Consider the following 57,671-nt stretch of genomic DNA (forward strand, 5'->3'; position numbering starts at 1 on the left):
AAAATTCTAATTCCCGGCGGTCCAATCTTGGGGCTCAGTGCACCAAACCACGTCGAAGAAGTTATGCCCGGAGTCAAATGGGGCGCACCTGATGAGTTTTTCACGCCATCGTTCTGGAAATATCAATCAGAAGCCCAAGTGCGTAGACAGCGATATGGAAAACACCGACTTGGTAATACGCTACTGGAAGAAATAGCTGTTTGTCTGCTTGGTGGCTATGGTATCCCAGCGGAGATGGGAATGGCCGCGTTCCAACGCCTCAGATCCAATGGAACTCTTACTGGCCATGCTGCAGAGCAAGAGCTGCTGTTCTTGCTTTCACAGCCATTTGAGATCGGCGGCAAATCACGCCGTTATCGCTTTGCGGCGCAGAAGGCTTCTTATCTCGCCCGCTCTCTTGATCTGGCCAGGGACCTGGACCTTGCACTTAGTCACCGTCAATTGCGCAATCGGCTCCTAGAGCTACCCGGGATCGGTCCAAAGACCGCTTCTTGGATTGTTAGAAATTATCTCGACGCCGATGATGTCGCTATAATCGATGTGCACCTTCACCGGGCTTGCGTCATGATGAATGTTTTCGAGACCAAGTCTGATCCCGCGAAGGAATACTTCAAACTTGAGGACCTTTTCCTTAAGTTTGCGGAGGCGATCAAGGTCAGAGCGAGCATTCTGGACGCCATCATATGGGACTTCATGCGGCGCATGGGCCCAACCGCGCGTACATCAGCAGTTACAAAGCCAGCGCAATTGCTGTTAGGCTTCTGAAGGAAAGCCAAGCGCCACCACCCCTACTGCTACCAGATCATTTGCGTCCTCTCGTATTGCTTGGACTATCTCGTGGCCTAGTATGCCGAGTGGGCAGAACGCTAGATCGAAGGCCTCCGCAATCATGGCCATCGTTTGAATGGCGGCGCCCGCATCACGCCAGAGCAGCGCTTCATAACTTGAATACATTCTCGCGAGATCTTTACAGTCTGCAATCAATGCCACCCAATGCCCCTTGGCATTTGGAAGGACTTCGCTGCAGCGAGAATGAAAAGACTGAAAACAGTCTTGGTCGAGCACGGATAGCGCCAAAAATCGATCCAATCCGTCATCGTAGTATAGCGGCGGCTCATCCGGCGAGATGATAACGGCTTTAACGGGATGGAGGGCGCCGGCCGAGACGACAGCTTTGCGCCGCTGTCCCACCCTTTCTCCAGCACCGATGAAGTCAGCTTTCAGAGTTTCGCGCACGACCGCTGCGACAACCTTCGTACTGGCGGGTAGTATCATCCTGACTGATCGTCTTGATCGCAGAACACTGTCGAATGTTCTGTCAGCTATTGGCATCGGCATCAGGTCGAATATGACTTCACGAGAGTCCGACCATTTGACGCGCTCCCCAAGCGTTCGGGCCCCTACGCGAGGGTACGGATCAATAGGGGCCAACGCCAATCGCCTCCATCGTCACATAATGCTTCTGGCAACCGCGGCAGTATCCACAGGAATACTCATTCGTATGGCATGAGTGCGACCAGGCTAATATCTCTATCGGAGTACCGGAAGCCTTTACTAGTTCCTCGGCACTGTAGGCTGCAGCAGGGGCTTCTAGCCTTAGACCACCTTCCTGCATAGACAATAGGGCGCTCAGAGCCTCAACGAATTCCCGGCGTCCGTCAACATGAAATCCGTCAGTCCGAAGCGCGCCGAGTTCCAACACGTTGATTCCATGCTTGATACATTCCATCGCGGCTAAGGTGGCGAGCATCTGGTTTCGATAAGGCCACCATTCACTCGCGGGCGCATTGGGATCTGCCGGTTTGCCCGCCATATCACCACTTCCGAGAGCCGACAGGTCGCAACGAATTATCAGATGCTCGATGCCCAAATGTCGGCAGATTGCCGTTGCCGCCCGGATTTCGCCTTTGGCGGCTTTGTGGCCGTAGTCAATTGTTATAGCGAGATCAGGCCGCCTCCAATAAGCAAGACAAGTTGAATCCATGCCTCCGGAAAGCAACAATGCTTTTCTCATGATCGCCACGCGATCTGGTGCAATGCGCTAACGTAGTCGTCATGGATAAACGCGCCTGACCCTCTCGGAAGCTTAATATCAACATCTCTCATATTCTGGGCGACGCAAAACACTGGCTTGTTCAGAGCAGTGGCGAAGCCAACTTCAAAGACCGTTCCCGGACTACTACCGTTTAGGATTGCAAAAACAGCGTCGCATTCTCGAACCGCAGCTAGATCACGATGAACCACAAGGCTGGCCGAGCCTGGGCCGATGTCATGGATTGGACTGAACACGCTCATTCCGAGTGATCGGAGGTGCGAGCGCGCATCATTGATCAACATGCGTTGCCCGGTCTCCCGAAATGGCCCCGCGAGATATATCATCCCACCGGCCTTCCTCACGGCCTCTCGCGTCTTGATGTTCGTTGATCCCGGCGGTTCAATCTTCGTAGATCGCGTTTCTATGTACTCCGCAACAGACTGACTGGCAAATTCAGCTGTTTCGAATGGACTCATGCCAGCGATGGCCCAACCGTAAGCGAATGCAGAGACAAACATGTCTCCAGATCCGAGCGAGAACACATTTCGAGTTTTGTAGGCGGGAACGTGGTGACAGCTTCCGTTAGCGTATACGTGGGCACCCTCAATGCCATCCTTCACAACGATGACTTTGACGTTTTGTGTCGATTGTAATGTTCGAACGGCGTCGTCAACAGTTTTCGCGCCGCTCATGCTCAATATCTCGCCTTTGTTGGCAACAATTGCTAGATGCTCGGCAGTCGAGCCGTTTCTCGCAAACGAGACAGGCTTAAAGGCTGATTGGGGATCATAAATGGCGAATGTTGCGTGGACGATCGGATCAGCTTCCATCATCCCGAACTTGACTACTACATAGCCTTGCACGTCCGGCATCGACACGGGCACCGCATTCCAATCCAGATATATCTTCGGAACTGCCAGTGTATGAACGTAATCGAACTCGACTGGCTCGGATCTCCGCGTGACCCGCAAGTCAATTCCGACACCTCGAAACTGGGCGTCGCCTACAATTTCTTCAGGTTCTGAAAGGCAAGTGTGTAGGCGCACCGTATCGACCAGCCCGTTTAGTGCCAGCGCACTTCTTCCGGCCGAACCTATGAGTTCGTCCCAGTAAGGGAACGCTACACGTTCGCGGTATACGCCACCAACGATATCGATTTCTGTCATACCGGATAGATTTCCACCGTGATTGCGCCGCCATTTATCGCGACGACACGAGCGTCATAGCGCTGTCCCGCGCTCATGCATTGAACGAAGTCTGCTAGCCGTGCGGATGTAATCGATCCAGCTGGATTCGATCCACGCATTACCAACACTCGGTTTTGTTGAAGTGAGAGAGATAGTATAGACCCAACCGCGAGCGTTCCTGCCACAGCCGCATTCGGCGACGAGATATTTGTCACTTCCGTAAAGTGACACGGATTTATTCCGCCGCCATCTTCGCCACCCGAACCAGCTCCTGGCTTAGTTGTTGGCACGATCGTTGAAGTCGGCCGCCAGTCACTATCGTTTCCCCCACCACCTGACATGATTCCCTCCTAGTTGAATTTCCGATGTTATTTCGCCCTACATCCAAGTCAATTGATCCGTATCGGATAATAGCCCATCAACTCTGATAAAGTTGGGGACGGCAACGACCACAAGGTTATCCTCCGCTTTTGCAAATTGCTTTTCGGTTGCCTATCATGGGATCGGTAGCGGGTTGAGACTTGTTGTATGAGCGTGAGAGAAGGACCGTAGCTTGACCAATAACCGAGGCGACACACCAGAAGCCCACATGGTCCCCGATTTTCGCAAGGACTATAAGCTCGACCGGCTTGCTGAGCGCTTTAACGTGGCGCAATTTGTAAGCTTCGCCCCTGCGTTCGGCGAGCCACTGCTTCAATATTCTAGGCTTGTGCATTTTCCTCCTAATTCTTCTTTCGACTCGTTAGAGGATGCTCTTCGGGCGTTGTTCGAACGAAGTGCTCAAGGCACTGTGAACATCCGCAGTTTCAGTGAGGAGCAATCGCAAAGTCGTGAGTTTATCTACGCTCTGCGTACGGTCGACGATGCGGCTCAAGCTATCCGACGGCTCTCTTCAGAGGGGGCATTCACTATTGCCAATGAAACAGTCGACGTGTCGGATGGAGGTGTATCCGGCGTGGCCATGGGCGGACTCGTTGAATTTCGCCCAGATTCCACGCCGCGGGGCGTAGAGCGTCCGGGTTTTGCTAGCTTACCTACGGAGTGGGCGACCAAGCTCTTCGAGACGGTCTATGGCTTCGATCCAGGCCTGGAAGAAAGTGAGAAAGCTCGCATAGAGTTTAGCTTGCACCCTGAACCACGCGGCTGGCGGCAGACCAACGTCATCTTTTGGGAATGCGGCAAAATCGATCACTTCGATCGAACCGCTTGCGTAAGCTGGCCGAACGACTTCAGCCGATTGATTGGAGATAAGGTGTTCGGCCTTCTCATTGCTGAGCTCGCCGGCCTACCGGTTCCTCGCACCACTGTTATAGCTAGGCGTGTAGCTCCTTTCTGCTTCGGCGCTGAAACTGGGGTTTCACAGCAGTGGATTCGCACCAGTCCCACTGTCCAAGTGCCTGGCCGGTATACCACTGCGAAAAGATGGCAAGATCCATTCAGGCTCGTTCAAGTCGAAGACCCCGAGGGTACAGTGCTAGCTTCCATAGTTGCTCAACAGTCGGTCCGAGCTGCATTCTCCGGTGCTGCCATCGAGTCCTCCGACGGAGAACTCATAATCGAGGGAGCGAAAGGAACCGGTGAGGGCTTCATGCTCGGCACTGTGCAACCACAATCTCTCCCACTCAGCGTGGTTGAGGCCGTTACGGCTGCCCATTCGTTGCTTAAGCAAAAGCTCGGCAGCGTTCGTTTCGAATGGGTCTTCGACGGCGTTAGGGCTTGGATCGTTCAGTTGCATGTCGGGGCAAGCCAAACATCAGGACTTGTGCTTGTGCCGGGCGACCGAGAAGAATGGGTCGTTTTCAATGTCGCCAATGGTCTAGAAGACCTTCGACAGCTTGTGGCAAGCTTGCCGATGAATAAGGGTATCCAGCTTAATGGGCATGTCGGTCGAACAAGCCATATCGCCGACGTGGTACGGAAGGCAAACGTACCAACACGTCTGATGGACGATGTGGAGCGTAAAGAAACATAAAGGCTTTGCGGCGCCGTTCGGCTTTGCGCTACAGCCTCGTTCCGGAGCTTCTATTTTGAAGAACCGAAATTGAATGTGAACGAAACGGAAACGAATTTCGTTTATAGTAGTTGTTAGAGACTCATGTTGAGTTCTCGCGGCTCTTACTCAGGAGGGTTATTATGGCATATGCAGCAGTTCTTCACGCAAGAGAAATGGCTTCGAAGGAAATGGATACGTTCCGCGCCGCCATAAAGCTGAGCGATGACCAAAAAAAGGCTAAGGCGGCTGCGGACGCCGAGCGCGTCGCAAATAGCACGTCCCACAAACCTAAGTGATGACCGCATAATGTATGATGAAAGTGATTTTGAACGTCCAGCAGCAGTCGAAGACACTCATGACAAAGACTGGCGATCACCAATCTCTCGCGATTATGGTCGCATCATTCACAGTGCGAGCTTTAGGCGTCAGCAGGGCAAGACACAGGTATTTCCGGGGCACGAGTCAGACTTTTTCCGGAACCGCCTGACTCATTCGCTGGAAGTTGCTCAGATTGCCGAGGGAATCGCGGACAGACTGAATTCGGTCTTCAAGGACAAGATGCCTGATGGCCCTATAAACGGTCGTCTGTGCGCAACCGCAGGGCTTGTTCACGATATCGGCCACCCGCCGTTTGGCCACAACGGCGAGAGGGCTTTGGATGATCGAATGAAAGAGTTTGGCGGTTTCGAAGGTAACGCTCAAACACTCCGCATCCTCTGCCGACTGGATAAAAAGGCCAAGTACCCTGAGCCGCACGATGGAGATGAGCGTGCTGGTATGAACCTTTGCTATCGAACGCTCGCGGCCATTCTCAAATATGATAAGGCAATCCCAGCCGAGCGGAAGCCGGAGGACAAGTTATCGAAGGGCTACTATCTTTCTGAGGAAGCGCTTGTCGATAAGATAAAAGAGAAGGTGCTGCGCGGCAAGAAGCTGCCAGATGGTATCGAATTCAAGACCATCGAGTGCCAAATCATGGATGTCGCTGACGACATCGCCTATTCGGTCTATGACCTTGAAGATAGCCTCAAGGCAGGATTTCTAACTCCAGCAGCGATCCTGTCGTCGAAGGATGACCTGTTGCAGGCCGTAGCAAAGGAAGTCGCTAAGCAAATCAACGGAGAGTTTACTGCCACAGAGGTAAGCAAGGTTTTCGTTGATCTCTTTGCAGAAATGTTCCCTGAGGGAGAGAGCGACCCTCGGATGATTTTCAGGTTGGCAACCCGGTCTTCCAACAACCTGAGCAACGACGGTTATCTACGAACTGAGTTTTCGTCAGAGCTGGTGCACGAGTTTATCAACGGCGTAGAATTCGAATACAACCCGGAATATCCGGCTTTGTCAAAGGCCTACCTCAATACGGACACCCGCAAGAAGGTAGAAGTACTGAAACAGTATACGTTCACATCCATTATTTATTCTTCCAGGGTAAAGCTCGGCGAATATCGAGGAACTGAACTTGTTACAGATCTTTTTGATGCATTAAATAAGGACAAAGGGGATCTGCTGATGCCCGATGATGTGCGGTCGCAGTACCGCTCTGCGACAGATCCAGCAATAAAGGCTCGTACCATCTGCGATTTCGTAGCAGGTATGACTGATCGGTATGCAGTAGAGTTTTGGGCAAGGCTTAGATCGGACAGCGCCGAAAGTATGTTCAAGTCTATTTGAACGGAAGTGGAAGGCGAGATGAAATCGCCTTCCACTACGCGTGGTTTTTTCGGTGCCGAAGCTTCTAGCTTCAGCCCTACTCTTTGGACAGTTGTCCGCCAAATCTTCTTATTGGAACAAACCCAACTGAAAATCCAAATAATCGGCCTATTTTTTCCAATGTTTCGAGCGTTGGGTTTGCGGTGCCTGCTTCGATCTCTGCAACTTGGCGTCTGGATAGCCCAAGCGTTTTGGCGAACTCCGCTTGCGTCATGCCAAACCCTCTGCGGATGTCTGCAACGGCGCTAGGCAACCGTAAATCACCGTTTCTAGCACGCTCCGCCAGCGTTCTGCGGTTTTCAAGGATTTCCTCTTTCGTCGGCTTCTTCCATCGAGCCATCTAGCGGTCCTTAACCATCATTGACACGCCCCCAAAACGCTATCTGCGATTTCGATACAGCGTCCCATCGCACGGTCCAGAATGTCCAAAGACGCTCCCATATCCTTCGCCATGGCCGGAGCCTGGCGCAGGTGTTCGGCAAACTCGGTAAGCGTAGCTGCAAGCGTTCTCTGCTCAGCAGGATCAGACATCAGTTCGCCGCAAATCTGCTTCCAATCGGGAAGATGATCGCGTCCGCCGTCACGCATCATCGCCCACCGGGTGGAGCGAACGATCCCCTCCTTGGCAAGCCGCATGGGCGCGAAATCAAAAAGCGGAGAAAGGCGGATCGTACCGTCCTGGTGCTTGCTGAGTGCGGAATTCCGGCCGTGATTGTCGGGATTGCCGAGCGCTAAGTTGGCTATGTCGCGCTTCAGGTATTCAACAATATCCGCGAAGGGATCGGCCGAAAATTGGCGTAGAAGGTCGATATAGGCCTCGTGTGTGCCTACATGGCCGAAATCGGCAACACCGATCGCGGATACCAGGCTTTCTTGGCCCAGCCGGACTGTTCCGCCACCTTCTTTTTTCTTCCGGTCGAAACGGGGAATGATCAGGACGCCTTCGGCATAGGTCGAAGGTTCGCTGACATTCAGACCTATTTCTTGAGCGATCCACGAATAGAGGGCTTCGCCTTCGAGGATCAGGCGGTCCACAGGCTCGTTACTGCGTACCAGCTTGACGATGACGTGGCGCACGGCCTCATCATCGGTCACGAAGCTGTCGGGATAATAAAACCCGTCATTCGCCTGCGTCATCGAGACCTTCGGCCATTCGCCTTGCAGGCCACTGGAGCCGGAGGCGAGCATTCCAAAGCGGTCGGCGACTTCCATAAAGCGATCCGACCGCTCAAGGATCTCTGCCTCTGTCACCCCTTGGCGCTCGACACCGTGCAGTCGCTCCATTTCGGCGTCTGCCGCTTCTTTGATCCGAATATTGCCTATGCCGCCCGTTGCCGATCGCAAAAGCAGCGGCAGATCGGAAGCGCGTGAGCTTTCAGCAAGGCCGAGATGCTCGGCAAGCTTTCGCCTCGCATGCCCCTGAGGCATTAGATCCAACAGGAAGGGTGGCCAGCTGCGGCTATATCGATTTTCGAGATCAACAGGATAACGAACGGACAAGGCGCGATGGTCGCGGACTGCTTTTCCAACCGCAAACTCCGCCGATGCCACAGTGATGAAATAGTCGAGGTCATAATCGACGATGGACGCGCCGTTAAAGCCGGTCGCGTCGTCATTGAGCTCTAGCGTCGCGGCGTCATGCCACTCCCCATTAAAATGAACTTGGAGCGTTAAGCGCATTAATTGACCCTTTCAATGGATCAAATAATGCATTATCGCAAATTATTCAACCCCTTATAGTGGGTTTAATAACTACTATTGGAATTATCAACGACCAAAGCGGTCATGGAAGCTTCTGATCCGGCTGATCATCTTCCGGCCACGTAACGCGCTGCCGCAAGCAAACAATATGAGGGATAAGCCCAGTACAGGTGTCAACCAAGCACCAGAGCCACTTCTTCCATCGAACACAATGAGCAAGACAGCCCCCATCGCGGCGAAAAAGAACATCCCGAAATCATACTGCTTTGAAAGACTTGTGAGCCGGGCAGAATGTTGGGCATAGCGCAACTGTCTTGCCAATTTTTGCTTCTCGGATGCCAGCTGATCACGTTGACGCCCCAGAACGTACACGCCCTGCATTACTTGCTCTTCGAAGCTGGAATTACTCATATCGCTGACCTCAGATATTTTTCTGCAATTTCCTCAGTAAATTCACCATGTTGTTCGGCGTAATCGATTAGGAAGCGGATTAGCTTCAGCCGCTTTTCCGGTTCGACCTGGCAGTATTCCCTTGCAATAAAAGCGTCCACCGCCCCGGTCACCTGATGATATAAATCCACGTTGTCCCGATTATATGGACTTCCATCGCCCGTTAGCATCCACGCGGGATTTACGTTAAATTTGACATGCAGAAGCCGGAGAAGCTTCGCAGGCATTTCGCGACTTCCGCGTTCGTAAGTATTGTAAGCGCTTTGCGACACCTCGAGCGCTTCAGCAAAGGGCACTTGCTTGAGCCCGGAATCTTTCCGAATTTTCCCGAGCCTTTGTCCCATAGCCTCCAAAAATCCGTCTTGCATGTAAATATCTCGAATGCGATAAAAATGTTACAGATAACGCGAATATATGATTCTTTTTGTTTCGTGTCGAATTATCTTTAGGGAGTTGCACAGTTATGCAATGTCAGCTTTTATCACCGAAGCAATTGGCAGATCGTTCCGGATGGCCGGTCGCGCGCATTCGCAACCTGATCGCCAAGCAAGAAATCCGACATGTCCGGATCGGCGGGAGCCTATTCCTGCCGGAAGATGCTGTTGACGAATACCTTGCCGAAAATATGGTCGAGCCCAAACAGAATGCTTTGGTGCTTGCTGATAACGCCTCCAGAACATGAGGAGGAGCAGCAATTGAAGCAACAAGCTGAAGCGTTAGCTCCACGACCGCTCTACAAATTCGCGGTCAGCCGCGTCCGTGCGGCGGAACTTCTGGATGTCTCGACGGGTACCTTTGACGACTGGGTCCGTCGTGGGCTGATGCCGAAAGGCGTGAAGATTGGCGCGTTGCGTCGCTGGGATGCCGAAGAGATACGCGCCTCCTGGTTCGACATGAAGGAACAGGGCTTGAGCGGAGACGAAGACGATGGCGAAAACCCGTTTGATTACGCGATCGGGTAATGAGCGCGTTCCCTTCAAATATTGCTCGCGGGATATCGATCGGCACGGCAACGAGCGTTTTTATCTCCGCCTACCAGGTATGCCGAAGTACCGGATGACGTCCGCCTATCTGGACGAGGCCGGCAGCATCACCCAGGCGTTTACCGAGGAATATCACCGCGTGCTGTCTGGCGATCGTGGTGAAAAAACGGTCCCGATTTCAAGGCTGGAGCCCGGCTCGGTTAGCTGGCTTGTCGAGACCTATTACCGGTCCAAGGCGTTTCAAAGCCAGTCTCCGGCCACGCAGAAAGACAAGAAGAGTGTTCTCAATCGCTATTGCAGCAATGTGGGCGAACTGCCGTTCAAGAAGATTCGCAAGTCCGACATCGAAGCCAGCCAGATGAAGCGCAGCGGCACGCCCGGAGCGGCTGACAAGTTGGTGAAATATCTGAAGGCGCTGTTCAATTGGGCTATCAGCGCCGAGCTGGCGACGTTCAATCCCGCGAACGGCGTCACCAAAATCCATAAATCCCCCGGTTTCCATACCTGGAGCGAAGCGGAAGTGGCGCGCTATCGCGCAGCCTACCCGCTCGGCTCCACAGCTCGGCTTGCAATGGAACTGATGCTGAATTTGGGCGTCAGACGCTCAGACCTCGTCAAGCTCGGCTGGCGTAACCTGGTCGGCGAGCGTATCGAATTCATGCCGGAGAAGGGTTCCGGCAAATACACACAGTCCCTCAGCCTGCCTGTCACGGACGAGCTTCGCGAGGCGCTGGACGCGATCACCCATGATCAGCCGACTTTCCTTATCACCGAATACGGGAAGGCGTTCACCGGCAATGGCTTCGGCAACAAGATGCGCCAATGGTGCAATGATGCCGATTTGCCGGAATGCTCGTCGCACGGCCTCAGAAAGGCGTCCGCGACCATCCTCGCCGAGGCAGGTGCTACCGAACATCAGTTGATGGCGATCTTCGGCTGGTCTGATTCCAAGATGGCGCAGCACTACACCAAAGCCGCCCAATCCAAGCGCATCATCGATGCCGGTTTCGAGCGGCGCAAAACCTACGTGGCCCGCAATAATGCCCCACTTTCATCGAGCCGGAATTCCGGTGAGACAAATCAAGGAAAAAATGATGGAAAAACAACGTCCGAAGACGGAAATGGTGGGCCCGGAGGGACTCGAACCCCCAACCAAGCGGTTATGAGCCGCCGGCTCTAACCAATTGAGCTACAGGCCCCACGCAACGTTGACCTACCCTAAAGAAAGCCGGGATACAAGCTGTCAAATGCATCAGTTGCCCTAATGCGCACATATTCAGTTGCGATGCATACAACCTAGAGCATTTCCTGCAAAAGTGCGAAGCGGTTTTGCCTAGGATAATGCGACGAAACAGATAGTTAGAGCGGTTCCAGCGACTCCGCTTTAACTGGAACCGCTCTAAAATCACGGTATTTCTGATTTGAACCAGCAGTTGTAATTGGCACGCAATTCGAATCTGATATCGTCGGCTTCATACATAAGAGGGAACTTAAGAAATAAGCGATTTCAAAGGCAAAGTGGCCAGCCGCTCCGGTGCAACCAGCTTTGCCAGAGCTGCCTCAACTTTCTCTACAGGAGATTTTATGAACAACCGCGCTACCACTCTTCTTGCAACCTCCTTTTCTGCAATCATGCTCGCAGGCGCGCTGACGCTGCCAGCTCTGGCACAGGAGAATCAGATGACGAAGCAGCCTGCGCGTATCGCCGTCACTGGCGAAGGCACCATGACCGCCTCGCCCGATATGGCCATCCTCAATCTCTCCGTATTGCGCGAGGCGAAGACCGCTCGCGAAGCTATGACCGCCAACAACGAAGCCATGGCGAAAGTACTCGAAGCCATGAAGAAAGCCGGTATCGAAGATCGCGATCTTCAGACCGGCGGCATCAACATCCAGCCACGCTACGTCTATCCGGACGACAAGAATGGTCTGAAAGAACCAAGCATTACCGGCTATACGGTTTCGAACAGCCTGACTGTACGCGTGCGCGATCTGGCCAAGGTCGGCAATGTGCTTGATGAATCCGTCACGCTCGGCGTCAATCAGGGTGGCGATCTGAGTTTCGTCAACGACAATCCGGCAGCCACGATCAATGAAGCGCGCAAGCGTGCCGTTGCCGACGCCATCGCCAAGGCAAAGACCCTTGCCGATGCTGCCGGTGTAGGCATTGGCCGCGTTGTCGAAATCAACGAGCAGAGCCGCCCACCCATGCCGATGCCAATCGCTCGTGCTCAGTATAAGACCATGGCCGCAGCAGCGCCGGAAGATGCCGTGCCCGTTGCAGCTGGCGAGAACAGCTATAACGTTTCGGTCAATGTCGTTTTCGAAATCAAGGAATAACGGCAATCCAATTGGCAATTGCGAAGGGGCGCTCCAGCGCCCCTTTTCTTTTACCCGCCACGAAGAAAAGCTCCGGCCTGATTTACTCAGGCCGGAGCTTTTGAAACTTAAGCCGTGCGCCTTAGCGAATGATCGGGCAACCACGAACATTTGCGAACACGACACCGGCAGGGCGACCATGACGGAAGCCACGAACTTGAACCGACTTGCCGCGATAGACGACACGCGCATTGCGGATGCCCATGCGATTAGCCTTCATCTTGGCGCCTTCGATGGAGCAGGCACGACCACGATAAGCTGGACGGCCATGGTGGTAGCCTCGGTAATCGATATTCACGATGGCAGAGCTTGCCGACGTGCTGATGGCTGGAGCGACAACCGGCGAGGCGGCGCTGGCGGAAGCTGCCGTCGTGAAGATGGCGGCAACACCAAGAGCAGCGGTTACGACGAACGACTTGAGCGAAATAGCAGACATCTTTGAACCTCTTCGATTTGTTTTCAGGTCTTGCCTGAGGCATCCGAGAAGTAGCGCCCTATAGATGAACAGAATGAAAAACCAACGTTCATGTGCCGTTCAGCTTCATATGAAGTAGAAGGAATGCCTGCGCACTGCTCTTATAAACTAAATAAATTCAATGCGTTATAAGGGAACAAAATCCGCGCTGCGATATTTGAAGCATAGATTAAATTTACGCAATGTTTGAAAAACGCAAACGAGCCATCAGCGGTGGCTCGGCATCACCATATGGTCGAGATAATCGTCGTCATCTTCCAGATCGTGATCGAAAGCCGTCACCTTGCCGCGAACGGAAATACCTGCCTCATGCACCGTTTCGGGTGAACCCGAAACCAGCGGATGCCACCAATAGAGATCCGAACCTTCTGCAACCAGACGGTAGGCGCACGTCACAGGCAGCCAGTCCACCTCGTCAACGATCTCCGGCGTCAGAAAAACGCAGTCCGGCACCGTCTTCTTGCGGTTCGGATAATCACGGCACTGGCAGCTGTCCGGGTTGAGCAGCGTGCAGGCAACGCTGGTCCAGTAAATCTCGTTTGTGTCGTCATCCTGCAATTTATGCAGGCAACATTGGCCGCAACCGTCACACAGACTCTCCCACTCGCTGCGGGTGAGCTGGTTCAAGGTCTTGGTGCGCCAGAATGGTTTGTCGTTCATAACGCAGCGTATAATGGAATTATGTCGGGAATGGCGTGGACAAATCGCCGCCATTTCAGAACACTTGATATTCGATCCGGATCGGGCTATTAGACCCGCGTCATCATCATGACCGTAAGCGTCTTACGTTAGGCAACGCATCAATCTCGCCGGGAACGGCAATTCGCATTGATGTTTCGTTGCGCCTTCCCCGCAGAATATTCAGGAATATACATGTCTCAGTTTGAATGCGCACGCCGCAGGAAGCTGCCTGCACGCTATGCATCTATTGTGATGCCGTTCATCCTATCGATCATGATGACATTCATCGTGTCGTTGATTGCAACCGCCAAGAGCCTTGGCATTGCCCATCCCAATCTCGCATCCAGCTGGATGACGGCATGGGCCCTTTCGTGGGTGGTCGCCTTTCCGGTTCTCCTCGGCATTCTGCCCATCGTGCGCAGAATGGTCGCCATGGTGTGCGACCCGCATTAACAGTTAGAGCGCGTTTCGATCTGATAAGATCAGATCGGCACTCTAACGTCTTCTATTTCAAGCATAATCTTATCGATCCTCGTTTCACTCCGGTCGGATTATGCTCTAAAAAAGCAAAAGCCGCGCATCTTGATGCGCGGCTTTTTCAATTCTCTTGCAGGCGGCTCAGCGGAAAATAGCTTCGCCTTGTTCATCCACGATCTGCCGTCCCTTATTCAGCGAAATGCTGGCGGCATCTTCGATGCCGGGGCAACGGTCGGCACGAACGAAGCGATATTCCTTCACTTCGCCATCGATCGTCTTGGAAATGACGCCGCAGACCTGATACTGCCCGCCCTCGCTATAGGGCGTGGCAATGATCAGAAAGTCCTTGTGTTCAAGGCGACCCGCCTCTTTCGGCTCTGCCGGTGTCTCGGAGGCAGAGCCTCCACCGAAAAGACGCTTCAAAAAAGACATATCGCCTCCCCTTCCCGTATGTTTTTGTTCAGTTCAGCTATCCAGGCCCTAGCTATCGAGGAACGAACGCAGCTTGCGCGAACGGCTCGGATGCTTCAGCTTGCGCAGCGCCTTGGCTTCGATCTGACGGATACGTTCGCGGGTAACCGAGAACTGCTGGCCGACTTCTTCCAGCGTGTGGTCGGTGTTCATACCGATGCCGAAACGCATACGCAGAACACGTTCTTCACGCGGCGTCAGCGAAGCCAGAACACGGGTCGTCGTATCGCGCAGATTGGCCTGAATCGCTGCATCGATTGGCAGAAGCGCGTTCTTGTCCTCGATGAAATCGCCCAGATGTGAATCTTCCTCGTCGCCAACCGGCGTCTCGAGCGAGATCGGCTCCTTGGCGATCTTCAGCACCTTGCGCACTTTTTCGAGCGGCATGGCGAGCTTTTCAGCCAGTTCTTCCGGCGTCGGCTCACGACCGATTTCATGCAGCATCTGGCGCGACGTGCGGACGATCTTGTTGATCGTTTCGATCATGTGCACCGGAATACGGATGGTGCGCGCCTGATCGGCAATCGAACGGGTGATTGCCTGACGAATCCACCAAGTCGCATAGGTCGAGAACTTGTAACCACGACGATATTCGAACTTGTCGACCGCCTTCATCAGACCGATATTGCCTTCTTGAATGAGATCAAGGAACTGCAAGCCACGGTTCGTGTACTTCTTGGCAATCGAGATGACGAGACGAAGGTTGGCTTCCACCATTTCCTTCTTGGCGATAGTTGCTTCGCGTTCGCCCTTCTGCACCTGATTGACGATGCGGCGGAATTCACCGATGGAAATCGCGGTTTCGGTCGCCAGCATCTGGATTTCAGAACGCAGACGGTCGATGGCACGCTCTTCCTTGGCTGCAAATTCCTTCCAGCCACGGGCTGAAAGCGTGCTCACGCGCTCTACCCATTTCGGGTCCAGCTCGTGGCCCTGATACTCCTTCAGGAATTCCTCACGACGCACACCGAAGGATTCGGCCAGACGCAGCAGCTTACCTTCGTTCTGAACCAGACGCTTGTTGATGTCGTAAAGCTGTTCGACGAGCTGTTCGATACGGTTCTGGTTCAGCGACAGCGACTTCACTGCCTTGATGAGCTGATCCTTCAGTTCCTTGTAGCGACGTTCCTGGCTCGACGACAGTTCGCCCGTCGCGGCCAGACGGCCCTCGACCTGCTGATCCTGCAGCTTGCGCAGCTTCTTGTAGGTATCGGCGATGAGGTCGAGCGTTTCCATGACCTGCGGACGCAGTTCGGCTTCCATGGCCGCCAGCGACAGGTTGGCTTCGTCTTCGTCCTCTTCCTCTTCTTCCGTGGGCATGTCGCCGCCGACATTGGTAATGTCGTCGTCGTCACGGCGGCGCTGAGGCTTGTCGTCACGCGGCTTTTCCTCTTCCACGCGCTCGATCACCGGAGCCTGCTTGGCTTCCGGACCGGCATAGGTGGTTTCGAGGTCGATAATTTCGCGCAGCAGAATGTTGGAATCGTTCAGCTGGTCACGCCAGATGATGATCGCCTGGAAGGTCAGCGGGCTTTCGCAAAGCCCGGCGATCATGGTCTCGCGACCAGCCTCGATGCGCTTTGCAATCGCGATTTCGCCTTCGCGCGACAGAAGCTCGACGGACCCCATTTCGCGCAGATACATGCGCACCGGATCGTCGGTACGGTCGGTCGGCTCTTTCTTGGTCGTGGTGGTGGCAACAGCCGTACCGCCGGATTCGACCAGATCGCCGCCCTCTTCCGAGTCGTCGTCGTTGTTTTCTTCGCGGTCGTTGTCCTGCTCGTCATCTTCAACGACGTTGATGCCCATATCGGAAAGCATCGACATCGTGTCTTCGATCTGCTCGGATGTCACTTCCTCGGAAGGCAGCACGGCGTTCAGCTCGTCCATGGTGACGTAGCCGCGCTTCTTCGCGAGTTTGATCATCTTCTTGACAGCATCGTCAGAAAGGTCGAGAAGCGGACCGTCGGCAGCACCTTCGCGCTCGACTTCGGCTTCTTCGTTTTCCTTAACCTTCGTTGCCATATGTTCTTCTCCAGGCGACCCCGGTCGCTTCTAAGATATATAGAGTTCTCGGACAGTTTTGCGAGGTCGCAATCCGTCAGTTGATTCTGCGAGTAGCCGATTTCCTGTTAATGGCGGATTAACCTTGCCATCGGTATCGGGCTTCTTCATCTCCGATTTCTTGTGGGCAGATCAGGCGGTCAACCAGACAACGCCACTTTCCGGGCCACTTTTCCGGCCCAAATCCGGCTTGCTGCCTTGCAGCATCGGATATCACCGGTTTCTGTTCTTTTCCTTATTCGAACTGTCGTGATTCCGTCATTTACGCCACACGTCAAGAGCGACTCACATGATTCGGGCTTAAAAAGCGAATCATTTGTTGTCGCGACCTCTTCGTTGGCCAGATAGAGCACGTTTTCCGGATCGCAACCCCGCATTTCCGGCTGTTCTCGCAGAACTGATTCGGAAATCCGAATCAGAAACCGCCGGGTGGGCGCCCCGAAGACAGTCCAAAACCGTCGATCAGAGCTTCAGTCGCATCAGCTTTCAAAATCTGATTTTGTATATCTCTGAGACGTGCAAACAATTCGCCCGTCTCGTCTGTTTCAAGTGCGGCCTCAACGGCCCGCAGCTCCTTATGTAGTGTGCGCGCACGCTGATGCAAGTGAAGCGCCTGACGAAGGGCTTCGCGCGCGTCGTCTTCTGCGGCCAGAGCCGTCGCAGTCCAGAGTTTCGCACCCTTCACCACGAGTTCGAGCATTTCAATCTGCTCGCCATGACCGGCATTGACCAGTGCGTGCCGCATGGCGTGACCATCTTCCATATGGCCGGCAGCCAGCACATCCAGCATGGCCAGATGCAGCGACTTGAGTGCCTCATGTCCCAGATCGAGTGCCGCCAGCGTCTCGAAATCCTCTTCAATCAGCCGTGGGTGATTGAGAAGCGTCAGCACGATGGCAGTTTCGCGCAAGGGGGCATGTGATCCAGCGCCCGGCCTGCCGCCCTTTACCAGCGTGGAGCGCACCAGACTGTCGGAAATCGCAAGGCGGCCATTGCCGCCCGCCGGTCCGCCGCGTCCCCGTCCGCCATCATTCCTGCGGTTGAAAGACGAATTGCGCTGTCCGCCGACTTGATACCCCTGACGCCCCTGGCCAAAAAAGGCTTGTGCCCGGTCGCGCATATCCTGACTGTAGTGGCGCCGGATATCCTCATTCGCGATGCGGCTGGTAATTTCACGCAGCCGCGCCTCCAGTTCGGCGCGGCGTTCCGGCGTATCGAACACACCGCCCGTCGTTTCCCGCGTCCACACCATATCGACCAGCGGTCTGGCGTCACGCAGGACCACATGAAATGCGGCTGGGCCTTCCGCCTTGACCAGATCGTCCGGGTCCTGCCCTTCCGGCAATAGTGCAAAGCGCAGCGATTTGCCGGGCTGCAAGGCAGGCAATCCAAGATCGACGGCGCGATAGGCAGCGCGAAGCCCCGCACCATCGCCATCGAAGCACAGAACGGGTTCAGGGCTGATGCGCCAGAGAAGTTCGAGCTGTTCTTCCGTCAGCGCCGTACCGAGCGGAGCCACCACCTGATGGATACCCGCCTGCGCAAGCGCGATCACATCCATATAACCTTCAACAGCGATGATGGATTTGGCCGGTTCTCCAGCTTGCGGCTGGCAGGCCTTGCGCGCCCGCAATCCGTTATAGAGAACCCGCCCCTTGTGAAAGAGTTCGGTTTCCGGCGAGTTCAGATATTTGGCCGGAGCGTCCGCAGAAAGCGCACGCCCGCCGAAAGCAATGATCCGCCCGCGCAAATCCTCGATCGGGAACATGACGCGATCACGAAAACGGTCGTAGGAAACGGCAATCCCCTCGCCGTGCACGACGAGACCGCACGCTTCGATCTGCTCGCGCGACACGCCTTTGCCAGCCAGAAACTCCTTCAAGGCATTGCGCGACTCTGGCGCATAGCCAATGCGGAACGACTGCTGCGTTGCGGTCGAAAGTCCGCGATCCCGCAGATAGGCGCGTGCCTTGGCTCCAACGGCGCTTTGCAGCTGGTTTTCGAAGAACTGCGCAGCCAGCTCCATGACATCATAAAGCGTCGCGCGCTGTGCCTCACGCTTTTCCATTTCCGGATCGCGCGCAGGCATCGGAACGCCTGCCATATCGGCCACACGCTCCACTGCTTCCGGGAAACTCAGGCCTTCAAGATCGGTTAGAAACTTGAAGTGATCACCGGTCACACCGCAACCGAAACAATGATAGCGACCCTTGCGATCTTCGCAGTGAAAGCTTGGTGTCTTCTCGCCATGAAACGGACAACAGGCCCAGAAATCACCCTTCGGAGGATTGCTCTTCTTGCGGTCGAACGAAGCGCGCGTTCCTATCAGCGTCGAGATCGGGACGCGGTCTCTGATCTCATCGAGAAAGGAGGGCGGAAAACGCATTACAGATTTCACTTTCAGTTCGTTCAGACAGCGGGAGTGTATTCCTTAGAGTATATAGGCGCGCCCGTTCTGACAGTCCATCGTGCAGGCATGTCCCTCCCCGCTAATCACATGTCGCTGCCAAACAAGCCCGCTGTCACAAAACTGTCATATATCCGTCATGACGCTGCGGGAATGGATTGCTTTTAATTGCGAACAAGCCCATATCTCTTGAAGAATTGATTAGCCGGAACATATTTTTTCTTCATTTGTTGCGTTAGCTCAATCACAGATGTCAACCTCCAACCCGAAGGGATTTTGCCGTGAATGGTTCTTTGGTCCTTTTGCATCTGGCCGGTGCAGTTGCGCTCCTGCTTTGGGCGACACGCATGGTCCGGACCGGGGTGGAGCGTGCCTATGGCGACCGGCTGCGCAGACGCTTGCGCAACCAGATGCAGAACCCGCTGCTTTCCGTCGCCTTCGGCCTTGCCCTTGCTGTCGCCCTGCAAAGCTCGACAGCGGTTACGCTTCTCGTCGGTTCATTTGTCGGTTCAGGTTTCGTAAGCGGCGTTGCAGGCCTCATGGCCGTGCGCGGCGGCGAGCTTGGCTCCGCCCTCGTCGTCAAGATCCTGAGCTACGACCTCACGCTTCTGGTACCGCTCTGCCTTGTCATCGGCACAGGCATCTTCATGACCACCGAACGCCGCGACTGGCGGCAGATCGGACGCATTCTGGTCGGTATCGGCCTGCTCATCATGTCACTGGAAATGACCGGACAGGCCACCGAGCCGCTGCGGCAAAGCGAATTGCTGCCGGTCATCGTCGACTATCTGTCAAGCGACCCGATCACTGCCTATCTGCTCGCAGCACTCATGACATGGCTGTTTCATTCCAGCGTTGCCGCCGTCATCCTGCTGACCACCTTTGCCTCGCGCGGGCTGATCCATCCAGAGCTCGCCGTGGTGATGGTTCTCGGCGTCAATCTGGGGTCTTCGATCATCGCCCCGATCCTGACCCGGCATGCGCCACCTGAAACCCGCGTCGTGCCACTCGGCAACCTTTTGATGCGCGGCGCCGGGTCACTCATCATGCTCGTGCTTTACCAGACCTTCAAACCATCGGTCGCCTTTCTCGGCACCGATCCGGTTTCGCAGGTGGTCAATGCGCATATCCTGTTCAATGTCATCGTGATGATTGCCGGTATTCCGCTTTCTGGCCTCGTGCTGCGCGCAACCGAGGCTCTGGTCAATCTCAATGCGGACAAGGGCAGCCCCGCCTCGCAGCAGCCCATCGAGATCGAGCAATATAGCGCGCTCGACACTGCCGTGCTCGACCGGCCCTCGCAGGCGCTTGCCAATGCAACCCGCGAAGTGGTCGGCGTCTGCGACACGATCGAAGTCATGCTGCGGCGGATCATCGAGCTTTATGAGAAGCCCGATCAGGTGCGGATCGATGAACTTGAAGCTCTCGATGACCGCGTGGACAAGCGCCATGCTGCCATCAAGCTCTATCTGACCAAGCTTGCAACCCATGAGCTGAGCGATTTCGAGTCGCTGCGCATGCAGGAATTGCTGGGCGCATGTGTGAAGCTTGAGCAGGTCGGCGACATCATCGTGCGCAACATGCTGGCGCATGTTCAAAAGAAGATGGATCACAAGCTGGAATTCACCGAAGAAGGCTGGAAGGAACTCAGCCATTTCCACGCCATGGTTCTGGCCAATGCGCACATGGCATTCAATGTGATTGTCTCACGCGATGGCCGTACGGCCCGTCAGCTCGTGCAGGAAAAGGACCAGCTGCGTGAACTGGAAAAGCAGACCAGCATGCGCCATTTCAGCCGACTACGCGAAGGCGCCACCCGCAGCATCGAGACCAGCAGCATCCATCTCGACACGATCCGCGACCTCAAGCAGATCAACTCGCTTCTCGCTTCAATGGCCTATCCGGTCCTCGAAGAACAGGGCCTTCTCAGCGATACGCGACTGAAAGCCGTCAAGCAGGGCTGAGTATAGCGCCAAACAATAGAAAGCCCCCGTCAGAGCGGGGGCTGAAACAAAAGCGAAAGGCACTTATGCCTCACGCTTTCACTGCAGAAGCGATTTCACGATGGCGCTGGCCTTGGTGAAATCCATCTTGCCTGCATAGCGCTCTTTAAGAACGGCCATGCACTTGCCCATGTCGCGCAGACCTTGAGCACCGATTTCGGCAATCACATCCGCACAGGCCTGTTTGACCTCATCCTCGCTCATCTGCTGCGGCAGAAATTCGGAAATGATCGTGATTTCCTCCCGCTCCGCTTCAGCGAGCTCAAGACGGCTGCCTTCTTCATAGATGCGGGCGGATTCTTCGCGCTGCTTGACCATCTTGCCGAGAATACCCAGCAATTCTTCATCCCCGACCGGGTCCTTGCCAGCAGTACGGTTGGCGATATCTCGGTCCTTTACCGCAGCCAGGATCAAACGCAGCGTCGACATGCGACGCTTCTCCTGTGCTTTCAGCGCGGTCGTGAGGGCCTGGGAAATCTCCTGGCGAAGCATAACGTCTCTCCTGACGGTGTAAGTTCTTTGTTGTTCGTTTCCTGCATCTATACAACAAGCGAATAGAATCGCCGAGCTGTCCGAACCACCATCCCGAGAAATAATAATACGACGATTATCGTCATTATTTCAGGAAAGCATGGCCTCGGACGATTGACCCGGCGTCCAAGTTTCTCTATTGCTCAAGGCTTAGCAGGACATCGGCACGTGCTCGCGGCGGGAGGTTTAAAATCCCCGCTGCCTTTTGGCGCATATATGACCCTTGACGCTTCATCTTTCAAGCCACCCTTCCGGTGGTCGTTGGAACACGAACGCGTGCCGCATAAAGCATGCCGCCCAAAAGTGGGAACCGGTTTTGGGACAACGGCATGCATGGAAACAAACAGTTAGAGCGTCGATTTGATTCCATCAGTTCGACGCTCTAGCTGGCAACGAAATAACAGCACACGCTGGCGCGCGGCTAACAATCAGGAGTGCAGACCATGACAGAAACCACATCGAAAACAGCACCCTGGACTGTTGAGAAGCGAACCGCCATCCTCGTACTTGCGGACGGAACCGTGATCGAAGGCAAAGGCCTCGGTGCAATCGGTGCGATTGAAGCCGAGGTCGTGTTCAACACGGCGCTGACCGGTTACGAAGAAATCCTGACCGACCCGTCTTATGCCGGTCAGATCGTAACCTTCACCTTCCCGCATATCGGCAATGTCGGCACCAATGCCGAAGACGTTGAAGACCTGACGCCGGCCAATCGCCACGGCGCAGTCGGCGCGATCTTCAAGGCTGACATCACGTCACCATCGAATTTCCGCGCAACGGAAGATCTGGATGCGTGGCTGAAGCACCGCGGCGTCATTGCACTGGCCGGTATCGATACACGCGCGTTGACCTCGCTCATCCGCGAGCGCGGCGCACAGAACGCAGTCATTGCTCATGATCCGAGCGGCAAGTTCGACCTCGAAGCACTCAAGGCACGCGCCGCCGCATGGAGCGGTCTTGAAAATCTCGATCTCGCCAAGGACGTCACGGTTGGCCAGAGCCTCACATGGAAAGAAACTCCATGGACGCTCGCAGACGGCTATGGCGAACAGGACACCCCGGAATATCACGTGGTGGCGCTCGACTTCGGCGTGAAACGTAACATTCTGCGCCTGCTCACCGGCCTCGGCGCAAAGGTCACCGTGCTGCCTGCAACGGCAACGGCTGAGGACGTTCTGGCCCACAACCCGGATGGCGTCTTCCTGTCCAACGGTCCTGGCGATCCGGCAGCGACCGGCGCATATGCCGTTCCAACCATCAAGAAGCTTGTCGAAACCGATCTTCCGGTCTTCGGCATCTGCCTCGGCCACCAGATGCTTGCGCTCGCACTTGGCGGACGCACCGAGAAAATGCATCAGGGCCATCACGGCGCCAACCATCCGGTGAAGGACTACACGACCGGCAAGGTCGAGATCGTATCGATGAACCACGGCTTCGCGGTCGATTCAGACTCGCTGCCGGAAAATGTCGAGGAAACACATGTGTCGCTCTTCGACGGCACCAATTGCGGCCTGCGCGTCGTCGGCAAGCCGGTATTCTCGGTGCAGCACCATCCGGAAGCATCGCCCGGCCCGCAGGATTCGCACTATCTGTTCCGCCGCTTCATCAACCTGATCCGCGAAAAGAAGGGCGAAACGCCGCTTCCGGAACGCGAACAGGCGGCTTAGAGCGCATCCTGAAAAGTGTGAAACGGTTTTCGGAAGAGATGCGCGTCAAAACAAACAGTTAGAGCGCCGATCTGATTCAATCAGATCGAAACGCGCTCTAAGCGCTCCAAAAGAATTATCGAAGTAAAAGGCCGGAGTAAAAACTCCGGCCTTTTCATTTTCCGTATCGATCAAACCTCTGAGGGCTTGGCCAAGGGCGTTGGACGCACCCGCGCCACCACGATGACCAGTGCCAGAAAAACCAGTCCGGCTCCCACAGCATAGGGCATTCCAGCGAAGACGAACGGCGCATTCATGCCGGTGAACACGGCGAAAAGCTGCGTGAAGATGAGCGGGCCGATGATGGTCGTAATACTCGACACGCTTGTCAGTGCACCCTGCAATTCGCCTTGCGCGGAAGGCGGAACCTTGCCTGCCGCAATACTGCGCAGCGGCGGATCGGCCAGACCTTCCAGCGCCGTCAGGAAGATGACGGCATAAACCATCCAGCCTTCCCATGCGATGGCGTATCCAATCATGCCAAGACAGGAGAACAGCACGCCTGTGATCGCCGTGCGCCGCTCGCCAAGCACCGGCAAGACCCTTGGCAGAACCAGCGCCATCACGAACGCCGCGCCGATACCGAAAAGCCCCAGCGACAGACCTATCTGGGCTTCGCTCCAGTTATAGCGATAAGCACCGACGAAGGCCCAGACGGACGGATAGACGGCATGGGCCAGCCAGAACAGGAAGAAGACCAGCACCACCCAGCCGATGCCGGGATAGTTTCGCATCTGCTTGAGCGCGCCCAGCGGATTGGCGCGGGCGATCTGGAAGGTGCGCCGGTTTTCACGCGTCAACGTCTCCGGCAACAGGAAATAGGCGAGGATGAAGTTGATGAACGACAGGAACGCCGCTCCGTAGAACGGAACGCGCGGACCGAACTCCCCCAGCAAGCCGCCCAGCACCGGACCAAGCGCAAAGCCGACACCGAAAGCAATGCCGATCAGGCCGAAATTGCGCGCACGATTGCTGTCATCGCTGACATCGGCAATGTAGGCGGATGCCGTCGCGAAGCTTGCTCCGCTGATGCCTGCCAGCACACGACCGACAAACAGCATCCAATAGGTGGTTGCGAGCGCACAGATCAGATTGTCGAGTGCGAAGGTGAAAATCGAGGCGAGCAGCACCGGCCGGCGCCCGAAACGGTCGCTCAGATTGCCGATCATCGGCGCGAACAGGAACTGCATTCCGGCATAGACCAGCAAAAGCCAGCCACCATCGACGGCTGCAGTGCTGATATCCGCGCCGGTCAGCTCTTCGAGAAAAGTCGGCAGAACCGGCATGATGATCGCAATGCCGATAATGTCGAGGAACAGTGTCATAAAGACGAGTAACAAGCCCCGCCGTACAAACTGGGGATCATGCATGGGACACCTGAAATATGCTCCACGACTGAAAAGGTGGAACATTCATAAATTGTGTTGATTGGAGAACTCGCGCGCCATCGCCGCTCAAAATTGAGCGTCACGCTTGCAAATCGGAAAAAGGCCGCGCCGGTGCGAATGCATTTATCTGGAAAATTATTTCACGACAAGGCGAATATTGCAGGCTTTCGACAAAAAGAACGGGCGTTTTTCCTCCACAAAGAAAAAGGCGGTCGAAACCGCCTTTTTCTACAGTATCAGAACGACTTTAAACATCACCGCTGAATGTATCGCAGGATTCCAGCTTGCCGCTATCGAAGCCGCGCTGGAACCACTTGGCGCGCTGGGCGGATGTGCCATGATTGAAGCTTTCCGGAACAACATAACCCTGACTACGGCGCTGCAGCGTGTCATCACCGATCTGGTGTGCCGCATTCAGAGCTTCTTCAAGGTCGCCTGCTTCCAGAATACCCTTCTGCTCCGTGTAGTAACCCCATACACCGGCGAAGCAATCGGCCTGAAGCTCAACACGAACCGACATCTGGTTGGCCTGCGCTTCGCTCATCTGCTGACGCATCTGGTTGAACTTGGGCAGAATGCCAAGCAGGTTCTGGATATGGTGCCCGACCTCATGCGCAAGGACATAGGCCTGTGCGAAATCGCCGGAAGCGCCAAAACGGTTTGCCAGTTCCTTATAGAAACTCAGATCGATGTAGAGCTTGCGATCGCCGGGGCAATAAAACGGCCCGGACGCCGCGGAAGCAAAGCCGCAAGCCGAACGAACCTGTCCGGAAAAGAGCACCATGGTCGGCGGCGTGTAGGTCTGGCCGCGTGACTTGAAAATGCCGCTCCAGACGTCTTCCGTCTCGGCCAGCACGGTGCGGGCGAACTGCGTTGTCTCATCATTGGCAACCGCGCCCCCCTCGGCAGCGGTCCGTCCGGATTGACCGGCTTGCTGGGTTACGCTTGGCCCCATGCTGCCATCGCCGAACAGGATCGGCAGCGGATCGATACCAACCGCACGCAGCACGAAGAACATCACCACCAGAATGAGAATACCGGAAATGCCGCCACCGCGAACGATTCGAAAGCCGGGACCGCCAAGGCCCCCGCCGCGACCGAAGCCGCCACCTATGCCACCGCCCTGCGCCCCGCGCTGATCTTCCACATTGTCACTTTGCCTACGGCCTTGCCAGCGCATTGACCAACTCCCCTACACCGTGCCGCTCTCGACGAAGCAGCACCAAACTATTCCTGTAATTGTCGCATAAAGAGTTGGCACGGCAACATAAAAAGTAAATGGCAGTGTCAATCACAAACGAAGACTCTTTCGCAATAGTTTGGACAATAGAAATCCCCTCCTGCTTCGATAGACAAAACCTGTCAAAACAAGCATCAATGGAAGGGATCCTAGAAAAATTGACGGCTTCCTTCACAATGTCACAAGCATGAAGGCGAAGCCTCCACAATCTATACGCTAGTAATTGCGGAAATGCGCGGCATTCGCTAAAGCATGCTCTGTCAATGGGGGCATAGACGATGCAGAATCGAAAACAGCTTTATTCGATCCAGATATTACGCGGTCTTGCGGCAACGGCCGTCCTGATCGCCCATACGATCGAGCATCCGCGCGCAGAAACAAACAATGCCATCACGATGCTGGGTGTTTTCGGCGTTCAACTGTTCTTCGTCATCAGCGGTTTCATCATCGCCTATGTCAATGCCGATGGCCCGTTCAGGCCCGGTGACTTTCTGCTGCGCCGCGTTTTCCGCATCGTGCCGCTTTACTGGCTCTGCACGATCACGGTTTTCATCTGCGCTCTCTATCTGCCGTCACTGTTCAAGACGACGGTTCCGGATGTGGGCTATTTCATCAAATCGCTGTTCTTCATACCCGCCGCCACACCGGGTGACCCAAGCGATTGGCGCCCGATCTTCAAACTCGGCTGGTCGCTGAACTACGAATTGTTCTTCTATCTTGTGTTCGCCTTGTTCTGGTGGTGCAAAAATGCCTTACAGCGCACGATCTTGCTGACCGGTATCTTCGGCGCATGTGTCATCGGAAGCTTCTTCGTCGAACCATCGGCGAGCATCGCAGCCTTCTATCTTCACAAGAACCTGCTGACATTCATGTGCGGCATGTGGCTGGCCGAAGCGGAAAAACACCGCCTGTGGGAAAAATTGCCCCCGGTGGCGCTGGCCGGAATTGGTGTCCTCGCCATAGCGGCGCTTTACGGCACCTTCTCCACCCCACTGGTCGCGTTCAACAACTTCTTCACTTATCTCATCATGTGCGGTGCGGCTGTTTTACTGGTTGCCGGTGCATTGGGCATCGAGCGCTGGCTCGGCGACCTGCGAGACAATTTCTTTGTCGATCTCGGGGCAACTTCCTATTCGCTCTACCTGACACATATGTTCGTGGTCGGTTTTGGCTGGGCGGTGATGCGGAAGCTGAACCTCGGCCCCACACTTGAGATCGCCGGCATGGCTGCCATCGTGATTGGTGCGATCATCGCAGCAAAGATTTCCTATCGCTTGATCGAACTACCGTCGAACAGGCTCGGCCATATGCTCACAAAGCGCAACAAACCATCGCTGAAGGTCGCTCAGGCAGAAGCCTGATCGACCCGCGAGCACTGTGTTTCGGTCATAACATTGATAGAGAAAGTATGAGGCGGGCAAGAATTTTCGTGAATGCCCGCACTTTCTTTGAAATAAAACGATTTGTGGGGTTCCGCTTTCGGAATCGATTGCCTATAAGGCCCGCTTAGCCCACAGAATTCATACGCTGCCAACCCGCCGGAAAACCGTGCGGGCTTTTCTGGCAGGCTAAGCAGCATGTCTCTCGAAAGTGGGAAGCGGTTTCGAGACAAAGACATGCGTAAAACAAGAGCATGATCCCGAAAATGGGAACCGGTTTTCGGACAAGATCATGCGCGCGAAGAAGATAGGACGAGCGCCCATGCCGAAACGTACAGATATCAAATCGATCCTGATTATCGGCGCGGGCCCCATTGTCATCGGCCAGGCTTGTGAATTCGACTATTCGGGCACCCAGGCCTGTAAGGCGTTGAAAGAGGAAGGCTACCGCATCATCCTCGTCAACTCCAATCCGGCCACGATCATGACCGATCCCGATCTGGCGGATGCAACCTATATCGAACCGATCACGCCGGAAGTGGTCGCCAAGATCATCGCCAAGGAACGCCCAGACGCGTTGCTGCCGACCATGGGCGGCCAGACCGCGCTGAACACCGCATTGTCGCTGCGCCGCATGGGCGTTCTTGAGCGCTACAATGTCGAGATGATCGGCGCCAATGCGGAAGCCATCGACAAGGCAGAAGATCGCGCGCTTTTCCGCGAAGCCATGGAAAAGATTGGCCTCGATACACCGGAATCCAGACTCGCCAACGCCACCGAAATCAAGGACGAAGACCGCAAGCGCCACGAAACCAAGCGCGCCGAAGTCAAGGCGCAGTTTTCGGGTGACGATCTCGACAAGGCGCTCGACAAGCTTGAAACCGAATGGCAGCTCGGCGAAGTCGAACGCAAGCAGCGTTACATGACGCACGCGCTTGCAAAGGCTGCGCAGGCGCTCGACGTTGTTGGCCTGCCTGCCATCATCCGCCCAAGCTTCACGCTCGGCGGCACTGGCGGCGGCATTGCCTATAACCGTCAGGAGTTCTTCGAAATCATCGAGCGCGGTCTGGATGCGTCGCCGACGACCGAAGTTCTGATCGAAGAGTCGGTTCTGGGCTGGAAAGAATATGAAATGGAAGTCGTCCGCGACAAGGCGGATAACTGCATCATCATCTGCTCGATCGAAAACCTCGATCCGATGGGCGTGCACACCGGCGACTCGATCACCGTTGCACCGGCGCTGACGCTGACCGACAAAGAATACCAGATCATGCGTAACGCCTCGATTGCGGTGCTGCGCGAGATCGGCGTTGAAACCGGCGGCTCCAACGTGCAGTTCGCGATCAACCCGGTCAATGGCCGCATGATCGTCATCGAAATGAACCCGCGCGTGTCGCGTTCTTCGGCTCTGGCTTCCAAGGCGACCGGCTTCCCGATTGCCAAGGTCGCGGCCAAGCTTGCCGTCGGCTACACGCTCGACGAGTTGGATAACGACATTACCGGCGGTGCGACGCCTGCCTCGTTCGAACCGTCGATCGACTATGTCGTCACCAAGATCCCGCGTTTCGCCTTCGAGAAATTCCCCGGCTCCTCGCCGATCCTGACCACCGCCATGAAGTCGGTCGGTGAAGTCATGGCCATCGGACGCACCTTCCAGGAAAGCTTGCAGAAGGCGCTGCGCGGTCTTGAAACCGGCCTGACCGGCCTCGACGAAATCGCCATTCCGAACATCGAGGAAGGCGACGAAAAGAACGCGATCCGCGCTGCCATCGGCACACCGACGCCGGATCGTCTGCGCATGGTCGCGCAGGCAATGCGTCTCGGCCTGACCGCCGAGCAGGTGCACGACGCATCGAAGATCGACCCTTGGTTCCTCGAGCAGATCGAAGCCATCGTAAAGACCGAAGAGCGCATCCGCGAACACGGCCTGCCGCAGGACGCTGAAAACCTGCGTATGCTGAAGTCCATGGGTTTCTCCGATGCGCGCCTTGCAAGCCTGACGGATCAGGACGCGGAAGACGTGGCCAAGCTGCGCGGCGAACTCGATGTGCATCCGGTCTACAAGCGCATCGACACCTGCGCTGCCGAATTCGCTTCGCCGACTGCCTACATGTACTCGACCTATGAAACGCCTTTCGTCGGCCAGCCGCGCTCGGAAGCCGAGGTGTCGGATCGCAAGAAGGTCGTCATTCTCGGCGGCGGTCCGAACCGCATCGGTCAGGGCATCGAGTTCGACTATTGCTGCTGCCATGCGGCTTTTGCGCTCAATGATGCTGACTATGAAGCCATCATGATCAACTGCAATCCGGAAACGGTTTCGACCGACTACGACACGTCGGATCGTCTCTATTTCGAACCGCTGACGGCGGAAGACGTGCTGGAAATCCTGCGCGTCGAACAGGAAAAGGGCACGCTTCACGGCGTTATCGTGCAGTTTGGCGGCCAGACCCCGCTCAAGCTCGCCAATGCGCTTGAAAAGGCCGGTATCCCGATCCTTGGCACGTCGCCGGACGCTATCGACCTTGCGGAAGATCGCGATCGTTTCCAGAAGCTGTTGATCAAGCTCGATCTCAACCAGCCGAAGAACGGCATTGCCTATTCGGTCGAGCAGGCACGCCTCGTCGCAGCCGACCTCGGCTTCCCGCTTGTCGTGCGCCCGTCTTATGTTCTCGGTGGCCGCGCCATGCAGATCATCCATGATGAACGCTCGCTGCAGAACTATCTGCTCGACACCGTGCCGGAGCTGGTGCCGGAAGACATCAAGGCCAAGTATCCGAACGACAAGACCGGCCAGATCAACACGCTGCTCGGCAAGAACCCGCTTCTGTTCGATACCTATCTGACGGAAGCCATTGAAGTGGACGTCGACTGCCTGTGTGACGGCAAGGACAGCTTTGTCGCCGGTATCATGGAGCATATCGAGGAAGCCGGCATCCATTCGGGCGACTCGGCCTGCTCGCTGCCGGTGCATACACTTTCGCCTGAAACCGTTGCCGAACTGGAACGCCAGACGGCGGCGCTTGCCAAGGCGCTTCATGTCGGCGGCCTGATGAATGTGCAGTTCGCCATCAAGGACGGCGAAATCTTCATTCTGGAAGTCAATCCGCGCGCATCACGTACGGTTCCGTTCGTCGCCAAGACGGTCGGCACTCCGATTGCGAAGGTCGCAGCCCGCGTCATGGCCGGTGAAAGCCTGGAAGCCGCACTCGGCGCCTATGGCGGCAAGCCGAAAACACCTTCCCGCCCGCATATCGCGGTCAAGGAAGCTGTGTTCCCGTTTGCCCGTTTCCCTGGCGTCGATACGCTGCTCGGACCGGAAATGCGCTCGACCGGCGAAGTCATGGGCCTCGACTACGACTACGCTCTGGCCTTCGCAAAGGCACAGCTTGGCGCAGGCGTTGAACTGCCGCGTGAAGGCACGGTCTTCGTATCTGTTCGCGACGAGGACAAGGAACGCGTGCTCGGTGCGGTCCGCAAGCTTGCAAGCATCGGCTTCAAGGTCATGGCAACCGGCGGAACGCAGAAGTTTCTCGAAGCCAACGGCGTCGAATCGACCAAGATCAACAAGGTCATCGAAGGCCGTCCGCATGTGGAAGACGCGATCCGCAATCGCCAGATTCATCTCGTCTTCAACACGACGGACAGCGCAAGTGCGGTTTCCGACTCCAAGTCGATCCGCCGCGCAACGCTGATGCAGAAGCTGCCTTACTACACGACCATGGCGGGAGCTGAAGCCGCTGCTGAGGCCATCGCTGCGCTCAAGGCCGGATCGCTGGAAGTGCGCCCGCTGCAGGACTACTTCCGCTGATAGCCTGAAGACATCCCGAAACAAAAAAGCCGCCGGTCATCCCGGCGGCTTTTTTCATGCTGTTTTCAAGGCTGGCAGCTCCAGAGGCTTTCCTGAAGGATCGTCTTCCAGATTGATCTGCTGTGTGAAAAGACCGTCATGCAAATGCGGCTTGCCGAGATGGATCACGGCTGCATCCTTCAATTCGGTGTTCAGCATGTCACGAATCCTGTCATACGCTTCAGCATCGAGACCATCGAGCGCACCGTCGATCACGATCCACTGCGGTTTCTGCAATATGAGCCGGGCGAAGGCGATACATTGGCGCTCATCGTCCGTCAGCACACGATCCCAGCGCGCAACACGATCCATGCTCGTGGAAAGCCGTTCAAGCCCGGCACGCCGCAGGACATTTTCCAGATCCTGTTCAGAAAATTTCTTGATATCAAGCGGATAGACGATCACGCCCTTGAGGTTGCCCGGCGGGAAATAAGGCGCGCGCGGCATGAAGGCGACACCATCGCCAACCGGCATGCCGATCCGCCCCTCGCCCCATGGCCAAAGCCCGCCCAATGCGCGGAACAGCAGCGTTCTTTGCGTTTCGGTCCCGCCCGTCACAAGCACCCGCTCGCCGGGTTTTACCGAAAAAGCCTTGCGGGAGAGCTTCAGGCACTGATCGGGGGCGGCGATGGAAACACCGTCCAGTGTCAGCCTGTCATCTTCGTTCGTCTCAAGATCGATCTGCCGGTCCAGATGACCAAGCTCGTCCATGCGCAGCACCGCCTGACGGAAACTCGCGACACGCAGCAGCGTCGCCCGCCAGTCCGCAATCGCCCCGAAATTGTCGACGAACCAGCGCAGTGCATTGTGCACCTGTGAGAATGCGCCGACGGCCATCATCAGCCCGCCGAATGTCAGACCGCCGCCGAAATAGACCGGAGCCGCCACAAGGATCGGCGCCACGATTGTCAGCCAGCCGTAACCGGCCGTAACCCATGTCAATCGCGTGGTCGCATAGACGATCTTGCGGATTGCAGCCAGAACCGCATCGATATCCAGATCGAGACGACGTCTTTCATCCCCTTCGCCGCGCGACAGGGTGATGGCATCCAGATGTTCGTTGACCCGCATCAGCGATGCGCGGAAATCCGCCTCACGCGCATAGCGATTGGCGTTGATATTGACCAGACTGCGCCCGACGATCCATGTCAGCCATGAGGCAGAGGCCGCGTAGATGATGACAGCCCAGACCATGTAGCCGGGAATGGAGAAACTGTAGCCCGCGACATGAAACACAAAGCCACTTGAGAGCGACCACAGGACACCGACGAAGCTCACCAGAATGACGGTCGACTGGAGGAGGTTGATCCCAAGATCGCACGACATTTCTGCAAAGTGACGTGCATCCTCATGCAGGCGCTGATCGGGATTGATGCCGATCTCGCCGGCATTGGCGAGACGAAATGCCCGACCCGGCACCAGCCATTGCCCCACGAGATCGCGCGCCAGTCCTTCGCGCATCTTGAGCTTGAACATCTGGTTGAGCCAGGTTTGCGATACGTTGAGCACAAGCAGGCTGCCCGCAATCCCGAAGAAAACCATCAGCTGGTGGAAGAAAGCCTGCAAATCCTTGCGCGCAAGCGCATCGTAGAAGGGTTCGTTCCAGCGATTGATGGCAACCTGTCCGATGGCGATCAGCACGATGAGAACGAAGATACCGGTCCCGAGCGCAATCAGCGTATTGCGTACCGGCGAGACCATAAAGGCTCCCACCATCATCGAGACTTGGGAGAAAAGATCGGTTCCGTCGCGTGACGGAGAACCACCAATCAGCTTGGCCGAACTCTTGCGCAGACGCTCCGAGACACTGCGCCTGGGCTTTTTGCGGCGGCGCTCTTTCTTGGGCGCACTCCGCTTCGTCTTGTCCTTGTCTGGTTCAGACGTCATGTCCTGCCTCGCTGCCCATCCGCCCGCTCAATTTTGCAGATATGTTTGCAACATGCTGAATATCTACGTCACGTGGAAGTCAAAGATAGGAGAGCACACGCTTTTCGCGCGCGCCAGCTGCGATGACCCACAACAATATGCGGGTTTTACCGCAAATCATTCGTTGCAATTATGGTCTGAACGCTAACCCTGCCGGAAAAGTCCATGACCGTTACAATCCAACCCATCGACAAAGTACTCATTTACGCGACATGGAACGACCGGCTTCTGGTTTTTGAAGAACCGGATTTTCCTGAAACGCCGCTTCAGGTGCCGGGCGGCACGGTCGATGCGGGAGAAGATATTCTCGCCGCCGCCTATCGCGAATTCGCCGAGGAAACCGGCCTCCTCTATGACGATGGCATGATCCATCTCGAAACCGTCGATTATGACTATCCCGAACGGGGGCAGACAGAGCCTCACCGCCGCCACTGCTTTCATCTGCGATTGAGAAACGCCGTACCTGAAACCTGGGATCACTACGAAATGTCGCCCTGCGACGGAAGCGCCCCGATTCTGTTCCGACTGTTCTGGCTCGACCGATTGAGCGCGCAAAACCGGCTCGGGCTCGGAATGGCAAAAAGCCTCAGTAAAATCAGTTTTTAGCTGACAATTTTAGCTGTCTTGTATTGGTCAAATTTGTCGCATATAGTTAGCGCATCGATTTTTCGGTCAAGTGACTTTGCGACCCGTGCGGCCCGCCGTGCTTCCTGACGATCTCCTGTCCATAAATTCGATTCACAGGGACGTGTGCGAAGCATACGGACTACTCTACTACTAATGTTACAAAGGAATTTCCCATGGCTACGGGAACAGTTAAGTGGTTCAACACGACCAAGGGCTTCGGCTTCATTCAGCCTGATCAGGGCGGCACGGACGTATTCGTCCACATTTCCGCCGTTCAGCGCGCTGGTCTGGCCACGCTCGATGAAGGTCAGAAGGTTTCGTACGAAATCGTACAGGACCGTCGTTCGGGCCGTTCGTCTGCCGACAACCTCGTCGCAGCATAAGTTTTGCCGTAAGGCAGAGAAAAGGCGGGTCCTCGGACCCGCCTTTTTTGTTTGTCCGCTTTTCTGCTCACACCCTTGCCAGCGTGCTCGCACCCAGAATCAGGGCCGCAATCAGCGCAGCAATGGTGCGGACGTGATTCCATAGGGTCCAGTCGCGCACATAAGTAAGCCAGACATCGGCAGACGCGGCGGCACTGGCATCCATCGCCGCGAGCTGATTGTTCAGCGGCACATTCAAAGCCATCGTGACGCCAATAGTGCCGACAAGATAGACTGCAGCGCCGATCACCGCCCATTTCGACAAGCTTCCAAAGCCCATCAATCCCAGTACGATAATCACCAGACACAGCAATGCCGTGCCGAAAAAGGCGGCAAAGAACGTCCCGTTGATAACGGTGATATTGATCGACTGCATCGCCGTTATGCCCGCATTGGCCGGAATGCGTGCCAACGCGGCCATCACGAAACTTGAGAACGCATAGAAGATGCCGCCTGTAATCGCGCTCCCCCATGCCGTCAGCAGAACAAGTAGTTGAAAACTCATCGTCATGATTGTCCCTCCCATGTGCCTTCAATGGCAGCCTTGCGCGCAAAATCTGCAAACCGGCGCGGCTTGCGCCCGAGAGCTTCCTCCACACCATGTGCCACACTGGCATTGCGGCCATCGAAAAGCTCCACGAAAAGATAGCGCAAAAGCGTAATGACATCTTCCGGCAATGCCTGCTCGCGCAGCGCCGCCTCATAATCGGCGTATGAGACCGAATTGAACGACAAGTCTTTGTCAGTCGCCCTGGCAATCTCGCTTACTGCATCGCTGAAGCTAAACAGTTCCGGGCCTGTGAGTTCATAGAGCTTGTTGCGATGCCTCGGTTCGGTGAGGGCAGCAACGGCGACATCGGCAATATCGTCAACATCGATGAAGGGTTCCTTCGTCGGCCCGACCGGCAGGGTCAGCGAGCCTGAAAGCAGCTCATCCCGCATGTAGTTTTCGCTGAAATTCTGCATGAACCAGCTGGCGCGCAACACGGTCCAGTCCAGCCCGGAATCCTGCAGAACCTTTTCCGCAATTTCCGCCTCCTCCTCACCTCGCCCGGACAGAAGCACGACATGCTTCACATCCGCCTTCTTTGCCGCCAAAAGAAATGCGCGAATGGCATCAACCGCACCCGGCAGGGCCAGATCCGGCTGGTATGACACATAGGCACTGTCGATGCCGTCAAGCGCCGCAGCCCAGGTGGATTGGTTGGCCCAGTCGAAGGGAACCTCGGTACTCCGCGACACAGAACGCACGGACACCCCCTTCTCCCACAACCTCTCAGCGACACGCCTGCCGGTTTTGCCGTTGGCGCCAATCACCAGATAACGATCATTACGATGTGTATTCATCTTCCGTCTCCCAAAATATGAGTAACCCTCATATTTGCAATATGTGAGCAACTCTCATATTCTGTCAAGAGCGAAAAATGTGAGTCCGCCATGAAGCAGAATTCCGCCACGGAAACAGAACCAACCAGCGCACCGATCCTGCGCCGCACCCCCAGCCAGAGCCGGGCGCAGGAAAAGATTCGTCGCATTGCTGAATGCGCCACGGCGCTGATCGCCGCCAAAGGCAGCGACAGTCTCAAGATGAGTGAGATCGCCCAGCAGGCAGGCATCTCGATTGGCGCGCTCTATCAGTATTTTCCCGATAAAAGCGCCCTGATCCGCTACCTGTTTGAAAGCTGCAATGCCCAATCGCGCCAGTGCATCGAGGAAGGTCTTGCAGCGGCCCATTCTGCCGATGAGCTGATTGTCGCGTTCAATGCATTGATCGATGAATATCTGGCACTGATGCGTCAGGAACCGGCAATGTGCGACATCTGGTCGGCCACGCAGACCGACAAGTCCCTGTCAAAACTGGAAATTGCCGAAAGCAGGCAGAATGGTCAGTTGCTTGCTGATACGATCCGCCGGATTGCCCCCGGCAAGGTGTCCGCACAACTGGACGAGACTGCTTTCCTCCTGATGCATTTTGGCGAATCCACCATGCGCATCGCCGTCGACGTTTCGGAAGAGGAAAGCATGACGCTGATAGAGGCCTATAAAGTAATGGCCACGCGCAGCTTGCGAGACCTCCTGGCAGGATGACGCGCAATATCGCCCGGTCCGATCAGTTTCGTTGCGTTAATATGTCAGCATTACTGATGGATCTGTTCGTTTCGGCAACACATTTTTGCGAAATCCAGCAATTGCCGATGAAATCACAATCCTTCTGTTGCGCTTCCTGCGCCGATGGGACATAGAAAATCCGCAAAACCGGACGCGCCCGGTGCCGGTTAACAGAGCCTGCCATCTATGGAGATCTATCATGGCATTTCTCGCCGACGCCCTTTCTCGTGTAAAGCCATCTGCGACCATCGCGGTCAGCCAGAAAGCACGTGAGCTGAAAGCCAAGGGCAAGGACGTGATTGGTCTCGGTGCGGGCGAGCCCGACTTCGACACGCCCACAAATATCAAGCAGGCTGCCATCGACGCGATCAATCGCGGTGAAACGAAGTACACGCCCGTCGCCGGTATTCCTGAACTGCGTCAGGCCATCGTTGCCAAGTTCAAGCGTGAAAACGGTCTCGACTACAAGCCGGAACAGGTCATCGTCGGCACTGGCGGCAAGCAGATTCTGTTCAACGCCTTTATGGCGACGCTGAACCCCGGCGATGAAGTCATCGTCCCTGCCCCTTACTGGGTCAGCTATCCTGAAATGGTAGCGATCAACGGCGGCAACCCGGTTTTCATCAACACGAAGATCGAAGACAATTTCAAGCTGACCGCCGCCGATCTGGAAAAGGCCATCACGCCCAAGACCAAGTGGCTGATCTTCAACTCGCCGTCGAACCCGACCGGCGCGGCTTACACGGAAGCGGAACTCAAGGCCCTGACCGACGTTCTGGTTCGTCACCCGCATGTCTGGATCCTGACCGACGACATGTATGAGCATCTGGTCTATGGAGACTTCGTCTTCACGACGCCTGCTCAGGTCGAGCCTTCGCTTTACGACCGCACGCTCACCATGAACGGCGTGTCGAAGGCCTATGCCATGACCGGCTGGCGTATCGGCTATGCGGCAGGACCACTGCAGCTCATCAAGGCCATGGATATGGTGCAGGGTCAGCAGACCTCGGGCGCCTGCTCCATCGCACAGTGGGCCGCAGTCGAAGCACTCAACGGCACCCAGGATTTCATTCCGGAAAACAAGAAAATCTTCCAGGCCCGTCGCGATCTGGTCGTGTCGATGCTCAATCAGGCCAAAGGCATCAAGTGCCCGACACCGGAAGGTGCGTTCTACGTCTATCCGTCCTGTGCTGACCTCATCGGCAAGAAGACGGAAGCTGGCAAGGTCATCGAAAGCGACGAAGACTTCGTCACCGAACTGCTGGAAGCAGAAGGCGTCGCCGTCGTTCACGGTTCGGCTTTCGGTCTTGGACCAAACTTCCGTATTTCCTATGCAACGTCGGACGCGCTTCTCGAAGAAGCCTGCACCCGCATCCAGCGCTTCTGCGCCAGCCTGCGCTAAACAAAACAAAATGGAATGACGAAGGGGCCGAAAGGCCCCTTTTTCGTTTCTGTATTTCTCACAAAAAGAGGCGGCTTGGCAAAAAGCCAAAAAAAAAGCCAGACAAATGTCTGGCTTTGAGTTTTGAAGGTGCCTTTGAGGCAAACCTCCAGAGGGGAACACTCAGCCTGCGCAAATGGGAGGAGGAAACGCAGCGCTGAGATGATCTTTATATGCCTGTTGCCCATTGTTTTTGCAATGCGACTTTAGCGCAATGCAGCTATGCATTTTACGCATGACTAGATTAAGCAAGAAACTTGTTTAAAAACAAAAGCTTACAGCAAATTGAATTACTTCGTAATATTATAATGTGCAAATTAGCCGCCTAAAGCATGAGCATCGACAAAACAACGATGCCTCCAAATTTGGCAAATCGCCCTTTCTGAGTCGCTCAAAGCAGATGTCATGCAACTGTCACGGCTATGCAGCGGGCCTGTCACACAACGCGCCTAAAAGCCCCGGCAAGACGCCGCGCATAACGCGCCTGGCGGATGTGCAGCGCGCGAAAAGTGCTGCGACAATAGACAGACCCGAGAAGGATCGTAGCCGTGCGGATCGTTCAGATTACAGATACCCACCTCAGCCCCATCAAGCCGCACTTCAATCGCAACTGGGAACCGCTCGTTGCCTGGATCGATCAGCAAAAGCCCGATCTCGTCATTCACACCGGTGACCTGACCGTCGATGGCGCAGACGTAGAGGCTGATCTTCTGTTCTGCCGCACCTGCCTGAACGAGCTTCCGGCGCGTGTTCTCAGTCTTCCGGGCAACCACGATATCGGCCATCTTCCCGAGAGCCACCAGCCGGTCAATCCGCAGCGCCTGATGCGCTGGCGTCGTCATATCGGTCCGGACCGCTGGGCGGAAAATTTCGGCAACTGGCGCATCATCGGCCTCAACAGTCTCGTCATCGGCTCCGGTGAAGCCGAAGAAGCGGAACAGTTCCAGTGGCTCGAAGACGAATTGAAGAACAGCGATGGCAAGCCCGTCGCCGTCTTCGCCCACAAGCCGCTCTTCGTGGACGATCCGGATGAAGGCGACAGCGGCTACTGGGGCATTCGCCCTGCCCCGCGCCAACGTCTTTATGATCTCTTCGCTCAGTATAATGTTCAGCTTCATGCCAGCGGCCACCTGCATCGTGCATGGTCGGGCGACGCCTTCGGCACGAATTATGTCTGGGCGCCTGCCGCAGCCTTCATCGTCGGGCCGATGGAACGCGATCTCCCCGGCGAACGTATCCTCGGAGCCGCCATTCACGATCTCGATGAAGTCGCCACAAGCAGCATCGTCCGCATCGATGAGCTGACGCCCTATGTCATCGATGACGTGGTGCATGAAGTCTATCCACACCACGCTGGCGACGGCGAGAAAGTCGTTGAGGAGGCAAGCCAGTGAGCACGCTCGTCCTTCGCGACATCGGCAAATCCTACGGAGGCAATCGCATTCTCGATGGCATTTCCATCGAAGCAGCAGAAGGCGAATTCATCGCCCTCGTCGGCCCGTCGGGCTGCGGAAAGAGCACCTTACTGCGCATTCTGGCCGGTCTCGACCATGCGGATGAAGGAAGCGTGGAGTTGGCAGGGCGTAACATAACTGGCGCCCACCCTGCCGACCGCAACATCGCCATGGTGTTCCAGTCCTACGCGCTCTACCCTCATCTGACGACAGCGCAGAACATCGCGGTGCCGCTTGCAATGCGTGATCTGACCGCTGTGGAACGCCTGCCAATGATCGGCGCTTTCATTCCCGGCCAGCGCAGGAAGCGCGCCGCCATCCAGAAGCAGGTCAGGGCAACCGCAACAAGCCTCAAGATCGACCATCTGCTCGACCGCAAGCCGAGCCAGATGTCCGGCGGCCAGCGCCAGCGCGTGGCCCTTGCCCGTGCGCTCGTCCGCCAGCCCGGTGCATTCCTGATGGATGAACCATTGTCGAACCTCGATGCCAATCTGCGTGTTCACACCCGTGCGGAAATCGTCGAATTGCATCGCCGCGCCGGTGTCCCGACTATCTATGTGACCCACGATCAGGCCGAAGCGCTCAGCATGGCCGACCGCGTTGCAGTGATGATGGGCGGAAAACTGCTGCAGATCGACACGCCAACCACAATCTATAACGATCCGCGCCATATCGAGGTCGCACAGTTCATCGGCACGCCGCGCATCAATATTCTGGAAGCATTGGTCAGCGATAACGGCATGGTGCATTTTGCCGGTCGCCCCATCCTGCAGGACGTCGCCGCCCATTCCGGCACTAATATCCGCATCGGCATTCGTCCTGAGCATTTTCAGCCCAAGCCGCATGATAAGACAGGCATTGCGGGCACGGTATCGCGGATCGAATTTCTCGGCTCGGAAGTACTGGTCTATCTCAAGGCTCCCGGCGCCTCACAAGATCTCACTGTGAAGCTCACACCCGAACAAGCCCGTGACATTGTCGTCGGCCTGCCGGTGGGCCTGCATTTCGATGCCAGCCACGCCCATCTCTTCGGAGAAGATGGTTTGCGCCTGCGCCAGCCCGCCGGGAACATCGTCAAGCCTGCATCGCCGGCAAAGGCTGCCGCTCATGTCTGATTTTACGCTATCCGGCCCTGCGGCCACCAGCGCGCGCACGGCGGCTGATGAAGCCCGCCGCCGCGAAGAACGGCTGGCCTGGAAACTGGCAGCTCCAGCCATCATTCTGACGGTGCTGCTGATCCTCCTGCCGACAGCCGCCGTCATTTTCTGGAGCCTGACCAATTTCGAGCTTGGCTATGACGGTTTCGAATTCATCGGACTGGAAAACTACGCCGAACTCTTCAGCGATCGGACGTTTCTGGTCTCGCTGAAGAACACCGCCATCTATACCGCGATCGTGGCACCGGCCTCCGTCTTTCTCGGCCTCGGCGTGGCCCTCCTCATCGAAGGTGAAGTTCGCGGCAAATCCTTCTTCCGCACGGTCTATTTCCTGCCGGTCGCTTCGCTCCTCGTCGCCATGGCAACCGTCTGGCAATATCTGCTGCATCCGACACTCGGCCCCGTCAATGCCATGCTGGGCATGATCGGTATTGCCGGTCCCAATTGGCTTGGTTCCAGTGACACGGTTCTGACCAGCCTTGCGATGATCGGCGTATGGCAGAGCGTCGGCTTCAACATGGTGCTGTTTCTAGCCGGGCTCACCGCCATTCCGCGAGAACTCTATTCGGCCGCTGAAGTCGACGGCGTGAAAAACAGCTGGGAGCGCTTCCGGCTGGTCACATGGCCCCTGCTCGGCCCAACCACGCTATTCGTCACGACGATCAGCATCATCAATGCCGTAAAGGTGTTCGAGACGGTCAAGACGCTGACCGAAGGCGGCCCGAACAAGGCATCGGAAGTCCTGCTCTGGACCATCTATCAGGAAGGCTTCGTCTATCTGCGCGTTGGTTATGCCTCGGCAATGACGGTGATCTTTCTCGCGGTTCTGGTGATCCTGATGATGTTGCAGTTCCGCGTGCTGGACCGTCGCACCCATTACTAGAGCATGCCTCCCAAAAGCGAGGCCCGGTTTTGGGATAAAGACATGCGTAAAAACAAGTAGTTAGAGCGGCTACCAAGATCCCGTTTTAACTAGACCACTCTGAGGAAACCAGCATGTCTTTCACCCGTTCGCTTCGCCTCGGCATTCTTTCACTGGGTGCCCTGCTTTTCGTCGCGCCCTACATCTTCATGCTGTCGACGGCGGCAAAGTCGCAGCAGGATATTTTCTCGTCCTCCCTGTCGCTGATCCCGCACAACTGGGCGCTCTGGGATAATCTTGCCAAGGCATTCAGCCGTGTGCCGATGGGGCTTTTGCTGTTTAACGGCGTAGTCGTCTGCGCGCTCATTCTGGTCATTCAGGTCGTGGTCGCCATTCCCTGCGCCTATGCCATGGCAAAGCTCAATTTCCGCGGCCAGCGTACTATGATGATGATGGTCATGCTCGGCCTGCTCGTGCCGATCCATGCCACCGCATTGCCCTTCTATGTCGGCTTCAATCAGCTCGGCGTGCTCAACAGCTATTTTGCTCTCAGTGCTCCGTTCTTCATCTCGGTCTTCGGCATATTCCTGTTTCTGCAGTTCTTCCGCGCCATGCCGGATGATCTCATCAGCGCCGCGCGTCTCGACGGCATGTCAGAGGCGGGCATCGTCATGCGGGTGATTGTACCCAATGCCTGGCCCGCCATCACCGCCTTCTCGATCTTCTCGGTGGTTGCGCACTGGAACGATCTGTTCTGGCCGCTGATCGTTATCAACGGCATGGAGCGCGCCACACCACCATTGGGCCTCCTCTATTTCCGCGCTGCGGAAGCAGGCGACGATTATGGGGCGTTGATGGCGGCAACCCTCATCATCACGCTCCCGCTGCTGCTTGCTTTTCTTGCCGCCCAACGCCGCTTCATCGAAGGCATCACCCTCACCGGCCTCAAGGGCTGAATTCTTCCCTCCCATCCTCCACAGGAGTTCAAACATGAAACGCTTCTCCAGTGCACTCGCCGCTCTGGCAATGGCAACAGGTCTCGGCTCGCCCGCCTTTGCCGAAACGACGCTGAATGTGCACTATCCGATGCCAGGCTTTTTCAAGGATGTCATGGCTGACATCTCTGGAAAGTTCATGGCAGAAAATCCGGACATCAAGATCAACTTCGTCAGCCCCTCGGCAACCTACGAAGAAGGCATCCAGACGATCATGCGTCAGGCCGGAACGTCGGAAATGCCGGATATCACCTTCACCGGGTTGAACCGCCTGCGCGTATTGGCCGAGCGCAATATCGGCGTCGACATGAAGCCGCTGGTCGAAAAAGAAACCGACATGGAAGCACAGGGCTTCACTGATCACCTGCTGAGCCTCGCCCGCGTTGGCGACCGTCAGGTTGGTCTTGCTTTCGCGACCTCAAACCCGATCATGTATTACAATGCTGATCTCCTGAAGGCAGCAGGCGGCAATCCCGACACGCCTCCAACCACCTGGGACGAAGTGATCGAGCTCGGCGGCAAGATCAAGGCGCTTGGCAACGGCAATGAAGGCATTGATTTCCGCTGGCAGGGTGACGACTGGATGTTCTCGGCGCTTCTGTTCGGCGCAGGCGGCACCATGCTGACCGAAGACGAGAAGAAGGTCGCCTTCGATGGACCGGAAGGGCTCGAAGCCTTCAAGCTGGTCGACCGCATGGTGAAGGAAGGCGGCATGCCGGTTCTGACCAAGGCAGCGGGTGAGCAGGCTTTCGCGGCTGGCAAAGTCGGCTTCTCGTTCCAGACGACTGGCGCGCTGCGCAACACGATCAAGAATGTCGGCGACAAGTTCGATCTGCGCACTGCCAAAATTCCTCTTATCAATGCTGAAAAGGGTCACCTGCCAACCGGTGGCAACGCAGTCGTCATCCTGACCGAAGATCAGGCCAAGCAGGATGCGGCATGGAAATTCGCCAAGTTCGCTGCCGGCCCTTACGGCGCTTCCGTCGTCGTTCCCGGCACCGGCTATGTGCCGAACAACGAACTGGCTGCAAAGTCCGACGAATATCTCGGCAAATTCTACGCGGAAAATCCGCTGTTCAAGGCCGGTCTCAGCCAGATGTCACTGATGATCCCGTGGTATGCCTTCCCGGGTTCGAACGGCGTGAAGGTGACGCAAACCATCGTGGACAATCTTTCGCGCGTCGTCGAGCAATCCGCCACGCCGGAAGACGCCCTTGCCGATGCATCCAAGGAAGTGCAGCGCCTGCTGCCACGCAAGTAACCAGCCATCGCCATAAGCAAAAAGGCCGCGCTGGCGATCAGCGCGGCCTTTTCTATGAACAGTAAGATACGATCAATAGGTCCAGTTGCGGGCCTTCGAGAACAGGAAGTCGCGGAAAGCGTGCAGTTTCGCGGAGTTCTTCAAGGCTTCCGGATAACAGAAGAACGTATCAAAGGACGGTATTTCTTCCAGTTCCGGTAGAAGCTGCACCAGCCCGGATTCCTTGTCGGCCATATAGTCAGGCAGAACGGCGATGCCAACGCCACGCTGCACAGCGCGACGGATCGACAGCAGATTGTTCACCTGCAACGCCGGAATGCGTGTACTGCCATCGGCGCGCCCGGCAATCTCCAGCCAGTTCAGGCCTGTCAGATAGCTTGGCGCCGGTTCACCGAAAGTCACGACACGATGCTGATCAATCTCATCGATCGAATTCAACTTGCCATATTTCGAAACATAACCAGCCGACGCATAGACATGCATATGCACTGTGAACAGCCGGCGCTGGATCAGGTCTGGCTGCTGCGGCTGCCGCAACCGGATGGCACAATCCGCATGACGCATCGTCAGGTCCAGTTCCTCATTGTCGAGGATCAGCTGCAGCTGGATATCGGGATAAAGCTCGACGAATTCCTGAATCCGCTCGATCAGCCAGCCGGAGCCAAGACCAACAGTCGTCGTCACGCGAAGACGACCCGTCGGCTTTTCCTTGCTCTCGGCAAGCTTCGAGCGAACATTCTCAAGCTTCATCAGCACGTCATGTGCAGTGCGATAAAGCGTTTCGCCCTGCTCGGTCAGGATCAGACCGCGTGCATGACGATGAAACAGCGGGACGCCGACATCCTGCTCCAGCGCGCTCACCTGACGCGAGATAGCCGATTGCGACAGATGCAATGTCTGGGCTGCGTGGGTGAACGACCCAGCCTCAGCCGCAGCATGAAAAATGCGCAGTTTATCCCAGTCGAGCGGAGCGACCACGATTATCCCCTCTCATTGTTTTCACCGCATTCACCTTACGCAAAACCGCCTCACACTTCTGGCTTGGAAATGCTTTACTCCGCAGCTTCGTGCAGCGGTTCCTGTGCGGCAAGCCAGCGCTCAGCTTCCAGAGCAGCCATGCAACCCAAACCGGCGGCAGTCACAGCCTGCCGATAAATATCGTCCGTGACGTCGCCCGCAGCAAAAATGCCCGGAACGTCGGTGGCCGTCGAATCGGGTGCAGTCCACAGATAGCCGTTCGGCTTCTGCTTGAGCTTGCCCTCGAACAAAGAAACCGCAGGTGCGTGGCCGATAGCGACAAAAACACCGTGCGTGTCGAGTTCCTGCGTCTCGCCCGTCACCACGTTCTTGAGGCGCACGCCTGTCACGGTTGCGCCCATCGGCGGCTTTGCCTCGGTGCCAAGGATTTCGTCGATCACACTGTTCCAGACCACCGAGACGTTCTGGCGCGAAAGCAGACGATCCTGCATGATCTTCTCTGCACGGAAGCCATCGCGGCGATGCACGACCGTCACGCTCTTGGCGATATGGGAAAGATAAAGCGCTTCCTCAACAGCGGTATTGCCGCCGCCGACAACGACCACATCCTTGCCGCGATAGAAGAAACCGTCACAGGTCGCGCAAGCAGAAACGCCACCGCCCATGAAGGTCTGCTCGCTGTCGAGGCCAAGCCACTTGGCCTGCGCACCCGTCGCGATGATCAAAGCATCGCAGGTATAGATCGTGCCGGAATCACCCTTCAGGCGGAAAGGACGCACCGTGGTTTCAACCTCGGTAATAATGTCATGGACGATTTCGGAGCCGACATTTTCCGCTTGCTTTGCCATCTGTTCCATCATCCATGGCCCCTGCACCGGATCGGCGTAGCCCGGATAATTTTCCACATCGGTGGTGATCATCAGCTGACCACCCTGCTGGAGACCGGCAATGATGAGTGGTTTCAGCATGGCGCGAGCAGCATAAATCGCAGCGGTATAACCAGCAGGACCTGAGCCGATGACTATGACTGGCGCGTGACGCTGTGACATGAAGTTCTCTCCGGTCCCGGAACGTTTTGATCTGATTGATCCAGATCAGCGCTCCACATGTTTGTTTTCACATGTACCTTGTCCAAAATGTTCCACACTTTGGGAGGTACTCTAAAATCGATTTAAAGCGACGGGTTCCGGCTCACCAGAATCGCTTTCGCGCTTGTTTGGCCAATGCCCCGACATTATGGCCAAGGTAGGTCTGCCCCTCAATGTTTGCAAGGTTCCACAGGGATTTGCTGTGCTTTAGCCACAGCTTGTGACCTTTAAGCAAAGCCTTTGACAGCCAGCACATTGCGGGTGGATCGATCTCACGCTAAACAAGGGAAAATTTGCCTAACCTCGGAGCCGTCCGCCATTTATAAGACAGTCGCCAATATCTGTGCGCGTTTCGGCCTCCTCATGGCGGTAGCCATGCTTCTGCCTGCAGCAATCGACCTGCGCGACGGGAGTGACGACTGGCTGATCTTTGTACGTTCAGCTGCGGCAACCGGCGCGCTCTCAGCCTTGATTCTGCTGGCCACCCAGAACCAGACGATGCGCTTCACCCCGCGCCTTGGCTTTCTGCTGACGGCGTGCCTCTGGCTGACAGCGAGTTTTCTGGGTTCGATACCGCTTTATTTCTCGCATTTGCCGATCAGCTATGCGACGGCCTTCTTCGAGGCCATGTCGGGCGTCACGTCAACCGGCGCGACCGCGCTGACCGGGCTCGACAACATGCAGCGTGGCATTCTCCTGTGGCGCTCGCTTCTCTGCTGGATCGGGGGTATCGGCTTTATCGGCTTGGCTCTGCTGATGCTGCCATCCCTGCGGGCGGGCGGGTTGGCGCTCTTCCATATGGAGAATTCCGACAAGTCGGAAAAAATTCTCCCGCGCATGAACCAGATCGCGCTCGGCATCGTGCTGGCCTATCTCAGCCTGACCGCCGCCTGCATCATTGCTTATTTTGCCGTCGGCATGAGCATGTTCGACGCCATCAACCACGGCTTCACGACGATTGCGACAGCAGGCTTTTCCACTCACGACAGCTCCATCGGCTTTTATCAGGGAAACCGCCCGCTCCTGGTCGTGTCCACGATCTTCATGGCCCTCTCGGCCCTGCCCTTCGTGCTCTATATCAAGGCCTTCATGCCACGCCGCATGGAATCGCTTGTCGACCCGCAGGTGAAACTGTTCTTCACGATCGCAATCAGCTTCAGCTTTGCACTCGCGGTGGTTCTGCGACTTGGGTCTGATGTGCCTTTCGGCGACGCGCTGATCTCGGCCTCGTTTCATTTTGTCTCGGTCATGACGACAACAGGCTATGCCACGGAAGACTATTTCCTGTGGGGACCACCCGCGATTGGAATTTTCTTTCTCGCTTCATTTCTGGGTGGCTGCGCCGGTTCGACGTCGGGCGGCATCAAGATGAACCGCCTCATCATCCTTTGGAGCCTGACGCGCGCCAATCTTGCCCGGCTCATCATGCCGCATGCTGTCATCAAGATCCGCTACGGCAGCTCGGAAGTTTCCGGCGAAATCGCACAGAACGTGCTTCTCTACCTGTTCCTCTACTGCGCCTCACTGATTATAGGCGCGGTGCTGCTTGCTTCACTGGGCCTCGACTTCGTGTCGGCCTTCACTGGCGCGCTGACTGCCCTCTCCAATATCGGCCCCGGCTTTGGCGACACCATTGGTCCCGTCGGCAACTTTTCCACCATTCACGACCCGGCATTGTGGGTCCTTTCCTTCCTGATGCTGGCAGGGCGTCTGGAGCTCGTTACCGTGTATATCCTGTTCACTCGCACTTTTTGGGTGCGTTGACAGAACGTTAGGCAGTTTACATCCGCCCGTTTCATTTGATATGAGCAGGATTAGATTGCGCCACGATGGCGACGAAAGTTCTATAATTACCCCGGAATGAAATTTCCTTGCGCGCGGAGTTACGCATGCCGATCAAGGCCGATCTGGATGAAATCGATTGGAAAATCCTTCGGGAGCTCCAGAATAACGGGCGCATCACCAATGTCGAGCTGGCCGAACGCGTCGGTATTTCGGCTCCGCCCTGCCTGCGCCGTGTGCGCAAGCTGGAAGAAAGCGGCGTTATCCGGGGCTATCGGGCCATTCTGAATGGCAATTCCCTTGGACAGGATTTGGTTGCTTTCTGTTCGGTTGGCCTCCATCGTCAGGCCGATGCCGACCTCAAGGCTTTTGCCGAGAAATCCAAGCAGTGGCCTCTGGTACGCCGCGCCTGGATGGTTTCGGGCGAGTCCGATTTCCTGCTCCATTGCGTCGCGCGCGATCTCAACACGTTCCAGACCTTCGTGATCGAGGAACTGACCGCCGCTCCCAATGTGGATTCCGTGCGCACCGCACTGACCATTCGTCCGGTCAAGGACGAACCGCTGATGATTCTCTGATATTTCGACGGTTTGCGCCGGGAATTATACCAGGTCTGGATGAGCTTGCCTTATCAAGACCTGGTTAAGCCCGTGCGGCAATTGAGCATTTTCAGGGCGTGATGCGTCAGCATTGCAGCGCCCTGTCATTACTTGTTACTTCCCGGCGAATACGCGCTCGTAGACAGCGCTGATGGCAGCTGCTTCCTTTTCGAGCGGGAAAGTCGCGCGAACATGCTTGAGAGCATTCTCGCCATCGCGTTCCGCCAGTGCCGGATCTGCCAGATAAGGTTCGATAGCCTTGCGCAGGGCATCTCCGTCACCGGCCGCAACCGATGCTCCGGTGCCTTCCACGATCATTTCCGCATAGGCACCCGCATCGCTGGCAACGACTGCCGTTTGCGACGCCATGGCTTCAAGCGGTGTCAGTCCGAAACCTTCATTGCGCGAAGGCGCAACATAAAGCGTCAGGCGGCGATACCAGACGCGGATATCCGGCACTTCCCCCAGAATGAGGATACGGTCCTGCAAACCGGCAGCGGCGATCTTCGCCTTCAGCGCATCCTCGAAAGACTGGTGTTCTGCAGTCGTGCGTCCGGTGATGATGGCCGTCCAGTCCGGATATTTCGGCAACAGCGCAATCATCGCATCGACAAAAAGGTCTGTTCCCTTGGAGGAACGCACACGACCGAAACAACCGACCGCATATTTTCCGGGCAGGCCCGACGCCGCGAAACTGTCCTCATCGCCGACAGGCGGATGAAAACGCTCCAAGTCCACGCCATGCATGATGACCTGATGCGGGACTTCGAGAAAACTTCCCGAGCGACCACTCGTTGCAATCACCGCATTCATGCGGCGGATGAGCCATTTGGTAAACGGCTTGTGGTCTCGCTGTGCAGCTGAGGTAAAGATCAGCCTCAGTTTCATGCGCAGCACATCGCGCATGAAAATACCGGCGAGCATTTCAATATTGCGCCGTGCATGCCAGATGCGAAACGGTTTCGTCGCTGGCTTTGACCAGAAGGACCAAAGAGCGCTCCATCCCAGATGCGGAAGCGTATCCGGCAGGCCCGGCCCCATCGTCGCAATGTTCAACCCCTTTGCGCGCTGCAAGGGGATCAGCTGAACGATTGTCGATGTGACACCGGAGAGGCGGCGCTTGAAATTCGGCGCCACTACCTCGACGTCCTGAACCCGAACCGGTCCGGAATCTGGCTTATGCACGGACACGGAAATCAGACGAACTTCAAACCGACGATTTCGTAGGAACGCGAACCGCCCGGTGCGTTGACTTCAATCGTATCGCCTTCGCCCTTGCCGATCAGCGCACGCGCAATCGGCGATGAAATGGAGATGCGGCCTTCCTTCACATCGGCTTCCTGATCGCCAACGATCTGGTAGACCTTCTCTTCTTCCGTATCCTCGTCAATCATGGTGACGGTGGCACCGAACTTGATGCGGTCACCCGACAGCTTCGAGACATCGATAATCTCGGCGCGCGCGACCAGATCTTCCAGTTCGTTGATACGACCTTCATTCAGGCTCTGGGCTTCTTTCGCAGCGTGATATTCGGCGTTTTCCGACAGATCGCCATGCGCACGTGCTTCGGCGATCGCCTCAATAATCCGAGGGCGCTCCGATTGCTGACGCCAGCGCAGCTCTTCCTTGAGCTTTTCGAAACCGCCAGGGGTCATAGGGAACTTTTCCATACCCAGTCCTTTCCTTCGTCCGGTACTCACCTCTCCCCGAGGTCCTGCACGCACCGGCATCTTGATTTGCCCGCCTCACCTCGCGCAATGCTTGGATAGTGCGAGGCGCTTTTCGAAGGCCAACCAGCCTCCGACACACAAAAAGAAAACGGTCACCGAAACATCCGCCTCGGAACCGTTCGAATAGCCGTTCACAGAACTATAGCATTTCCATCAACCATTTCACGCGGAAAAATATATCTCTGTCAACTGTGCCCTTAAGCGGCACCTATTGCGCGTTAACCGGCCAGCTCGCGGGCCACTTCTCCGGGCCTCCGGCATAATTGCCATCGCAATCGCCTTTTGAACGTTCCTGCACCAGAACGAAACGCACCCGGCCCTCGCCGCTGTCAGTAGCTTTCCAGACATCGTAAATGCCGCAATCTCCAAGCCCTCTCCCCTTGAAGAAGGCCGCCAGCGTCAAGGTTTTCTGGGTCCAGTCGATGTTCCATGCCGTGTCGGTCACAGTCGGGCCATCGTCGGAAATGGTCGGTAGCGAGATCGGCACAGTCTTGTTTTCGTAGCGGCTGTAGAAGGCATAAGGCTGATTGTAGGCGCCCGGCGATCCGCATGGCAGGCCGATAAGATCGAGGCCATCGGCAATCTTCGTCTCGAAACCGCCTGCATTGCGGAACGTGCCGGGGCTTGCCCCGCCACAGACCGCCGCCTCGTCGGAAAAATCCTTGCGGATGTCAGCCGGTATCTGCTCGACCGTTTCGATCAGCTTGAGCTGTGGCGGAACAGGCGCCGGTTTGCTGCCCTTGACCTGCAATGCCTCGACAGTTCCGTCGCGCGATTGCTGTTCGTCCACATAGATCAGCCCGCCGACAAGGCCCGAAAGCGAATAGGTCGAGGTCTTTCCGGCAAATTTCAGTTGCAGTTTCTGACCGTTCTTCATCCCGTCGAGCGCCTTGACCACATCGCCCGTATAATCCAGCTGATCGTCCTGCGCCTTCAAAGCCGAGACATCGACATCGAGCAGTGTTTGACCGTCGATGGAAATCTCCAACTTGCCAGTTTTCTGTGATGGATCGACATAGGAAAGCCGGAGTAGCGGCTTCGAGCCTGACTGGCTGCTGCGAAAGATGCCAAGCCCCGGCGCGCCATCGCTTGCGACCGGCGTAAGGGTCAAAGTGCAGTTTTGCGCGAAATCGCACAGAACCAGCGTGTCGCGAACCTTCTTGAAAGCAGCCTGCGATTCCCCACCCGCCAGAAACAGCATCGTTGTGGCAATCGATGCCACAACAGCGGATTGACGATTTAAAGAGAGCATAAAACACTCCGTCGGTAAGAAATCGCTCTAATTATAATCAGACTATGCATGAATGTCGCAGAATCGGAAGTTCCCTTGCCGCCTGCCCATAATATTGCCTATAGCATGACGACCGGGAAAGGCTGAAAAGCGTCCGGTTTCTCTTTCTGCAATGACATATCCCGAACCGAGGTAATGATGACGCGCGTACAGGCCAATATGCTGCTGCTTCTGGCAGGCGTCATCTGGGGCATGGGTTTCGTCGCCCAATCGACGGCAATGGCCAGTATCGGCCCGTTTCTGTTCATCGGTATCCGCTCGGCAATCGCCGCCCTTACTGTCCTGCCATGGGCCGTAGCCGAGGGCCGTCGGGCAAGGACCAGCCTGAGCCGCTCGAACTATCTCTTCTTCATGTTCATCGGACTGAGCCTGTTCACCGGGCTTGTTCTCCAGCAGATCGGGCTCATCACCACATCCGTCACCAATGCCGGTTTTCTGACCGGGCTCTATGTCGTCATGGTGCCAGTGCTTGGCGTCGTCCTGTTCCGCACTTGGCCGCATCCTGTCGTCTGGCCGAGTGCGGCGGCATGTCTGGCAGGCATATTCCTGCTTTCCGGCGGAACGTTGACTGCGCTCAAGCAAGGTGACTGGCTGGTCATTTGCGGCGCGGTCTTCTGGGCCTTGCAGGTGGTCCTGATCAGCAGGGCAAACCGTGCAGGACGGCCGATAACACTGAGCTGCATCCAGTTCGCAACCAGCGCCTTCGCAGGCCTTGCTATCGCCTCCATGATCGAAGACTTCAACTGGACGGCCATCGCACTCACCTGGAAGGAAATTCTTTTCACCGGCGTCTTCTCGTCCGGCATTGCCTTCACCTTGCAGGCCATAGGACAGCGCTATACGACTTCCGCACAGGCCGCGATCTTCCTGTCGTCGGAAGCGCTTTTTGCGGCCCTGTTCGGCGCGCTCTTCCTCGGCGAGCGGGTGACCTTCATAGGCTTTATCGGCTGCGGACTGATCTTCGCCGCCATGATGGCGGTGGAACTCATTCCCATGTTCTGGAAACGCAAGTCGGCTCTTGTTCCTGAACCTGCCGAGTAAAGTGCGTCAGAGCCTGAATCAAAATGGTGATTTTCGAGTACCGGAGCGTAGTGTACTTTTGAGCATGGTCCAGAAAAGTTGCAGACTTTTCGGATAAGACTATGCACCAGAGAAAGCTACATGAGCGTCGGCACGCAGATAATTGCCATTTGCAGCCACACAGGACGACTTTTGGAACAGCCTCTACCCCTTGAAAATAAGAGCTGCCCCACCCGCTATGAGCGCAAAGCCCAGCAGATGATGCCAGGTAAAGGCTTCCTTGAGATAGAACACCGAGAACAGGCTGAAGATCACCAGCGTGATGACTTCCTGAATGGTCTTCAGCTGCGCCGCTGAATAGACCTCGTGCCCGATGCGGTTGGCCGGAACCGCGAGGCAATATTCGATCAGAGCGATGCCCCAGCTGATGAAAATGACGGTAACGAGTGGCGTGCTGGTGAATTTCAGATGCCCGTACCAGGCGAATGTCATGAAAACGTTCGAGCCGATGAGAAGCAGGATCGGCAGGACGCTTGGCGAAATCAGTGCTGACATGGAAATGACTTCAGGGACCGGGAGGATGTTGTCGGCGGCATGGCCCGAAACCGCTGCATGGTGATAGAACAAAGGCGGCATTTTGCCAATCCTGCGCGCTGGAGCGCGTTTCACACCAGCCAAATTATGCTCTGGCCGCTGCCCTGATTACGCCACAGCACTTAACGCGAGCGCTGACTCTTCCTTTACGCTTCCAAGCTAATATTCGTGGAACGCCATCGGTCTGGTCTCCTGAAGAAAAGGTATGGACATGAGTTCTGCGTTGTCCGCCACCGCTCCAGTCAGCCGCCAGCGCTCCCGGTTGCGAGGTCTGGCCCCATCCTTGTCCCTCGCCTTGCTGGCTATCATCGCCGGTTGTTCCGGTGAAAGCGCCCCGCGCCCGCAGGCCAGTGTCGGCAATTCCGACGTGATGGTTCCCGATGCACCGATTGCAAATGCTGCCCCGGTTGTAGACGCACCCGTCATGCAGGAGCCACAGCAAGAACGCATCGTCGGGCTTGCCGAGGAGGAAGAGAACCACGTCACGCAATCCACGCAGCAGAGCCAGCCGCAATATTCCGGCGACTATGGCTTCTCAGCCCCGATTCAAAATCCGGTAACAGCTGCCGAAAACATCTATACGATGTCCAATGCGGAAACCGCCTGCCGCACGCGCCTGAAACGGCTCGGCGTCGTCTTCAAGGAAAAGCCGCCGATCTATCGCAGCAGTTCCTGCCAGATCGCAAATCCCATCGAGGTGTCCGGCTTCAACAGTGGCTCCATCGCGTTCAAACCGGCGGCAACACTGAACTGTCAGGTGACCGAGGCCTTTGCCCGCTGGATCAAGGGCGACCTGCAACCTGCCTCGCGGATGCGCTATCTGTCCGGCGTGAGCACGATCTATAATGCCGGGGGCTATTCCTGCCGCACCATGAACAGCCGTCGCGGCGCGAAAATGTCGGAACATTCACGCGGCAACGCCATCGATGTCACCAAGATCGTGCTGAACAACGGCAAGAACATCATGGTGCGCAAGCCGGGCTTCTTCGCCTTCCGCGAAAAGGGCCTGCTCAACAGCGTTCGCTCCGATGCATGCGGCTATTTCTCGACAGTTCTCGGCCCCGGCTATAACCCGGAACATGCCGATCACTTCCATTTCGACCTGATGCAGCGCCGCAGCGGCTATCGCGCCTGCAAATAGAGCATTTCCAGTAAAAGTGCGAAGCGGTTTTGCGTAGGATAATGCGTGAAAACAAATAGATAGAGCGGTTCCAACCACCGGTTTTAACCGGAACCGCTCTAAATAAGCCCGGCACAATGCCGGGCTTGACGATGCATTATTCCTCCGGCGGCACCGGCGTCGGCTTGCCGTTTTCATCCAGAGAAACCATGACGAATTCGCCATGGGTCACGAGATCCATCTGCTGGGTCAGGTAACGCTGTGCCCAGGCTTCCACCCGCAGCGTGATCGAGCTGCGCCCAACCCGCGTAATCTCGGTATAGACGCAGAGCGCGTCACCGATCTTCACCGGCTTGGCAAAGGACATTTCACGAACCGCTGCCGTCACCACGCGGCCCTTGGCGCGTTCTGCAGCACGAATGCCGGATGCGGAGTCCATCTGCGCCATCACCCAGCCGCCGAAAATATCGAACGCCGCATTCGCATCCTTGGGCATGGCCGGAACGCGCAATGTCAGCATGCCCTTCGGCGCATTATCAGTATTCATCGAAGTCGGTCCTTAAGTGCTTGAGAGAGTCGCCCTTTAATATGAGACAAGCCCGCCACGAAGAAAAGTACCGCATGAAGCGCTTAAACCGTTAGTGTGAAAGCCGATTTCAAGAGGTCGATATTCATTAATCATGAATTGAAATCGAAAAATCGTGATGCACGTAAATAATAATCTTCATGTTATAAGTAATTAAAGAAAGTATATTAGAGGAATGATATATGAAACTATCGGTTAAGTCCTCCATAGTTACATTAGCACTTCTTGTTTCAACGAATGCTTATGCATCATCGGCAATTGTAACATCGACGATTAATCTTCGCGTCGGCCCGGGCACCCAGTACGGAACCATCGGGGCGATCCCGAATGGCGTCGGTATTACGGTGGCTGGCTGCACCAGCGGCTATGGCTGGTGTCAGGTGACCTATGGCGGCATGACCGGCTGGGCTGCATCGAGCTACATCGCCATTCAGACAGGCAACGGCTACACGACGAACGACAATTTCGGATCGACCGCCGCAGCGGTTGGCATACCGCTCATCGCAGGCATCGCCATCGGTTCGGCACTGGCGGCCAACAGCGGCCCCTACTGGGGCCCCGGCTGGGGTCCAGGTCCTTATCGCGGCTGGAACGGTGGCGGCAATGTCTATAATGGCTGCATCGGGCGTAATTGCCAGTCGAACAGGGGACCAGCACGCCCACACTGGACGGACCGTCCCGGCTGGAACGATCATCCGGGCTATCATCCCGGTTTTGGCCCCGGCTTCGGGCATGGTTTTGGTCCCGGCCCTCGCATGCGTCCCGGCGGCAGGCTGTAAAGCCGCCTCTGGAACCACACCTCCTGACAACCTTCTGTCAGGAGCATCGCCAGATAGAGTAAGGGTGCGGAGGATTTCGCCTTCGCACTCTTTTCATTTGGACGCTGAAAATCCATATTGAGGGCATGGCTTCCTCAAAAGACAAACACTCCCAGGATTCGCACGACAAGGCTGGCGGCTTCGGTGAAGCACCACAAGCCGAACTTTCCGGTGCGCCCCTTTCCGGCTCCATCGCCGGCCCCATTGCTGATTGGGCGAAGGAGATCGGCGACGAGGCTGCGAAACCACGCGCGAAAAACCCAAAACAACCCAAGAAAATTCCCGAGCGCAGCAAGGAAGCGTCGCGCAGCGGGCGCGGTACGTCCATGGGCGGAGCTGCATCCGCCAAGGAGCGGGCGGCGGCTGGCCTCAATCCGGTTGCCGGTCTCGACATCAGTCTGGAAGACGCTGCCGGACTGAACCCGTCCGGTGCAACCGCAACAGTTCAGGCCCTGTCGGACCTGATTGCCTCCGGCAATCCGCTGTTCAAGAACGGCGAACTCTGGACGCCTCACCGCCCGGCACGTCCGGATAAATCCGAAGGCGGCATCGCCATCGAGATGGAAACCAGTTTCGAACCGTCCGGTGACCAGCCGACGGCTATTCGCGATTTGCTGGAAGGGCTGGACAACGACGACCGCACGCAGGTCCTGCTCGGTGTCACCGGTTCGGGCAAGACCTTCACCATGGCGCAGGTCATCCAGCGGACGCAACGCCCTGCCCTGATCCTGGCGCCGAACAAGACCTTGGCCGCACAGCTTTATGGCGAGTTCAAGAGCTTCTTTCCGAACAACGCCGTCGAATATTTCGTTTCCTACTACGATTATTACCAGCCGGAAGCCTATGTGCCGCGCTCGGACACTTATATCGAGAAGGAATCGTCCATCAACGAACAGATCGACCGGATGCGCCACTCGGCCACCCGCGCGCTGCTCGAACGCGACGATGTGATTATCGTCGCTTCCGTATCGTGCATCTACGGTATCGGATCGGTCGAAACCTATACGGCCATGACCTTCGAAATGAAGATCGGGGACCGGCTCGATCAGCGCCAGCTGCTCGCCGATCTCGTGGCCCAGCAATACAAGCGGCAGGACATCAATTTCGTGCGAGGCTCGTTCCGCGTGCGCGGCGACACGATCGAATTGTTCCCGGCCCACTTGGAAGATCGCGCCTGGCGCATTTCGCTTTTCGGCGATGAGATCGAGACCATCACCGAGTTCGACCCGCTCACCGGCCAGAAGACCGGCGATCTGAAATCGGTCAAGATTTATGCGAATTCGCACTATGTGACACCACGCCCGACCCTCAATCAGGCGATCAAGTCGATCAAGGAAGAGCTGAAGCATCGCCTTGTCGAACTGAACAATGCCGGGCGTCTGCTGGAAGCCCAGCGCCTCGACCAGCGCACGACATTCGATCTCGAAATGCTGGAAGCAACCGGTTCCTGTGCGGGTATTGAAAACTATTCGCGCTATCTGACCGGCCGCAATCCCGGCGAGCCGCCGCCGACGCTGTTCGAATATATTTCGGACAATGCGCTGGTTTTCATCGACGAAAGCCACGTCACGGTTCCGCAGATCGGCGGCATGTATCGCGGCGACTTCCGCCGCAAGGCAACGCTTGCCGAATATGGTTTCCGTCTGCCATCCTGCATGGACAATCGCCCGCTCCGTTTCGAGGAATGGGACGCCATGCGCCCGCAGACCATTGCCGTTTCGGCAACGCCGGGCGGCTGGGAAATGGAAGAAGCTGGCGGCGTGTTCGCAGAACAGGTCATCCGCCCGACCGGGCTGATCGATCCGCCCGTCGAAATCCGCCCTGCCAAGTCACAGGTCGATGACGTACTCGGCGAAATTCGAGAAACGGCACAGAAGGGTTACCGTACATTGGTCACGGTGCTGACCAAGCGCATGGCCGAAGACCTGACGGAATATCTGCATGAACAGGGCGTGCGCGTTCGCTACATGCATTCCGATATCGACACGCTGGAGCGTATCGAAATCATTCGCGATCTGCGTCTCGGCGCCTTCGATGTGCTGGTTGGTATCAACCTCCTGCGCGAAGGTCTCGACATTCCGGAATGCGGCTTCGTCGCCATTCTCGATGCCGACAAGGAAGGCTTCCTGCGCTCGGAAACCTCACTGGTTCAGACCATTGGACGTGCAGCGCGTAACGTTGACGGCAAGGTCATTCTCTACGCCGACAATATTACCGGCTCGATGCAGCGCGCGATGGATGAAACCAGCCGCCGCCGTGAGAAGCAGGTTGCCTATAATGAAGAGCACGGCATCACGCCTGCCTCGGTGAAGAAGAATATCTCGGATATTCTTGGCTCGGTTTACGAGCGCGATCATGTCCGCGCGGATATTTCGGGCTTTGCGGAAGAAGGCGCGATGATGGGCAACAATCTTGCCGCCCATCTGGAGCATCTGGAAAAGCAGATGCGCGACGCCGCTGCCGATCTCGACTTCGAAAAGGCCGCGCGCCTGCGCGACGAAATCAAGCGGCTGCGTGAGACGGAACTGGCTATTGCCGACGACCCGCTGGCACGCGAGTTTGAGGCGGGCGATGCAGGCGCAGGCCGCAACAAGGGCAAACCCACCGGCAATTCCCGTTTCCGCAAACCGGCACTGGATGAAATGGGCGCCGATACGACGCGCCCGCTTGGTAAGCCGTCTTTGTTCCAGAAGCCGTCGCTTGA

At 56.3% G+C, this 57,671-nt stretch carries 53 protein-coding genes, 1 tRNA gene and 2 pseudogenes (1 of these 56 running past the window's edge); 29 read left to right on the forward strand and 27 right to left on the reverse strand.

Translation table 11 applies throughout. The features are described from left to right. On the forward strand, positions 1-765 hold a 765-nt coding region (locus tag CES86_RS06280), incomplete at its 5' end, for an 8-oxoguanine DNA glycosylase (protein WP_208617818.1). Here CES86_RS06280 and CES86_RS06285 read toward each other — a convergent pair. The 3 genes from CES86_RS06285 to CES86_RS06295 form a co-directional block, all read right to left on the reverse strand. Further along, positions 754-1,236: a nitroreductase family protein gene (locus CES86_RS06285; RefSeq protein ID WP_143851072.1), complete on the reverse strand. Its 483-nt coding sequence runs from the start codon at positions 1,234-1,236 to the stop codon at positions 754-756. The genes CES86_RS06280 and CES86_RS06285 overlap by 12 nt on opposite strands. Positions 1,237-1,417: 181 nt before the next feature. Next, entirely contained in the window at positions 1,418-2,014 is a 597-nt protein-coding gene (locus CES86_RS06290; RefSeq protein ID WP_094513941.1) for a 7-cyano-7-deazaguanine synthase, read from the reverse strand. Beyond that, positions 2,011-3,201, reverse strand: coding sequence for a PfkB family carbohydrate kinase (locus CES86_RS06295; RefSeq protein WP_094513942.1), 1,191 nt, complete (start codon positions 3,199-3,201; stop codon positions 2,011-2,013). The genes CES86_RS06290 and CES86_RS06295 overlap by 4 nt, the downstream gene beginning before the upstream one ends. Positions 3,202-3,775: 574 nt before the next feature. Here CES86_RS06295 and CES86_RS06300 point away from each other — a divergent pair. The 3 genes from CES86_RS06300 to CES86_RS06305 all read left to right on the forward strand — a co-directional run bounded on the left by CES86_RS06300 (position 3,776) and on the right by CES86_RS06305 (position 6,886). Beyond that, entirely contained in the window at positions 3,776-5,194 is a 1,419-nt protein-coding gene (locus CES86_RS06300) for a hypothetical protein (RefSeq protein WP_235819886.1), read from the forward strand. Positions 5,195-5,355: 161 nt separating this feature from the next. Next, positions 5,356-5,511, forward strand: coding sequence for a hypothetical protein (locus tag CES86_RS27460; protein WP_167387100.1), 156 nt, complete (start codon positions 5,356-5,358; stop codon positions 5,509-5,511). Positions 5,512-5,521: 10 nt separating this feature from the next. After that, positions 5,522-6,886 (forward strand): anti-phage deoxyguanosine triphosphatase, encoded by a 1,365-nt coding sequence (locus CES86_RS06305; protein ID WP_094513945.1) that lies wholly within the window; start codon positions 5,522-5,524, stop codon positions 6,884-6,886. A 76-nt stretch (positions 6,887-6,962) separates the two neighbouring features. Here CES86_RS06305 and CES86_RS06310 read toward each other — a convergent pair whose 3' ends face one another. From CES86_RS06310 to CES86_RS06325, 4 genes are all read right to left on the reverse strand, one after another. Then, positions 6,963-7,265, reverse strand: a complete 303-nt coding sequence (locus tag CES86_RS06310) for a helix-turn-helix domain-containing protein (protein ID WP_094513947.1) — start codon at positions 7,263-7,265, stop codon at positions 6,963-6,965. A 17-nt stretch (positions 7,266-7,282) separates the two neighbouring features. Continuing rightward, positions 7,283-8,605 (reverse strand): type II toxin-antitoxin system HipA family toxin, encoded by a 1,323-nt coding sequence (locus tag CES86_RS06315; protein ID WP_094513948.1) that lies wholly within the window; start codon positions 8,603-8,605, stop codon positions 7,283-7,285. An 87-nt stretch (positions 8,606-8,692) separates the two neighbouring features. Further along, positions 8,693-9,037 (reverse strand): hypothetical protein, encoded by a 345-nt coding sequence (locus tag CES86_RS06320; RefSeq protein WP_094513950.1) that lies wholly within the window; start codon positions 9,035-9,037, stop codon positions 8,693-8,695. Then, the gene (locus CES86_RS06325) at positions 9,034-9,444 is read right to left on the reverse strand and encodes a helix-turn-helix domain-containing protein (RefSeq protein WP_094513951.1); all 411 of its coding nucleotides are present in this window, start codon (positions 9,442-9,444) and stop codon (positions 9,034-9,036) included. The genes CES86_RS06320 and CES86_RS06325 overlap by 4 nt, the downstream gene beginning before the upstream one ends. A 56-nt stretch (positions 9,445-9,500) precedes the next feature. Between CES86_RS06325 and CES86_RS06330 the strand changes: the two genes are divergently transcribed. Continuing rightward, positions 9,501-9,758: a helix-turn-helix domain-containing protein gene (locus CES86_RS06330; protein ID WP_235819887.1), complete on the forward strand. Its 258-nt coding sequence runs from the start codon at positions 9,501-9,503 to the stop codon at positions 9,756-9,758. A 13-nt stretch (positions 9,759-9,771) separates the two neighbouring features. Next, the gene (locus CES86_RS06335; RefSeq protein ID WP_094513954.1) at positions 9,772-10,038 is read left to right on the forward strand and encodes a helix-turn-helix transcriptional regulator; all 267 of its coding nucleotides are present in this window, start codon (positions 9,772-9,774) and stop codon (positions 10,036-10,038) included. Positions 10,039-10,237: 199 nt separating this feature from the next. Here CES86_RS06335 and CES86_RS27865 read toward each other — a convergent pair whose 3' ends face one another. Beyond that, positions 10,238-10,543 (reverse strand): hypothetical protein, encoded by a 306-nt coding sequence (locus CES86_RS27865; protein WP_235819888.1) that lies wholly within the window; start codon positions 10,541-10,543, stop codon positions 10,238-10,240. Positions 10,544-10,639: 96 nt separating this feature from the next. Here CES86_RS27865 and CES86_RS28280 point away from each other — a divergent pair. Continuing rightward, positions 10,640-10,981 (forward strand): annotated as a pseudogene (locus CES86_RS28280) (tyrosine-type recombinase/integrase); the annotation flags it as partial. A gap of 200 nt (positions 10,982-11,181) precedes the next feature. Here CES86_RS28280 and CES86_RS06345 read toward each other — a convergent pair. Then, positions 11,182-11,258, reverse strand: a tRNA-Ile gene (locus CES86_RS06345). A gap of 385 nt (positions 11,259-11,643) precedes the next feature. Here CES86_RS06345 and CES86_RS06350 point away from each other — a divergent pair. After that, positions 11,644-12,399 carry an SIMPL domain-containing protein gene (locus tag CES86_RS06350; RefSeq protein WP_010659679.1) on the forward strand — a complete coding sequence of 252 codons (756 nt, stop codon included), beginning with the start codon at positions 11,644-11,646 and terminating at the stop codon, positions 12,397-12,399. 121 nt (positions 12,400-12,520) lie between these two features. Here CES86_RS06350 and CES86_RS06355 read toward each other — a convergent pair whose 3' ends face one another. Then, a complete protein-coding gene (locus tag CES86_RS06355) occupies positions 12,521-12,874 on the reverse strand; it encodes an antifreeze protein (RefSeq protein ID WP_094513956.1) in 354 nt (117 codons plus the stop codon). Between the two features lie 246 nt (positions 12,875-13,120). Continuing rightward, entirely contained in the window at positions 13,121-13,573 is a 453-nt protein-coding gene (locus CES86_RS06360) for a YcgN family cysteine cluster protein (RefSeq protein WP_071634488.1), read from the reverse strand. A gap of 213 nt (positions 13,574-13,786) precedes the next feature. On the opposite strand from CES86_RS06360, the gene CES86_RS06365 reads away from it, so the two are divergent. Further along, the gene (locus CES86_RS06365) at positions 13,787-14,047 is read left to right on the forward strand and encodes a DUF2798 domain-containing protein (protein WP_094513957.1); all 261 of its coding nucleotides are present in this window, start codon (positions 13,787-13,789) and stop codon (positions 14,045-14,047) included. A gap of 165 nt (positions 14,048-14,212) precedes the next feature. On the opposite strand, the gene CES86_RS06370 is transcribed toward CES86_RS06365, so the two are convergent. The 3 genes from CES86_RS06370 to dnaG all read right to left on the reverse strand — a co-directional run bounded on the left by CES86_RS06370 (position 14,213) and on the right by dnaG (position 18,992). After that, positions 14,213-14,503, reverse strand: a complete 291-nt coding sequence (locus tag CES86_RS06370) for an HlyU family transcriptional regulator (RefSeq protein WP_010659675.1) — start codon at positions 14,501-14,503, stop codon at positions 14,213-14,215. Between the two features lie 48 nt (positions 14,504-14,551). Then, positions 14,552-16,567, reverse strand: coding sequence for an RNA polymerase sigma factor RpoD (gene rpoD / locus CES86_RS06375; protein WP_012091706.1), 2,016 nt, complete (start codon positions 16,565-16,567; stop codon positions 14,552-14,554). Between the two features lie 454 nt (positions 16,568-17,021). Beyond that, positions 17,022-18,992, reverse strand: a complete 1,971-nt coding sequence (gene dnaG, locus CES86_RS06380; protein ID WP_012091704.1) for a DNA primase — start codon at positions 18,990-18,992, stop codon at positions 17,022-17,024. A gap of 302 nt (positions 18,993-19,294) precedes the next feature. Here dnaG and CES86_RS06385 point away from each other — a divergent pair, with 302 nt between their 5' ends. Continuing rightward, positions 19,295-20,977: a Na/Pi cotransporter family protein gene (locus tag CES86_RS06385; RefSeq protein ID WP_094513958.1), complete on the forward strand. Its 1,683-nt coding sequence runs from the start codon at positions 19,295-19,297 to the stop codon at positions 20,975-20,977. Positions 20,978-21,055: 78 nt separating this feature from the next. Here the strand turns inward: CES86_RS06385 and CES86_RS06390 are convergent, their stop codons facing one another. Next, a complete protein-coding gene (locus CES86_RS06390; RefSeq protein ID WP_010659670.1) occupies positions 21,056-21,508 on the reverse strand; it encodes a GatB/YqeY domain-containing protein in 453 nt (150 codons plus the stop codon). Positions 21,509-21,990: 482 nt separating this feature from the next. Here CES86_RS06390 and carA point away from each other — a divergent pair, with 482 nt between their 5' ends. Continuing rightward, complete coding sequence (gene carA / locus CES86_RS06395; protein ID WP_094513960.1) at positions 21,991-23,214, forward strand: glutamine-hydrolyzing carbamoyl-phosphate synthase small subunit; 1,224 nt, start codon at positions 21,991-21,993, stop codon at positions 23,212-23,214. A 170-nt stretch (positions 23,215-23,384) separates the two neighbouring features. Here the strand turns inward: carA and CES86_RS06400 are convergent, their stop codons facing one another. Beyond that, positions 23,385-24,623: a TCR/Tet family MFS transporter gene (locus tag CES86_RS06400; RefSeq protein WP_094513961.1), complete on the reverse strand. Its 1,239-nt coding sequence runs from the start codon at positions 24,621-24,623 to the stop codon at positions 23,385-23,387. 265 nt (positions 24,624-24,888) lie between these two features. Next, positions 24,889-25,821, reverse strand: a complete 933-nt coding sequence (gene ypfJ, locus CES86_RS06405) for a KPN_02809 family neutral zinc metallopeptidase (RefSeq protein ID WP_010659667.1) — start codon at positions 25,819-25,821, stop codon at positions 24,889-24,891. A gap of 338 nt (positions 25,822-26,159) precedes the next feature. On the opposite strand from ypfJ, the gene CES86_RS06410 reads away from it, so the two are divergent. Further along, positions 26,160-27,242 (forward strand): acyltransferase family protein, encoded by a 1,083-nt coding sequence (locus CES86_RS06410; RefSeq protein ID WP_010659666.1) that lies wholly within the window; start codon positions 26,160-26,162, stop codon positions 27,240-27,242. A gap of 340 nt (positions 27,243-27,582) precedes the next feature. Then, positions 27,583-31,068 carry a carbamoyl-phosphate synthase large subunit gene (carB, locus tag CES86_RS06415; RefSeq protein ID WP_094514097.1) on the forward strand — a complete coding sequence of 1,162 codons (3,486 nt, stop codon included), beginning with the start codon at positions 27,583-27,585 and terminating at the stop codon, positions 31,066-31,068. Between the two features lie 54 nt (positions 31,069-31,122). Here carB and CES86_RS06420 read toward each other — a convergent pair whose 3' ends face one another. Further along, positions 31,123-32,994 (reverse strand): ABC transporter ATP-binding protein/permease, encoded by a 1,872-nt coding sequence (locus tag CES86_RS06420; RefSeq protein ID WP_094513962.1) that lies wholly within the window; start codon positions 32,992-32,994, stop codon positions 31,123-31,125. A gap of 204 nt (positions 32,995-33,198) precedes the next feature. Between CES86_RS06420 and CES86_RS06425 the strand changes: the two genes are divergently transcribed. Both CES86_RS06425 and CES86_RS06430 read left to right on the forward strand, forming a co-directional pair. After that, positions 33,199-33,639, forward strand: coding sequence for an NUDIX hydrolase (locus CES86_RS06425; protein WP_094513964.1), 441 nt, complete (start codon positions 33,199-33,201; stop codon positions 33,637-33,639). A gap of 194 nt (positions 33,640-33,833) precedes the next feature. After that, entirely contained in the window at positions 33,834-34,043 is a 210-nt protein-coding gene (locus CES86_RS06430; protein WP_006471898.1) for a cold-shock protein, read from the forward strand. Positions 34,044-34,110: 67 nt separating this feature from the next. Here the strand turns inward: CES86_RS06430 and CES86_RS06435 are convergent, their stop codons facing one another. Further along, complete coding sequence (locus tag CES86_RS06435; protein ID WP_094513965.1) at positions 34,111-34,593, reverse strand: anthrone oxygenase family protein; 483 nt, start codon at positions 34,591-34,593, stop codon at positions 34,111-34,113. Next, on the reverse strand, positions 34,590-35,429 hold the full coding sequence (locus CES86_RS06440) for an NAD(P)H-binding protein (RefSeq protein ID WP_094513966.1): 840 nt from the start codon (positions 35,427-35,429) through the stop codon (positions 34,590-34,592). Before CES86_RS06440 ends, CES86_RS06435 begins: the two co-directional genes overlap by 4 nt. Before the next feature lie 90 nt (positions 35,430-35,519). Here CES86_RS06440 and CES86_RS06445 point away from each other — a divergent pair, with 90 nt between their 5' ends. The 8 genes and pseudogenes from CES86_RS06445 (at position 35,520) to CES86_RS06480 (ending at position 43,361) form a co-directional block, all read left to right on the forward strand. Continuing rightward, on the forward strand, positions 35,520-36,170 hold the full coding sequence (locus tag CES86_RS06445) for a TetR/AcrR family transcriptional regulator (RefSeq protein ID WP_094513967.1): 651 nt from the start codon (positions 35,520-35,522) through the stop codon (positions 36,168-36,170). A 220-nt stretch (positions 36,171-36,390) separates the two neighbouring features. Then, the gene (locus CES86_RS06450; RefSeq protein WP_010659659.1) at positions 36,391-37,593 is read left to right on the forward strand and encodes a pyridoxal phosphate-dependent aminotransferase; all 1,203 of its coding nucleotides are present in this window, start codon (positions 36,391-36,393) and stop codon (positions 37,591-37,593) included. 15 nt (positions 37,594-37,608) lie between these two features. Continuing rightward, positions 37,609-37,798 (forward strand): annotated as a pseudogene (locus CES86_RS06455) (hypothetical protein). A gap of 382 nt (positions 37,799-38,180) precedes the next feature. Next, a complete protein-coding gene (locus tag CES86_RS06460) occupies positions 38,181-39,026 on the forward strand; it encodes a metallophosphoesterase family protein (RefSeq protein ID WP_012091692.1) in 846 nt (281 codons plus the stop codon). Then, positions 39,023-40,201, forward strand: a complete 1,179-nt coding sequence (locus CES86_RS06465; RefSeq protein ID WP_094513969.1) for an ABC transporter ATP-binding protein — start codon at positions 39,023-39,025, stop codon at positions 40,199-40,201. The genes CES86_RS06460 and CES86_RS06465 overlap by 4 nt, the downstream gene beginning before the upstream one ends. Further along, positions 40,194-41,126 carry a carbohydrate ABC transporter permease gene (locus CES86_RS06470; RefSeq protein ID WP_071633477.1) on the forward strand — a complete coding sequence of 311 codons (933 nt, stop codon included), beginning with the start codon at positions 40,194-40,196 and terminating at the stop codon, positions 41,124-41,126. The genes CES86_RS06465 and CES86_RS06470 overlap by 8 nt, the downstream gene beginning before the upstream one ends. A gap of 113 nt (positions 41,127-41,239) precedes the next feature. After that, the gene (locus CES86_RS06475; RefSeq protein ID WP_094513970.1) at positions 41,240-42,061 is read left to right on the forward strand and encodes a carbohydrate ABC transporter permease; all 822 of its coding nucleotides are present in this window, start codon (positions 41,240-41,242) and stop codon (positions 42,059-42,061) included. Between the two features lie 34 nt (positions 42,062-42,095). Further along, positions 42,096-43,361 carry an ABC transporter substrate-binding protein gene (locus CES86_RS06480; RefSeq protein ID WP_012091688.1) on the forward strand — a complete coding sequence of 422 codons (1,266 nt, stop codon included), beginning with the start codon at positions 42,096-42,098 and terminating at the stop codon, positions 43,359-43,361. Between the two features lie 72 nt (positions 43,362-43,433). Here CES86_RS06480 and CES86_RS06485 read toward each other — a convergent pair whose 3' ends face one another. Together CES86_RS06485 and trxB are read right to left on the reverse strand one after the other, a co-directional pair. Then, positions 43,434-44,339 (reverse strand): LysR family transcriptional regulator, encoded by a 906-nt coding sequence (locus CES86_RS06485; RefSeq protein WP_010659652.1) that lies wholly within the window; start codon positions 44,337-44,339, stop codon positions 43,434-43,436. A 74-nt stretch (positions 44,340-44,413) separates the two neighbouring features. Further along, entirely contained in the window at positions 44,414-45,388 is a 975-nt protein-coding gene (gene trxB, locus CES86_RS06490) for a thioredoxin-disulfide reductase (RefSeq protein WP_010659651.1), read from the reverse strand. 402 nt (positions 45,389-45,790) lie between these two features. Here trxB and CES86_RS06495 point away from each other — a divergent pair, with 402 nt between their 5' ends. Then, the gene (locus tag CES86_RS06495; protein ID WP_029376059.1) at positions 45,791-47,191 is read left to right on the forward strand and encodes a TrkH family potassium uptake protein; all 1,401 of its coding nucleotides are present in this window, start codon (positions 45,791-45,793) and stop codon (positions 47,189-47,191) included. A gap of 125 nt (positions 47,192-47,316) precedes the next feature. Beyond that, positions 47,317-47,787 (forward strand): Lrp/AsnC family transcriptional regulator, encoded by a 471-nt coding sequence (locus CES86_RS06500; protein WP_010659649.1) that lies wholly within the window; start codon positions 47,317-47,319, stop codon positions 47,785-47,787. A gap of 135 nt (positions 47,788-47,922) precedes the next feature. Here the strand turns inward: CES86_RS06500 and CES86_RS06505 are convergent, their stop codons facing one another. The 3 genes from CES86_RS06505 to CES86_RS06515 all read right to left on the reverse strand — a co-directional run bounded on the left by CES86_RS06505 (position 47,923) and on the right by CES86_RS06515 (position 50,790). Continuing rightward, on the reverse strand, positions 47,923-48,993 hold the full coding sequence (locus CES86_RS06505; protein ID WP_094514099.1) for a glycosyltransferase family 4 protein: 1,071 nt from the start codon (positions 48,991-48,993) through the stop codon (positions 47,923-47,925). Between the two features lie 11 nt (positions 48,994-49,004). Then, positions 49,005-49,478 (reverse strand): transcription elongation factor GreA, encoded by a 474-nt coding sequence (gene greA / locus CES86_RS06510; protein ID WP_010659647.1) that lies wholly within the window; start codon positions 49,476-49,478, stop codon positions 49,005-49,007. A gap of 268 nt (positions 49,479-49,746) precedes the next feature. Then, positions 49,747-50,790: a DUF1176 domain-containing protein gene (locus tag CES86_RS06515; protein ID WP_012091683.1), complete on the reverse strand. Its 1,044-nt coding sequence runs from the start codon at positions 50,788-50,790 to the stop codon at positions 49,747-49,749. Between the two features lie 177 nt (positions 50,791-50,967). On the opposite strand from CES86_RS06515, the gene CES86_RS06520 reads away from it, so the two are divergent. Next, positions 50,968-51,870, forward strand: coding sequence for a DMT family transporter (locus CES86_RS06520; protein ID WP_012091682.1), 903 nt, complete (start codon positions 50,968-50,970; stop codon positions 51,868-51,870). 183 nt (positions 51,871-52,053) lie between these two features. Here CES86_RS06520 and CES86_RS06525 read toward each other — a convergent pair whose 3' ends face one another. Then, a complete protein-coding gene (locus CES86_RS06525; RefSeq protein ID WP_040130092.1) occupies positions 52,054-52,404 on the reverse strand; it encodes a DMT family protein in 351 nt (116 codons plus the stop codon). Between the two features lie 250 nt (positions 52,405-52,654). Between CES86_RS06525 and CES86_RS06530 the strand changes: the two genes are divergently transcribed. Then, on the forward strand, positions 52,655-53,584 hold the full coding sequence (locus CES86_RS06530) for an extensin-like domain-containing protein (protein WP_012091680.1): 930 nt from the start codon (positions 52,655-52,657) through the stop codon (positions 53,582-53,584). A gap of 136 nt (positions 53,585-53,720) precedes the next feature. On the opposite strand, the gene CES86_RS06535 is transcribed toward CES86_RS06530, so the two are convergent. After that, complete coding sequence (locus CES86_RS06535) at positions 53,721-54,110, reverse strand: acyl-CoA thioesterase (protein ID WP_010659642.1); 390 nt, start codon at positions 54,108-54,110, stop codon at positions 53,721-53,723. A 221-nt stretch (positions 54,111-54,331) separates the two neighbouring features. Between CES86_RS06535 and CES86_RS06540 the strand changes: the two genes are divergently transcribed. Both CES86_RS06540 and uvrB read left to right on the forward strand, forming a co-directional pair. Beyond that, positions 54,332-54,928: an SH3 domain-containing protein gene (locus tag CES86_RS06540; protein WP_010659641.1), complete on the forward strand. Its 597-nt coding sequence runs from the start codon at positions 54,332-54,334 to the stop codon at positions 54,926-54,928. Between the two features lie 125 nt (positions 54,929-55,053). Beyond that, positions 55,054-57,671: the 5' portion of an excinuclease ABC subunit UvrB gene (gene uvrB, locus CES86_RS06545; RefSeq protein ID WP_094513971.1), read on the forward strand. 208 nt of this gene lie beyond the right edge of the window; 2,618 of the gene's 2,826 nt are visible here — the first part of the coding sequence; the start codon lies at positions 55,054-55,056; the stop codon falls past the right edge of the window.

The sequence above is a fragment of the Brucella lupini genome, assembly GCF_002252535.1.
In the GTDB taxonomy this organism is placed as follows: domain Bacteria; phylum Pseudomonadota; class Alphaproteobacteria; order Rhizobiales; family Rhizobiaceae; genus Brucella; species Brucella anthropi.

Coding starts and splice junctions, on each gene's coding strand:
- CES86_RS06370 (WP_010659675.1), bottom strand. CDS start 14,503: ATGTCTTTTTTGAAGCGTCTTTTCGGTGGAGGCTCTGCCTCCGAGACA.
- ypfJ (WP_010659667.1), bottom strand. CDS start 25,821: ATGCGCTGGCAAGGCCGTAGGCAAAGTGACAATGTGGAAGATCAGCGC.
- CES86_RS06470 (WP_071633477.1), top strand. CDS start 40,194: ATGTCTGATTTTACGCTATCCGGCCCTGCGGCCACCAGCGCGCGCACG.
- CES86_RS06290 (WP_094513941.1), bottom strand. CDS start 2,014: ATGAGAAAAGCATTGTTGCTTTCCGGAGGCATGGATTCAACTTGTCTT.
- CES86_RS06315 (WP_094513948.1), bottom strand. CDS start 8,605: ATGCGCTTAACGCTCCAAGTTCATTTTAATGGGGAGTGGCATGACGCC.
- CES86_RS06365 (WP_094513957.1), top strand. CDS start 13,787: ATGTCTCAGTTTGAATGCGCACGCCGCAGGAAGCTGCCTGCACGCTAT.
- CES86_RS06390 (WP_010659670.1), bottom strand. CDS start 21,508: ATGCTTCGCCAGGAGATTTCCCAGGCCCTCACGACCGCGCTGAAAGCA.
- carA (WP_094513960.1), top strand. CDS start 21,991: ATGACAGAAACCACATCGAAAACAGCACCCTGGACTGTTGAGAAGCGA.
- CES86_RS06410 (WP_010659666.1), top strand. CDS start 26,160: ATGCAGAATCGAAAACAGCTTTATTCGATCCAGATATTACGCGGTCTT.
- CES86_RS06535 (WP_010659642.1), bottom strand. CDS start 54,110: ATGAATACTGATAATGCGCCGAAGGGCATGCTGACATTGCGCGTTCCG.
- CES86_RS06420 (WP_094513962.1), bottom strand. CDS start 32,994: ATGACGTCTGAACCAGACAAGGACAAGACGAAGCGGAGTGCGCCCAAG.
- CES86_RS06310 (WP_094513947.1), bottom strand. CDS start 7,265: ATGGCTCGATGGAAGAAGCCGACGAAAGAGGAAATCCTTGAAAACCGC.
- dnaG (WP_012091704.1), bottom strand. CDS start 18,992: ATGCGTTTTCCGCCCTCCTTTCTCGATGAGATCAGAGACCGCGTCCCG.
- CES86_RS27865 (WP_235819888.1), bottom strand. CDS start 10,543: ATGGATTTTGGTGACGCCGTTCGCGGGATTGAACGTCGCCAGCTCGGC.
- greA (WP_010659647.1), bottom strand. CDS start 49,478: ATGGAAAAGTTCCCTATGACCCCTGGCGGTTTCGAAAAGCTCAAGGAA.
- CES86_RS27460 (WP_167387100.1), top strand. CDS start 5,356: ATGGCATATGCAGCAGTTCTTCACGCAAGAGAAATGGCTTCGAAGGAA.
- carB (WP_094514097.1), top strand. CDS start 27,583: ATGCCGAAACGTACAGATATCAAATCGATCCTGATTATCGGCGCGGGC.
- CES86_RS06520 (WP_012091682.1), top strand. CDS start 50,968: ATGACGCGCGTACAGGCCAATATGCTGCTGCTTCTGGCAGGCGTCATC.
- CES86_RS06475 (WP_094513970.1), top strand. CDS start 41,240: ATGTCTTTCACCCGTTCGCTTCGCCTCGGCATTCTTTCACTGGGTGCC.
- trxB (WP_010659651.1), bottom strand. CDS start 45,388: ATGTCACAGCGTCACGCGCCAGTCATAGTCATCGGCTCAGGTCCTGCT.
- CES86_RS06295 (WP_094513942.1), bottom strand. CDS start 3,201: ATGACAGAAATCGATATCGTTGGTGGCGTATACCGCGAACGTGTAGCG.
- CES86_RS06320 (WP_094513950.1), bottom strand. CDS start 9,037: ATGAGTAATTCCAGCTTCGAAGAGCAAGTAATGCAGGGCGTGTACGTT.
- CES86_RS06540 (WP_010659641.1), top strand. CDS start 54,332: ATGAAACTATCGGTTAAGTCCTCCATAGTTACATTAGCACTTCTTGTT.
- CES86_RS06430 (WP_006471898.1), top strand. CDS start 33,834: ATGGCTACGGGAACAGTTAAGTGGTTCAACACGACCAAGGGCTTCGGC.
- CES86_RS06525 (WP_040130092.1), bottom strand. CDS start 52,404: ATGTCAGCACTGATTTCGCCAAGCGTCCTGCCGATCCTGCTTCTCATC.
- CES86_RS06515 (WP_012091683.1), bottom strand. CDS start 50,790: ATGCTCTCTTTAAATCGTCAATCCGCTGTTGTGGCATCGATTGCCACA.
- CES86_RS06355 (WP_094513956.1), bottom strand. CDS start 12,874: ATGTCTGCTATTTCGCTCAAGTCGTTCGTCGTAACCGCTGCTCTTGGT.
- CES86_RS06435 (WP_094513965.1), bottom strand. CDS start 34,593: ATGACGATGAGTTTTCAACTACTTGTTCTGCTGACGGCATGGGGGAGC.
- CES86_RS06440 (WP_094513966.1), bottom strand. CDS start 35,429: ATGAATACACATCGTAATGATCGTTATCTGGTGATTGGCGCCAACGGC.
- CES86_RS06400 (WP_094513961.1), bottom strand. CDS start 24,623: ATGCATGATCCCCAGTTTGTACGGCGGGGCTTGTTACTCGTCTTTATG.
- CES86_RS06530 (WP_012091680.1), top strand. CDS start 52,655: ATGAGTTCTGCGTTGTCCGCCACCGCTCCAGTCAGCCGCCAGCGCTCC.
- CES86_RS06425 (WP_094513964.1), top strand. CDS start 33,199: ATGACCGTTACAATCCAACCCATCGACAAAGTACTCATTTACGCGACA.
- CES86_RS06445 (WP_094513967.1), top strand. CDS start 35,520: ATGAAGCAGAATTCCGCCACGGAAACAGAACCAACCAGCGCACCGATC.
- rpoD (WP_012091706.1), bottom strand. CDS start 16,567: ATGGCAACGAAGGTTAAGGAAAACGAAGAAGCCGAAGTCGAGCGCGAA.
- CES86_RS06305 (WP_094513945.1), top strand. CDS start 5,522: ATGTATGATGAAAGTGATTTTGAACGTCCAGCAGCAGTCGAAGACACT.
- CES86_RS06360 (WP_071634488.1), bottom strand. CDS start 13,573: ATGAACGACAAACCATTCTGGCGCACCAAGACCTTGAACCAGCTCACC.
- CES86_RS06350 (WP_010659679.1), top strand. CDS start 11,644: ATGAACAACCGCGCTACCACTCTTCTTGCAACCTCCTTTTCTGCAATC.
- CES86_RS06450 (WP_010659659.1), top strand. CDS start 36,391: ATGGCATTTCTCGCCGACGCCCTTTCTCGTGTAAAGCCATCTGCGACC.
- CES86_RS06500 (WP_010659649.1), top strand. CDS start 47,317: ATGCCGATCAAGGCCGATCTGGATGAAATCGATTGGAAAATCCTTCGG.
- CES86_RS06480 (WP_012091688.1), top strand. CDS start 42,096: ATGAAACGCTTCTCCAGTGCACTCGCCGCTCTGGCAATGGCAACAGGT.
- CES86_RS06325 (WP_094513951.1), bottom strand. CDS start 9,444: ATGCAAGACGGATTTTTGGAGGCTATGGGACAAAGGCTCGGGAAAATT.
- CES86_RS06495 (WP_029376059.1), top strand. CDS start 45,791: ATGGCGGTAGCCATGCTTCTGCCTGCAGCAATCGACCTGCGCGACGGG.